The organism is Sporosarcina sp. P20a (assembly GCF_002743175.1).
Classification (GTDB): Bacteria; Bacillota; Bacilli; order Bacillales_A; family Planococcaceae; genus Sporosarcina.
Map to the genome: position 1 here is coordinate 1 of NZ_PDYT01000011.1, position 57671 is coordinate 57671.

The window sequence follows — 57671 nt, forward strand, 5'->3', positions numbered from 1 at the left end:
TATTCATCGATCTTTGCAGACCAGTATGCTTCTTTTTCTTTTCTTTTCAAATAAATACCTCCCAAAATATGCTCTATGGGAGGAGTATCTCACGAATCTACTTCTATTAATATGTGTTCACTGTTTGACGCTTACCTATAATTCGGAATGCCGGATCATATCCCTTCATTGCGAATAATTTCTTCCCTTTTGGCAAGTAAGCAGCATCTCCATTTTTCGACTGATGATTGGCACTTGCATGGCCATCCAACATATACTCCACTTCTCCTACTTCTCCAGCAGTTTCCCAGTCCTTCTTAAGCTCGTTAATTTCATAGTTCGCTTCATACGTCGCATCATTCCATTTCACAAAATCTACCCAGTCAATAATCGTGTTCTGCGAGGATGGGTTGATAGAGCAAGCTGTCAGCAATAATAAAACAGGAAGTAGCAACATTCGTTTTCTCATAATTCTCCACTCCTTTTAAACGTAGACGTAGATTGTGGTTTCACGTTACAAAATACCACCAGGTTAGCTTTGCACACTATATAGAGCTGAGAAGCAAAAAGGATACTAGGTGTAAAAAGTTTTTCTCAGCCAAAAAGTAATCGAGAAATACTCGACGTCGAGATACTTCTCGACAATATCTTTATTCTTTAATTCTTAAGTTCTTAAGTTCTTTGGTTATAGGCCGTACCAATATGAAACGATGTGTCGTTTCACATTGATACGCACCTTCGTTTCAAAATGAAACATCCGTCGTACCATTTTGAAACGTGCCAAAAAGTTAAAGTACATGTAGTTTTTTTATTATATGATTCAAGGAAGCAAATCTTCTTTGTGAGGAGTTACGAAACAAAAATAAAAAGAACGTCCCAGGAAAGGACGCTCTGAATTACTATTTCGCAAAAGTTTTTATACTTCTGTTGTTTATGATCTGTCTTCTGCAATTGAAACATATTTTACATCTCTATAAAAGAAACAATATAACGTTCCTTTACTATCTGTAAAAACAATATCATTGCTTCGGGAATTTGTCGCTATTCCTAAAGCATCTTCTTGATCTGCCGCTTCAACGATTCTTAAAATACTTTCAGCGCCCGCAAAGTGGTAATGTACTCTGTACTTTTTCAAACTTCTCACTTCCCTCTATCTACAGTATTCGACACAGAGAAGGAAAATCCTTTTATGCGGAGATGTGAGCACTAAGTCTTCGTGTTTTCTTAAATATTCATGGTTGTTATCCCTTAAATAACTTCTTAAGAACAATAATGATGGGGAATGTACGTTCTGTACAAGTCATTTTAAATATGGTATGATAAAAAACAAATAGGAAGTATATTCATCTCCACTGTATATCTTTTGTAAAATATAAAAATAATAGGAGGGTTTCCATGACAGATCGTGAACTTCTTGAACTCTTGATGGACAAAGTTAGCAATATGGAGCGAGATGTTTCTACACTAAAGTCCAATATTTCTATTATCAAAGAAGAACAAAAATTTATTAAGCAAGCAATTTCCGAACTGGATATAAGCCCCATTGCTAACAGCCAGAAAGCCGATACGTTATCTGAACAAATTATTTACAACAAAGTAAAATCAGATGATATATGTAAAGTTCAGCGCTTACTAAACAACCACGACACGGATATTCGCTTAATCAAAAAGCTGTTAACTAAATAAAAACGCATTATTTTACAGTGCTTATGTATCAAACCTCTGCGTTCGTTCAAGCGAATATAACTATTTTGCATAGGCACTTTTTATGATTCCCGCTATCAGTTATGTATGTTATTTCCAACGCAAAAAAGACACCTCCAAAGAGATGCCTTTTTATCAAATATTATTTCCGTAATTTATCATAAATCCGATCCATGATACTCACTAGGAAACCTTCATGCTTATCTAATGCGGCTGATGCAGCTTCCACGATGTTTTCAGATCGCATAGCGGTCGCTTGCTTGTTCGCTACGTTCCACAGTGTAAAAGCTTCGACCAATTCTTGATGCTCAATCGCGAAAATGTCAGGAGGTGTTTCTTCTTTAATGGATGTCGTTACAGTAGTAAATCGCTTAGCGGCGCGTTTAACACCTTCTGAGCTATCCTCTTCCACCGCATCGATCATTTCATTAATCGCGTCGCCTATTACACCTAACGTCATCGCGTACATCATATACTCTTTTTTCAATTCATGATCTCCCAGTTAAACAAACTTCACCATACTATATTTCTTTTTCCCACGTCTGACAATAGTGAATGCGTCTTCCAAACGTTGCTCTGCCCCTACCGTGAATGCCGTATCTGTAATGCGCTCTCCATTGAAGGAAATCGCACCGTTTGTTACATCTTCACGCGCTTGGCGTTTCGATGGAGATACACCCGCTTGCACAATGAAATCGACGATGTTTTGATCCGCTTTTTCCATTTCTACAGTCGGTACGTCTTTAAACGCATCTTTCATTTCAGTAGCAGTCAATGCTTTTAAGTCACCGCTAAATAGTGCTGCAGAAATACGTAGTGCTTGATCCAGTGCGTCTTGACCGTGAACTAGGCGCGTCATTTCTTCTGCCAACGTCTTTTGTGCTTTACGTACATGTGGCTCTTCTTGTACGGATACTTCCAGTGCTTCGATTTCTTCACGGCTTAGGAATGTGAAGATTTTCAAGTATTTCACAACGTCCGCGTCTGCTGCGTTAATCCAGAATTGGTAGAACTCATATGGAGAAGTTTTCTTCGCATCAAGCCATACCGCTCCGCCAGCAGATTTACCGAATTTCGTGCCATCCGCTTTCGTAACTAACGGAATTGTAAATCCGTATGCTTGTACTTCTTCGTCATGCATTTTACGGATGACTTCTAGACCTGTCGTAATATTCCCCCACTGATCGGATCCACCAATTTGCACACGGCAGTTATGGTTGTCGAATAAGTGGTTAAAGTCTGCACCTTGCATCAACATGTACGAGAATTCCGTGAACGAAATCCCTTGATCTAGACGTGACGCCACATTATCTTTTGCTAGCATGTAATTGACGCTTAGCAATTTACCGTAGTCACGCAAAAATTCGATCAATGACATGGAACCGATCCAGTCATTATTGTTTACAAGTTTTGCACCATTTTCTGTTTGGAAATCAAAGATCATTTCTAGTTGTTTTTTGATTCCGCGAACATTGTCGTCTACTTGATCTGTCGTCTGCAATTGGCGTTCCTCAGAGCGTCCAGATGGATCCCCGATCATCCCTGTAGCGCCACCGATCAATAGAATCGGTTGATGTCCGTGTAACTGGAAGCGACGTAGTGTCAGCAACGGTACGATATGACCGATGTGCATACTATCTGCTGTTGGGTCTACCCCACAGTATAGAGAAATTTTCTCGTCTGTTAGAAGCTTTTCAAGTCCTTCTTCATTCGTCTGCTGGTATAGCAAACCTCTCCAACGTAAATCATCCATTAATTCATTCGACATTTTTTATTTCCTCCTATTTTCAACATAAAAAGTCCCCACACGATCAATAAATGATCATGCAGGGACGTTAGTTGAGTAATTCATAACGCGGTACCACCCGGCTTGAGAGTAAACACTCTCCGGCTTTGAGGCGCTAGTAACGTTGCGCAAAACGTACACTCCAAAACTGTAATTCATGTATAGTGCACCGAACAGCTTCCACCAACCGCTGTCTCTCTAGGACGGAACTCACTACCACTACTTCGGTTTCTTCGACATGTAATTTCGTATGAGTTCAATTTTACCTATCTTCCAATGAAAGTCAACAATTAATGCATATTTCCTTCTGAATCTGTGATATAATGAGAAAGATTTTTGGGGGGAGAAAAACTTTGAATAACGAAAAGAATAATAGAATTAAGCAACTTGAAGATAAGTTTGAACAAGCGAAAAAAGAGCCTTGGGCCAAAAAACTTCGCATCGGTACCGGCGTACTTTGGAACTTGTTTATTTTACTCATTATCTTCGCCGTCATTGGGGCCGTATTTGCGAGTTCAGTTGGTGCAGGCTATTTCGCTTCTCTCGTTGCGAAAGAACCGTTACGTACTAAAGAAGAACTTCGGGACCAGGTGTTTAATTATGAAGAAACATCTGAAATGTTCTTTGCAGACAGTATTTATCTAGGCAAGATCAACTCGGACATCGAGCGCCGACAAATTACGCTAGATAAAGTTTCACAGTATGCACTGGACGCTGTGCTTGCTACTGAGGATGAATACTTTGAAGAACACAAAGGTGTCGTGCCAAAAGCGATATTCCGTGGCGTGTTCCAAGATGTTACAAACTCAGACAGTCAAACGGGTGGATCGACACTCACACAGCAGTTAGTAAAAAACCAGATTCTGACGAATGAAGTATCGTATGAACGTAAAGCCAAAGAAATCTTGCTAGCTATGCGTTTGGAACACTTCATGACGAAGGATGAAATTCTCGAAGCTTACCTGAATATCATTCCTTATGGTCGTGATGTTTCGGGACAGAATATCGCAGGTATCGAAACAGCCGCACGCGGTATCTTCGGCATTAAAGCCGCTGATTTAAGTTTGCCGCAAGCTGCATATATTGCGGGTATTCCACAAGCACCTTATACATACACGCCCTTCTACAGTAAAAATCAAGGGATTAAAGAACGGGAAAAACTTATGTACGGTGTCAACCGAATGAAAACGGTATTGTTCAGAATGCGTGATGCAGGTTATATTACGGACGCAGAATGGAAGGAAGCAAAGGCTTACGATGTAACGAAAGACTTCAGACAACCTTCACGCCGTGCGACGGAACGTTATCCGTATGTCACACAAGAAATTCAAAATCGTACAATCGAAATTTTAGCTAAAGTATTAGCTGAAAAAGATGGCATCGACGCGGACCGTTTTGAAGGTGATTCCAAGATCAAAGAAAAATACGAAATCATGGCAGACCGTTCCATGCGAACAGACGGCTATCGTATCTTCTCTACGATCAACAAAGAGCTGTATGACAAAATGAATGAAGTGGCTGACAGCTTCCAGTACTACGGATATACGTATACTTCTGAAACAGTAGATGAAGAATCAGGCAAAACGATTACGAAGCAAAATCCTGTACAAGTCGGTGCCTCGTTGATCGAGAACCATACAGGGAAAGTCCTATCATTCGTCGGTGGACGTGATTACGAACTCGAAGCATTAAATCACTCCACACAAGCATACCGACAAAATGGATCTTCTATGAAACCTTTATTGGTTTATGCACCCGCTATTGAATATGGCGTGATTGGTGCAGGGAGTCCGCTAGTCGATGTGAAGTTTAGAAGAGGGAACTATGCACCTGGTAACTACTTCGACCGTGAGTTTGGAGTATTGCCAGCTCGTGAGTCACTAGCACGTTCACAAAACTTATCTACTATACGTCTATATGACCAGATTATAGATAGAAACCCGATTGATTTTCTTAAGAAAATGAAATTCAAAAATGCTACAGATCAAGCAGGCAGTGGTCTTTCTGCATCATTAGGTACGATGGATGTCACTGTAGAGGAAAACACGAATGCTTTCGCTACATTTGCCAATGGCGGTCAATTCATTGAATCGTATATGATTGAACGAATTGAAGACATGAAAGGTAATATAGTATTCGAACACAAAGCGGAACCAGTCGAAGTGTTCAGCCCGGAAACTTCTTATATCATCACCGATATGATGCGTGATGTATTAAAAGGAAACGGTACAGCTGCAAGATTACCTGGCCTCATGAATATCCGTCCAGATTTAGCTGCCAAGACAGGAACATCCCAGCATTACGGCGATGCTTGGCTAGTCGGCTATAATCCAAATGTATCGCTTGGTGTGTGGATGGGTTATAAAAACAGAAATACTCCGTTATATCACGGCTACAACAGTGGTCAAATGCATCCGTCAGAACGGACAGCACGATTGTACGGACAATTGATGAATACAGCCAATACCGTGATACCAGAAACGATTAAAGCAAGAGATACCTTTAAGCGCCCTAACGGCGTTGTCACACGTTCATTCTGTGGCATTTCAGGTCTAGCTCCTTCTGCTGCTTGTTCATCGGCAGGACTCGTTCGATCGGATTTATTTAATTCGAAAAAGATGGTTCCTACAAAAGCGGATGATAGTATCGTTTCATCAGCTGCCGTTCGAGTGAATGGGAAACTATATCAGGCGTTAGCTTCTACTCCTCGTGAATTTGTCACGTCCGGTGGAATAGGCGTAACTTCTGAGTATGGAAAGCGGATGCTAGGACGTTTAGGCGGAGATGCTTCCAAATTACTTGCTGGTCGTGGTGGATATGCGAGCAGTGTTGCAGGATCAGCATTCCCTGCTGACAATGTACCACCTGCAGCCGTATCGGCAGGACAAAATGGTTCAGTTCTTACATGGACCGGCTCCTCTTCTAATGATGTAATTGGTTATTACATTTATCAGAACGGTGCAAAAATCGGTACGGTTCATGACGGAGCTTCTAGATCGTATAAAGTCGGATATGGTTCATACTACGTGCGCGCAGTTGATATTACCGGCCAACTATCAGGGCCTTCGAACACTGTAACAAATGCTGCACCAAAAGCAGAGCCGAAACCAGATACGAATTCTGGAACAAAACCTGGAACGACAACTCCAGAAACGAAACCGGATGCAAAACCGGATGCAGTTTCTGAATCAAAGCCGGAAACGAAACCGGAAGCTACACCTGAACCAAAACCAGAAACAAAGCCGGAAGCTACACCTGAACCAAAGCCAGATGCAGCTCCTGCAGCAAAAGAATAACGCACAAGCCTGATTACAATGTGAAATTGTAATCAGGCTTTTTTGTCTATAAAAAGTTTACTAAAGTGAATGAAAATCCCCTCTTCATTACTTTTCACAAACTTTACTACTCCGTTATAATTACCGACAATTCAGTGATTTTAATGATAATAATATACTTTTCCACCCTATCAATTGTATACTTAACAGAGAGCAACACGTGCCGAACTTACAGCTAGTACTTGAGCGTGCAACGGATAGAAATATTAGGAAGAGGTGAACTGTGTGGAACATAAAAAGACCTACTTTTCCAGATCATTTCCGCATGACGAAGGTGAATTGGTCATTGAAGGGCCCGTTTCACCAGAGCGATTGGCGTCGTTCGAATTTCACGAAGGACTAAAAGCATTTCGTCCATCTAAACAACAACAAGAAGCATTGGTGAAAATCGCTGCGTTTCCTGAAGGTCGAATCAATGTAGCGAGAATCGATAATATGATTGTTGGGTACGTTACCTATCTATATCCTGATCCACTCGAACGCTGGTATGAAGCAGACTTGGACAATTTAATAGAACTAGGTGCCGTTGAAGTAGTTGCTGCTTATCGCGGCGCACGTATCGGTAAATCCTTACTGGAATTATCGATGCTCGATGATGCGGTGGAAGATTATATTATTATTACAACCGAATATTATTGGCATTGGGATTTGAAAGGGACTGGGTTGACAGTCTGGGAGTATCGTAAAATGATGGAGAAAATGATGCGTGCAGGTGGCATGGAGTTCTTCCCAACCGATGATCCGGAAGTTAGCTCCCATCCCGCAAATGCACTAATGGCGAGAATTGGAAAACGAGTCGATCAAGAATCCATCGAACGTTTTGATCGTGTGCGTTTCAAAAATCGTGTTAATTACTGAAAGTGAGGAATGATCATGCTAATACAGGACATTATGAAAACAGATGTGATTACGCTTAATTCTACGCATACGATTGCAGATGCGGTACAACTGATGAAGGAAAAACGAATCCGCCACATCCCTATTGTGAAAGATGGGCGGATAGAAGGACTAGTTACAGATCGTGACGTCAAAGAAGCCTCTCCTTCCAGCATTTCAGAGAGATTGGAACCTTCACTTTATGAAACAACACTTGATAAAATTATGAAAACCGACTTATTGATTGGGCATCCGCGAGACTTTGCGGAAGAAGCTGCGTTAATGTTTTATACGTATGAAATCGGTTGTTTACCAATCATTTCTAATTATCAGCTAGTCGGAATCCTAACTAAAACAGATTTACTCTATAACTACATTGAATTAACAGGTGCCAATCAGCCAAGTTCGCATATTCAAATCCGCGTTCCAAACACGCCTGGTATTTTATATGAAGCATCTAAAGTATTTCACGACCACAATACGAATGTGTTAAGTGTACTGGTTTATCCTTATCAAGATAATGAAGAGTACAAAATTCTAGCAATCCGCATCAAACGAATGAATCCTCTTCCGATCATCGAAGGATTAAAAGAGCAAGGATTCGAAGTTCTGTGGCCAAGTGAACCGGAGATGGGCGTATGAAAAAACAAGCGAGTTTTATCTTTTCTCCTGACCAACTAAACTATGAATTTTCGGATACCCATCCGTTTAATCAGAAGCGAATCATTTTGACAAAAGATTTATTAGATGAAATGAATACGATCAAACCTGAAGAAATCGTTATTCCGCGTACAGCCACAGACGAAGAATTACTCCTGGCTCATGATGCAAAGTATATCGAAATTGTGAAAAAAGCGAGTAAAGGTGACGTTAGCGAAAACATCGGTAGTATCTACGGAATCGGTACGGAAGATACACCATTCTTCACTGGCATGCATGAAGCGAGTGCATTGCTCGTCGGTGGTACACTTACAGCGATTGAAGAAGTAATGGAAGGCCGTTCCAGATACGCGCTGAACCTCGGCGGCGGCTTGCATCACGGGTTCCAAGGGAAAGCTTCTGGCTTTTGTATTTACAATGATAGTTCAGTAGCTATCAAATACTTACAGCAAAAATATGGAGCTCGCGTATTATACGTAGATACCGATGCTCACCATGGCGACGGCGTGCAATGGACGTTTTACGATGATCCGAATGTCTGTACATTCTCTATCCATGAAACAGGTCGCTACTTGTTCCCTGGTACAGGTAATGTAACTGAACGAGGCAATGGCGCAGGTTATGGCACGTCATTCAACTTCCCTATCGATGCATTTACGGAAGATGAATCTTTCCTACATATCTATAAAACGGCCTTGCGGGAAGTAGCAGAACACTTCAAGCCGGACGTTATTCTTACCCAAAATGGAGCAGATGCGCACTACTTCGATCCATTAACGCATCTGTATAGCACCATGAAGATTTACGAAGAAATTCCGAAACTAGCAAAAGAACTCGCAGAAGAATTCTGTGATGGGAAATGGATTGCAATAGGCGGTGGCGGATACGATATTTGGCGCGTAGTACCGCGCGCATGGTCTCACCTATGGCTTACTATGAAGGACATCCCAACACCAACGGGACGCCTCCCAGAAGCCTGGTTAAACAAATGGCAACCTGAATCCCCTGTTCCTCTTATTGAGACGTGGGAAGACCCTGAGGACTTATACGAGCCGGTCCCTCGTAAACATGACATCAATGAAAAAAACGAGCAAATGCTAACGAGAGCTTTGCACGTCATTCGAAAAGCATAATAAAAAGCAACTTATCGCGAAGATAAGTTGCTTTTTATCTTTATGTTTTCAAAAATAAGGTAGTAATGGTCAAGGTTCTGAACACAACACTAGTTACTCTTTGTAGCAGGAGGCAACTCCCACCTTACTGCTTAACCGACTGCCGCTCTTCCAAATAATAAGGTAAAACAACTTCGGTCTCTTCTACTTCTTCCTTATTCATCAACTTCGTCAACAAACGCATCGATACGGCACCTAGGTCATACAATGGCACCACAATCGCAGTCAGCTGCGGACGAACAATACGCGCAAGAATAGAGTGCTGGAAACAAATAATCTCTAAATCCTCAGGTATTCTAAGATTCTCATCACGCACACCATTCATAATACCAATTGCAACTTCGTCACTGCTCGTCATGACAGCCGTTGGACGGTCAGACAACTTACCTAGCACATTCCAGCTTTCGTAAGCATCATCATACGTATTGTCGGTTTCCACGATCAATGACTCATCGATCGTCATCCCCGCTTCTTCCAACGCACGAATATACCCAACACGCTTGCACACACGATTAATGTCACGCGTAAACGGTCCCGAAACAAATGCAATACGCTTGTGGCCATTGTCGATTAACTTCTTCGTTACTTCATATGCGGCTTGTTCATGATCAATATTGACAGAGGGTAAATTGGTTTCAAAATCCAACGTCCCTGCCAAGACGATTGGAACGTTCGCTGTTTTCATTTCTTTACGTACTTCAGGTGAAATAGAATCACTCATGAAGATCAGTCCATCTACTTGCTTACCTAAATGATCTTCAAACAACTCAACCTCTCGAGAGGTACTCTTGTCGGAATTTGAGATGATAATATTGTACTCATACATCGTGGCCACGTCTGCAATCCCTCTGGATAGCTCTGCATAGTAACTCTTGGACATATCCGGGACTATTACTCCGATCGTCGTAGTACGCTTACTAGCCAGTCCACGAGCGACGGCGTTTGGTCGGTATCCCAATCGTTCAATACAGTCCAATACTTTTTTGCGAGTCGCCGGCTTCACGTTTTGATTGCCGTTCACTACACGTGAAACCGTTGCCATCGATACGTTCGCTTCTCTTGCTACATCGTAAATAGTGATCGCCATTTTTGCTCCTCCTGTCTTTATTCTTTACTAGTATACCGTGTTCTACTGGACTTTTGTGTTTTTCTGTGCAGAATTCTGTCATTCTATACAGAAAAACACCGACCTTTACTAATAAAGGATCGGTGTTGGATGTTTTAGATCGTTTGGTGTGTGTTCATGAAGCGAGTAATCTCTTCGTAGAACTTGTCAAACTGCTCAATATCCATTTGCTGCGCTGAATCCGATAATGCTACGGCTGGATCCGGATGAACCTCTGCCATAACGCCGTCTGCTCCTACTGCAATTGCTGCTTTCGCTGTCGGAAGCAATAAATCTTTACGGCCAGTGGAGTGTGTAACGTCCACGAATACCGGTAAGTGCGTTTCTTGCTTCAAGATGGGAACAGCAGAGATGTCCAGCGTGTTTCGAGTTGCCGTCTCATATGTACGAATTCCTCGCTCACATAGCATAATCTCCGTATTACCTTTAGATATAATATATTCAGCTGCATTGACGAACTCAGAAATCGTTGCAGACATTCCACGCTTTAGAAGTACTGGCTTATTGACCATTCCAGCTTCTTTCAGCAATTCGAAGTTCTGCATATTACGTGCACCGATTTGGATTACATCGATATATTCGAGTGCTTCCTCCAAGTGTGACGGTGTAATGATTTCTGTGACGATAGAAAGTCCAGTTTCATCCGCAACTCGCTTTAGAATTTTTAAACCTTCCAAGCCTAAACCTTGGAAATCATATGGAGATGTACGTGGCTTGTAAGCTCCTCCACGAATCATCGTTAATCCTTTTGCTTTGATTGACTTGGCTACTGCCAAAACCTGTTCGTAAGATTCTACTGCACAAGGTCCAAATACGAAAGATGGATGTCCGTCTCCGATTTTATGGCCGTTTACGTCAACAATCGTGTCTTCAGGTTTTCTAGTACGGGATACGAGCAATGCATTCTTCTGCTCATCTTGCTGTACTTCAAGTGCTGACATGAAAATAGATTTAAATACCTGTTCAAGGATACCGTCTGGTAAAGGACCAATGTTTGCCTTCTTTAAGACGTTGAGCATCTCGCGTTCGCGAACCGGATCATATCTATTAACACCTTGCTTTTCTTTTAACTTACCAATTTCTTGGATAACGCCTGTACGTTCGTTGATCAATTTAAGTATATCTAAGTTCAACTGATCAATAGTACCTCTCAACTCACCTAAATCTTGCTTGCTCATAATACCTGTCTCCTCCCCGTACATATCTTCCTTTTCTAACACCGGAATCTATGGTACATTTTTATATAATAGACCTAGTATAATGAATACTCATAGAAAAGTCACGCAATTTCATCGAATAAATAAATATTCACTATTTTCACTTAGAAAAAACTTGAAAAGAGGTTGGAAATCCTGGTTACTAAGTTATTCGCTCTTGATATCGGGACTCGCTCCGTTGTGGGCATTATACTGGAAGAACATAACGATTCATTCCATATCGTAGACTTGATTTCTAAAGAACATAAAGAGCGATCGATGATTGATGGACAAATACATAATATTTTAAGCGTGGCGTCTATTATTCAAGAAATTAAGGAACAATTGGAAAAAACTCACGGTCCTCTAAAACATGTCAGTGTTGCGGCAGCTGGTCGTTCATTGAAAACAGCAGAAGGCACTGTGACGGTAGATATTTCAGATCGCACATTGATGTCAAAAGAAGATATCAACCGATTGGAATTAGTAGCTGTACAAAATGCACATGAAAAATTACTATCTGCTCATCAATCGCAAGAAGATGATCACTATTATTGCGTTGGGTATTCTGTTTTATATTACAAATTGCAAGACGAAAAGATTGGTAGTCTGATTGATCAAAAAGGGAAATCAGCTACCGTAGAAGTCATTGCTACATTTTTACCACGAGTGGTTGTAGAATCCTTACTCGCCGCGTTAAAGCGTGCCGATTTGGAAATGGAAGCTTTAACACTCGAGCCGATCGCTGCAATTCATGTACTCGTTCCCCCTTCCATGAGAAGATTGAATATCGCTTTGGTCGATATTGGAGCCGGCACATCAGATATTGCCATTGTCAGGGATAATACCGTGACGGCATATGGAATGGTACCTGTTGCGGGAGATGAAATGACCGAAGCGCTAAGTGCACACTACTTGCTTGATTTTCCTATAGCTGAACAAATGAAACGACAAATTAATGATCAAGATGTATTGACAGTGCAGGATATTTTAGGATTCGAACAAGAAATACCTTCACAAGAAGTAATCGATGTCATTAGACCTTCAGTGAAACATCTCGCATTATCCATCGCCAATGAAATCAAACGCTTGAATCACAACTCTTCTCCGCAAGCCGTCATGATTGTCGGAGGTGGAGGGTTAACGCCTACACTGACAAAAGAAGTGAGTATGCAACTAGATCTTCCGGAAAATCGGGTAGCCATTCGAAGTCTCGACGCACTCTCAGGGGTTACACTCGCTGATCATATCGAAGCTTCTCCTGCACTCGTTACACCAATCGGTATTGCGATCGCAGCGCAAAGAGCGCCCATTCATTATATTTCCCTAACCGTCAACGAGCAGTCCATTCGATTATTCGAATTAAAAGAGCTTACTGTAGGCGACACGCTACTCGCGGCCCGCATTACTGCCCGTCAGTTATACGGTAGACCCGGACTCGCACTTACCGTAAAAGTAAACGGGCAATGGAGAACACTTCCTGGCGAGCATGGCTCACCTACGACCATCCTGTTAAACGGCGCTGAAGCAGGCACGAAGGATCGCGTAGGTAACCAAGACCATATTGAGCTATTGTTTGGCAAAGACGGCACAGACGCCTCAGCGACAGTCAGGGACTTGGTAGAGGCACCTCAACCTATTCATTATCAGCTGGACGGAGTGACACGGACGGTTACAGGTGAAATTTTACTCAATGGAAAGACTGTGACAATGGATACTGAGATTGCTGATCGAGATGAACTGACAGTGAATGCAGGGAATAGAATACGAGATGCGATAACCTCTCATGTAAGTCCGGGAACAGATTCGTTCACTGTTACATGGAACGGAACCCCCCACCGTCTGAGGAAGCGTGAGACCGTCTACATCGCAAACGGACAAGAAGTGTCAGACCAATATGAGATTTGCGCGAACGATATCATTGAAACGCTTCAACCTGCCTCCCTTTCCTTAATGGAAATAGCAAGGGATTTAGATATCGTCCTAGAAGAGCGCGCCGATGTTACATTCAATGAAGAACCCGTGGTGATCAAAAAACCACGTACTGCCGCTTTTGTAAACGGACAACTGGCGAACCTTGACTACCAAGTACAATGTAACGATCAGGTTGAATTCAAATCGTTATCCAATTCGCCTATACTATTCAGTGACATATTTTCATTCACTGATTTTTCCTTACCCTCTCAATCTACAGCCGCCTATCGATTAATGCGTAATGGCAAATCCATTCGCTTCAACGAATTGATATTTGGCGGAGATCAACTAGAGATTATATTTGAATAAAAGCTACGCCTTGCGGAAATCGCATGGCGTAGCTTTTTCTATTACTCTTTTCATTTACTAGTACGCATAGAAAAAACCTTCCCGTGAAGGAAGGTTTTCACTATTATTTTGAATGGACTTTGTTGTTGTTTGAAGTTGAGTTGTTTGCTTTAGACTGATTAGTATCCTTTTTAGCTGAAGCATCTGCTTTAGGAGATTTATTGTTATTGTTTGAAGATTTGTTAGCTTTAACTTGATCTTCATTTTTGTTTGAAGAATCTTTTACTTTTGAAAGTTCTCCAGATTTTTCATTGTTTTCTTTTGCACTTTTATAATCAGTTGCTTCTTCACCTTCAGATGATACTGTACCATCATCCATTGGAACTTTAGCTTTTGATGTAGCAGTTTTCACTTTGTCTACTAGCTGTCCTGATTGCTCTTGTAAGCTATGTGACAACTCAGAAGTTTTCTCTTTTGCAGCTGTAGTGAAAGCTGTAGTTTTTTCTTTTGCCGTATCCGTGAAGTCAGCTGTGTAATCTTTTGCTGCACTTGATAACTCTGCTGCTTTATCTTTTGCTGTGCTTGATAGCTCTACCGCTTTATCTTTTGCTGTTGAGCTTAATTCAATACTCTTGTCTTTTAGTTGTGAAGCTTGTGTAGTTAAATCTTCACGCATTTCACGGCCAGTCTTCGGTGCCAAGAACAATGCAGTTGCCGCTCCGATTACCCCACCAATGATTGCGCCGGCAATGAAACTACCTGTGCCGTTGCTATCTTCGTCATACAGATCATTTGTGGAACGGTATGAGTAGTTCGCCGGATATTGTGGCTGTCCATAAGTGTTTGAGTAGTTACCTTGGTTGTCGTTGTAGTTCGGTTTGTTTTCTGTCATTTTTCTTCCTCCTGTGAATTAACTATTTTAGTATGTTTTAAAGGAAAATGCTTGTACTAGGAGCGCGATTTGTATACCGTCCAACCAGCGGACTTTTTAGGTTGCCGTTCCTTTACTTGATCATATAGACCAAATGCAACGGTTCCCCATTGTACTACTTGCGCGATTTTGTCACTGTTTTGTTCGGCTTGGGTAGTTACTGAACTCGAGATCCGATGAACGGATTGATTGAGCGTGTTCACTGAGTCGCCTACTCCCTTTACCGCATCCACCACAGTGTTCAGCTTGTCCGCTTTTCCTTGTAAATCTTCGGCCAGCTGATTGGTTTTTTGAAGAAGCTGTGTACTTTCTGTAGTCACTCCCTCTAATTGCTTTGATAAGTCATCTACTGTATGCGAGACACTTTGTAAAGATGTCTTTAACGACCCCAGTGTCATAGCCAGACTTACACAAAGAATAAGAAATGCGATTGCTGCAATTACTGCTGCAACGTAAAGTAAATTGATCACTTACGTTATCCTCCTAGAGCATATTCTTACGAAAACTTTACCCCTCTTTCAGAGTTTCTAAACTTTTCGTCCTATTACTCCTGTTCGACATAACTAGGTGATATCCTTTATTGAAACAAATAAATTCTAAAAAAAAAAGAGAAACAGCCCTCTCATAAAAGATTAGGCTGTTTCTTCTTTCGTAATATCTGATTTAAATTGTTTTAAATATAATTGGATATCTCCGGCTCCCATAAATAAGATTACAGCATTGTGATGTGCTTCTAAATCTGACATATCTTCTATTTTTAAATGTTGGGAATTCGGGATTTTATCAATCAAGTCTTGAATGGTTAAACTTCCGACTTGTTCTCTTGCAGATCCGAAAATATCACATAAGTACACATGATCTGCCTCAGACAGAGCTTCTGCAAATTGATCTAACATCGCAGCAGTTCTGCTAAAGGTATGCGGTTGGAATACCGCAATCACTTCACGATTCGGATATTTTTGACGTGCGGAATCCAATGTCGCACGGATTTCAGTTGGATGATGCGCATAGTCATCCACAATGACGCGGTCATCTAATTCCAAGACAGTAAAACGTCTTTTCACACCGGTAAATGTCGCAAGGCGTTCATTTACAATTTCAGCTGGAATATTTTCATAATGACAAAGCGTAATAACACTCAACGCATTTCGAATGGCATGGTCGCCTGTTAATGTAATCGTGAAACGATAATAGAATTCATTTCGGATGAATACATCAAATGAGCAGCCATTTTGATCTTTTTCAATATTCGCTGCGTAGAAATCATTGGATGGATCCAAGCCATAATAAACAATCGGAACCTGACATTGGAGTTTCTGAAGATTATCATCATCACCGCAAGCGATTAATGCCTTCTTCACTTGACTTGCCATCTCTCCGAAAGCATCCAAAATATCGTCCAAACTTGTGAAATAATCCGGATGATCAAAATCAATATTCGTCATGATTGCATAGTCTGGATGGTATGCCAAAAAGTGACGTTTGTATTCACATGCTTCAAATACAAAATTCTCCGCATTCTCGACACCTTTACCTGTACCGTCTCCAATTAAATAAGATGTTGGCGCAAAGCCACCCAATACATGTGAAAGCAAGCCCGTTGTAGATGTTTTACCATGCGTACCCGTCACACCAATGGAAGTAAATTGTTCCATATAGTCACCAAGGAATTCATGATAACGAATAACCTCTACACCCAGTTCTTTTGCTCGCAGTAATTCAGGATGATCATCTTTAAATGCGTTTCCTGCAATCACTTTCATGCCCGGTTGAATATTATTCTCGTCAAATGGAAGTACTTTTATATTTCTTTCATGTAAGGGATCTTCTGTAAAAAAGTATTTTTCCACATCAGAACCTTGAACTGTATAAGAAGAGTCATGCAGTAACTGGGCAAGGGAACTCATTCCCGATCCTTTTATACCAGTAAAATGTAACAATGTCATATTGAAACCTCCCGGGAATTCTTTCATCCCACTTTTTATCTTCAATTGTCCAATAGTAGACCAGAAGATTATTTCCTGTCATAGTATACCACGCGTTCGCACAAACCTTTGGATACGAACTTTGGATTTATTATTTCATGAAGCTTTCAAATGCTTGTTCAGTCAAAAAGACGTCGCGCGCTCTGCTTCCTCTTTGCTCAGATATAAATTGATTTGCTTCCATTCGGTCGATTAACTTTGCCGCCCGGTTGTAGCCGATGCTGAAATGGCGCTGTAATGACGAGGTAGATGCACTCCCCTGCTCGATGACAAAGTTGCAAGCTTGCTCAAATAACGGATCCGATTCCTCTTCTCGGACAGCGGCCGCCAGCAAATCATCTTGGCCGAATAAGTAATTCGGTTCTGCTTCATTACGAACATGTTCTATTATACGCTCGATTTCATCATCCGTGACAAATGTCCCCTGAAGACGGACAGGAGCCGATTGGCCATTGCCTAAATACAGCATATCCCCTTTACCAAGTAAACGATCTGCACCTACTGTGTCTAAAATCGTTCTAGAATCCACTTGTGAGGATACAGCAAATGCTATGCGAGTTGGAATGTTGGCTTTGATCGTTCCCGTAATGACATCAACAGAAGGTCGCTGAGTTGCGATGATTAAATGAATACCACACGCTCTAGCCTTTTGGGTGATTCGGCTAATGGACACTTCTACATCTGCAGGCGCCATCATCATTAAATCTGCTAACTCATCAATCACTACTACGATATAAGGCATTTTTAAAGAAAAACGACGTGATTCCATGACCATTTCGTTATAGCGTTCAATATTACGTACGCCGGAATGCGCAAACAGTTCATAGCGTCTTTCCATCTCATTAACTGCCCATTTCAAAGCTGCAGTCGCCGCTTTGACATCCGTAATAACGGGACTCAACAAGTGAGGAATACCATTATATGGTGCTAGTTCCACCATCTTCGGATCAATGAGCAATAGTTTCAGATCATGATGCGAAGCTTTATATAGCAAACTGATCAGTATAGAGTTGATGCAGACGGATTTACCGGAGCCTGTTGCACCCGCAATCATTCCGTGTGGCATCTTGCGTAGGTCAAGTGTTTGCGGCTCACCAGTCAAACTCAGTCCGAGTACAGCCTCTAGGGGCGAGTCTGAGTTCATAAAGGAATCACTATCAATAACCTCTGAAATTCGAACAGCACGTGTTTTACGATTTGGGATTTCAATACCAATCATACTTGTACCTGGAATCGGCGCCTGGATACGAATATCTCTAGCAGCCAATGCCAATTTTAAGTCATCGGTAAGATTTCGAATTTTACTTACTTTCGTCCCCTTCATTACCGTTAACTCAAACATCGTAACTGCAGGTCCTTGCACAGCTTGCACGACAGTCGCCTTTACAGCAAAGTGAGAAAGAGTTTCTTCTAACGTAGCGGACTGCGACGCAAGCCACTCTTCATCAATGATTTCTTCCTCCGGTGGTGCTAAATACTGCATCGTCGGGAATCCGTAATGTGGTGGTTCTTCTTCGATTATTTCCTCTTCAGGCTCTTCTACAATCGTTTCAGAAGTCGTCGCCACAGTCTCTGTTACTTCGACATAAGATTCTACCGCAATGGATTGTGGTTCTTCAATGGTAATTGCTTCTTCCACGCTTGGTTCTATATTATTCTTCTGTAGTTCTTGCACTACCGGTTGTATATCCCCTACCGCTTCGGATGGTTCCGCCACGCCGTGATCCATATGATCCGCTTCTATTTCAACTGGCTCTTCCCCTACTACTTCTTTCTTTGCTGCATTAGCTGCAATTAACTCTTCTACTCTTGCTGCTAATTTTTCTTTATCAGATTTAAGCATCAACACATTAAATGGTACGACTTTTTCTTTTTTAACTGGTTGCGCTTGTTCTTCTATTTCATCCATTTCGGATTCTACTTCTTCTATATCTTCTTCTATCTCTTCTACCTCTTCTACCTCTTCTATCTCTTCTTCTATCTCTTCTTCTATTTCTTCTATTTCTTCTACTTCTTCTTCTTCTTCTATTTCTTTTTCAATCGTAACGGTTACTGGCGCTTCTGAATCTACTACAATTTCTTCGATTTCAGCTTCAGCATCATCATGCTTTTCTGCTTCTGTTTCAACTGCCGTCGCCGATAGAGGACGCTCTACATCTTCCGTTTGGGCAGAGACTTCCTGCGATTCCTCTCGTTCTACCGTTGTTACTGGTACCTCTTCTAACTCTACAATGGTTTCTTCGGTTTCTTCGGTTTCATCCTGCACTAAGTCGTGTTCAGCTACTTCTAGTGATTCTTCTTCTATCACTGGTATTTCTTCAGTCTGTTCTACTAGTTGCGTAGCTTCTTCAGATACTTCTGATTTAGGCGCTTCTACTTCTTGCACTTGTTCTGGCGCTGAAAACACCTCAGACTGTCTTTTTTCTGATGAACTAGCAAATAATGGTGTTTTATTAGGTCGTTGATTGGAAATCAAGGACAATGGCAGTTCATCATCATAATTTTCTAATTGATCGTGTAACTCTTGATCTTTCGTATCTTTCTTTTCTATGACCGACTCCATAGCCTCACTAATTGGAGAACTAGTATTCAAGCCGTAGATAGGTGAAGGTACATGAGTAGGTGTAAACGGCCTTCTAAATTTCTTCGGCTTCTCTACCTTTATAGGTTCTTCCTTCGGGCGGGATGGTTCCTCTAATTCAGGACGCCGTGATTCATAGGTTTCAATTCGTTGCGGCTCCGCATGCAATGTACGTTCATGCTTTCTTCCAGAAAACGGAAGAGGCAGTGGACTTGATGTAGGTGGAATGATGTGAGCAAAATCTCGTTTTGCTTCTGCACGGTAGACATTTCCACTTCGCTCATAACGACCTGGCCAACGTTCATTCTGTTCCAAAGGAAGGATTTCATATGCATCTTCTTGTGTCGCTGCATCTTCTTGTAAATAATCTTTTGTATATTCATCATGATGGATTTGTGGTTCCCATCCATAAATTTCATAGTCAGAAACTATCGGAAATCGAAAGTTTGTTTTTTTATTTTCATCAAAATCTTCGTTTAGATTTTTGTTTTTAATTTGATTTTGGTTTTGGTTTTCATTATTTTTTTCAATAGTATTTTCAGTAGTTGATTGTTCATATAATGGGTTCTCTTTTTCAGAGCCTTCTTGCATTTGCTGAAGGCGTCTCTTCATATTCCGTAGCCAGCTCAAATATATCACTCTTTTCATATCAATCATTTCATTTTAACAGGTTACCTATAAGGAAATCAAACAGTTCTATGTTCTTTCTGTATAAAATGATGATTTGTAACCCTTTGTAACAATAATACAAAAAAGCTTTTGCTACAAGCTTAATGAGGCTTGTGCAAAAGCTTTTTTTCTATGGATATATTTACAACTTACGCTTTGAAAGCTTCCCCGACTTTTCGATCGTCTTCTAATACAAGGATTCCCTTTGCTTCAGGTGCGTCTTGTAGATCAAGTTCTGTAGCAGAACAGATCATACCTGATGAAGCTACTCCGCGAAGTTCCGCATCACGAATGATCATACCTGAAGGCATTACAGCCCCTACTTTAGCTACAACAACCTTCTGTCCAGCTTCCACATTGGCAGCGCCACAAACGATTTGCAGTGTTTCTTCCCCTACGTCTACCTGGCAAATGTTCAACTTATCTGCGTTTGGATGCTTTTCTTTTTCAGCAACATAGCCGACAACGAATTTTGGAGTGAAATCCAATTCCAATTCTAAATCGATGTCATTTTTCTTTAATGCTGTTTGTATTTGTTCGCCAAGCTCTTCTGTCAGTTCCACTTGACCAACTGCTGAAACAGGGAAATAACTGGATGCATCAAATAAATTGAACGCAACTACAGTTCCCGTTTCTTCATTTTTGATCAATGTAACATTGTTTTTTCTTTCAGCAGTAATTGCTGTTGGTCTTTCTGTTGTAAGTTGAACGAACAATACGTCGCCAACACCTTCTGGATTATAAAATATGTTCATTTTTTCTTATCCCTTCTTGCTAATCTATTTTTCGCCATAATGAAAATAGGTTCTAGTTTACCATCTTCATAAATGAATGACAGTGACGTAACAGGAACAGCTCCTGTTGTGAAAAACTGCATAGCAATTTGTGCTACGACGTCATAGCCCGTTTCATTTCGGATGTCTCCGATAATTAACACATCTTGATGCGGAACGGAAACGACCATATGACCTTCAATTTTCTGTTCCATTTCTTTCATGAATGGCTGATTTAATATTCTGCTCGCATCATAGCCATCGTTGTTATTGATAAAGTAGAAAATATTATCGGAAACGATATCTTGTTTATAAGCAGTCGGTAACGTCTTCACTTTAAACATTGCGATTTCCTGTATTTCTTGTTCTGTCATCTGCATATCGGCCAACATCCCATGATCAATCAAGCGATACGTATTCCCTAGATCTAGCGCATAGAAAATCCGTGTTTCAGCTGTATGATCTTTCGTTAAGAAAGGTTGTCCCGCAGAACTTTCTGTTGGGAATGAAGTCGAACGGATGACAGGATAGATTGTATTTTCTCCAGCGAAACCTTTTTCTTGTTCTTGCTCCATGGCGCGAAAAGTTTCTTGAATGGTATACACCACTTCATCAATTGCACGATCTTTTTTCTGCTCATACTTGGATAAAATTTCAGGTAATGAAATATCCATACCTTTATGAAGAGTATGATGGACAATCCGCAACTTGTCCGCCTGTCGGTCAAATTGCCAATCAAAGTTCTCTTTAGGTAAGCGTTTCTTTAGTTCTTCTACCAAATCTGCAGCTTCCATTCGTTAACCCTCTCCTTCACTACTCTAAGTTACTTACTGATCGTTATGCTGAGCCGAACGAGCAATTTCCATCATTTTTTCTAAATAAGCATCAGTGTTTTCTTCATTCGTGACCGTTTCCACTTTCGCTCCACCTACGTTTGCAATTAACTCTACTTGCTTCTCACCTTTTTGAATAACTGCAACGAAGCCAAATGCATCATCTTTAGAAAATGTTTGTGCACCTACTAAATGATCCGGTTCATCCGTCAATAGAACATCATAATACACTTGACTGTTTTTCTTTTCATTCGGATTAACAGTTAGATAAAATGAATCATTTCGTTTAGTTAAAACAATCTTTTGTGAAGCTGATTCTTTATCTATTCGTAGAGTTGGCGGTTTATAAAATTCAATATCGCCCACCGTTTGATTCGCTTTTTTACTATTAAGTTCGAATACTTTTTTCGCTGAAACAAATGCATCGTCAGTACGGACTTCCACCTTCTGATTACAGCCTACCAATACGACAGCTAGTAGCAACAGCAAGAAAACCTTTCCACTTCGCAACATTCAGGTTCCCCCCTTCTCTACTTTCGTTCAATTTTCTATCAGTCCTATTCTAATCGCACCCCGACGCTATTGCAATCGTCAGCTCTGTAGTGACGTGCTATACAAGAGCTGGCCGATCAATAATTGCATGATATGTTCAAATAACGCATCTCTTGGAACGAGTTGTGCCGTCAACATACCCATAGCCCCTTCAGACATTCGAATATTTTGCTTTGTAAAATAGGCATCGACCGCATCACCTAGCTCTTTGCCGCAACGAACTTCATTGGCCAAGTCCTCAGGTAAAGGGATTTGTGCGCCCGCAGCAGTAAACGTTTTGCCTTCCGGCGTGGTAAGGGCGCCCCAATTACAGAGGTACATCGTGTCACCAATCATATGGACACCACCTTCCAAACCGATACCAAAAGCATGGTGTGCTGCAGTGATTGAACGATTGATAGCCCCTAGCCGAGTCTCCTCTTCACTCATCGGTTGCGCGCGGACGCCCGACGGAACGGGCGCTGAAGAAATGATACTGTTCTCCATATAGCGTTCAACGACTCGAACTACCGCACGCTTTTTCGCCTGATTTTCAGAGCCAAGAACAAATTTCATTCAGCATCCTCATTTCATTTCTAGTCGTTTAACAGTTTTGTTTAATCGTTTCCACAGTCGTTTTATCACATGCTTTTACTAATTTTGTAATTAATTCTTTCGCTGCTGCATAATCATCTGTGTGGATAATGGAAGCCGCAGTATGGATGTAGCGAGAACAAATTCCGATGACTGCACTTGGCACGCCGTCATTCGCAATATGGACTTGCCCTGCATCCGTACCGCCTTGGGATACAAAGTATTGATACGGTATATTGTGAGTTTCAGCAGTGTCTAGAATGAATTCGCGCATACCACGGTGTGTGACCATCGAGCGGTCCATAATGCGCAACAACGTTCCTTGACCCAGCTGACCGAATTCATTTTTATTGCCACTTGCATCATTTGCAGGACTCGCATCGAGTGCGAAGAATAAATCTGGATCAATCATACGTGCTGCCGTTTGCGCACCACGCAACCCAACTTCTTCCATAACTGTTGCACCTGAATACAATGTATTCGGCAACGTGTCATTTTTTACTTCTTGCAATATCTCCACTGCGAGTCCGCAACCATAGCGATTATCCCATGCCTTGGCCATAATCTTTTTCGGATTAGCCATCGGTGTGAATGGACATATCGGCAAGATTTGCTGACCTGGACGAATGCCGAAACTTTCAGCGTCTGCTTTGTCGTCAGCACCGACGTCAATTAGCATGTTTTTGATATCCATAGGTTTACTGCGCTCTGCGTCACTCAATAAATGCGGCGGAATAGAGCCAATGACACCTGGGATATCTGCATCTTCTGTGATGATCTGGACTCGTTGCGCAAGTAGCACTTGGTTCCACCAGCCACCTAAAGGCTGAAAACGAAGCATCCCGTTATCCGTAATACCTGTTACCATGAAGCCGACTTCATCCATATGTCCCGCAACCATAATTTTCGGCTGGTCTTCTTTTCCGTGCCGAACACCAAACACACCACCCAGACCATCTTGAATAATCTCATCCGAGTTCTGTGCTAATTGCTCACGCATAAAAGCCCGGACACGGTATTCATTACCAGGCGCGCCCGGAAGTTCAGTCAATGTACGAAATAGTTCTAACGTTTCTTTTTTCATCTAAATCCCTCACTTCTTTTATTGTCTATATGTATTATATCCACATACCAAACAGATGAATACTAATTAGGTTAAGCATTTGCTTTACACAAAAGTGCCATATTCTACCGATTTACAAAGTCGAAAACACTTTTGAATCGCCATGCACTTTTAAACTATGTTACACTATAAGAAAAGATTTGCGAAGGAGGCTGCAATTAGCCATGAGAGTAAAAGACTTTTTAGCTGGAATCTTAACCGGAGTTGCTGCAGGCGTAGTAGTGAATGAGGCATTTAATCGTTACAATGAAGAAGTACCTGCTGACAACGTATTGAAAAAAGTAAAAGATGCATTTAAAGAAGAAGGACCAATCGACGGTTCTTGGATTGTTATGAAACCAGAACCTTTCACAAACCACGTAATTTCTATGGATGTTTACCGTGGTGGCGTTTCACGCATGAAAGACGGCAAGCTGGAGCAATTCGAATTCGCAGCAGATGCGAAAACAGGCACTGTCGTAGAGCTAGTTCGTCAGTAATCAATAATCAAATATACGTAAAGAGGCTATCCGAGAAGTATCTACTTCTTGCGATAGCCTCTTTTTTTGTTTGAGTCAATTTTAAGTGCGAGTTGTATTGCGTTTTATTCTTTGTAAGTAAGAAGCGGCAGTATGTAGTGGTCTATTGAGAGCATTTTCCATTCGAGCACTGAATGTAGTTTGGGGTTTGACTAGCAATGGGAGTGGAGAGTACATTGAACGCCACTTCGGCGCTGGTGGATGGCTTTCACGAGGAGCCACAGACAGGAAAGAACACCTGTCTCTGTCTCCTCGCTACGCCTACCGCTTCAGCCGCCTTCGTTGGATAATGGGAAATGCGGTTCTGTTACGTGTTTTGCGTAAGAAAGGTCTGAGTATCACCAAGTTACAAGTCTTTTCTATTTTAAAAGGTACTTCTCCATACAGAAAAAGACAAACCCCTCGTAAAAGGAATCTGTCTTTAGCACTTAATTTTTAACATTGCATAAACGCCCCAAATTCAGAAGATAACACCAGTTGATCGTAAGTGGAAGGCGGCGACTCCTAGTGGATCAGCTTGAGCCAAGCCCACAGGAAAGCGTCCGCCTGGAACGTCGATCAACGGCGCCCCCCCACATTCAATCACTTGAACTTGCAATGGATCTTGATCTTAACCCCTCACCGAGTACGAGGCAAGCTATCCACAATCGTCTTGCCATCTTCACTAAACTTCGCCATGCGATATACAGCATCATGATAGAAAATAAAACCATAGTTATTTGGAAGCGCTTCCTTCATCAAGCGCTCTTTAGCAAAAATCGAGTCCATCGGATAATCATCATACGCAAGTACCCATAAAGGATTCGTATGTGCATGCGTCGGCATAATATCCGCCATATGAATCAGCGTCTCGCCTTCTTGCTCCAGTTTAATCACACAATGACCGTCACTATGACCGCCCGTATGAATCATCTTAATACCTGGTACCACTTCAATCTCCTCTTCAAACGTCGTAACCTGATCTTGAATCGGCTCCCAGTTTTCTTTCCAATACGTATTTCGTGAGCGGATATTTGGCTCTCTCATTTCATCCCACTCGACTTGCGAAGTGTAAATCTTGGCATTCTTAAATACCGACACAAGCTCATCGTTTTCCCACTGCGTCAAACCCGCCGCGTGATCATTATGAAGATGAGACATTAACACGACATCAATATCATCCGACGTCATACCGAGTTCTTCTAAGCTTTCTTCTACGCGCGTTTCGGCCCGTACACCTAAGTTACGCTTTTTCTTGTCGTCCAACTTACCTTTACCGATACCCGAATCAATTAAATAGTTTGTCCCTTGGTATTGAATGAGGATTGGGTCTGTTCGTAATTCAATCACATTATTTTCATCTGCTTCATAGCGCCTTGACCATAGAGCCTTCGGAACGACACCGAACATCGCACCACCGTCTAAATAGTTCACGCCACCGTCTAGCCATGTTAGTTTCATATCATGAAAAGTTAGTTGATCCAAAATAATTCCTCCCTACATCCTTTAGTAACTGTTGTATGGACGTTGTACTTTTCCACGGAACCCCTAGAGATCCAGCAGAAAAGTACAACGTCCAACAGCTTTCTATCTCATCAGAATCAGCTCTGATATTGTGCTTCCAGACGATAAATCGGTTGACCTTTACTTGAGAACTTTTCTTCATATTCGGTTAACACATTATCTTCTGGCATATTTGCATGTAAATCGAGTGAAACGGATTGTAATTTCATGCCATAGTCCGTCATGGAGACAAGAGAATATTCAAACAACGAACGATTATCTGTCTTAAAGTGAACTTCTCCATTGGTCTTCAAAACACCTTCATATTTCGCCAAAAAGTTTGGATGTGTCAAACGACGCTTTTCATGGCGATCTTTTGGCCATGGATCAGAAAAGTTTAAATAGACACGATCAATTTCTGATTCCGCGAAAATGGAAGCTAACTCTTCTCCATTGACACGCATCAAACGAAGATTTGAAGGCTTTTCCGCTTCAATTGTTTTCTCTAACGCGGACACAATCACATTATCGAAGTGTTCGATGCCTATATAGTTAATCTCTGGATTAGCCAATGCCATTCCAATAACAAACTGCCCTTTACCTGTACCTACTTCAATATGAATTGGCGCATCGTTTCCAAACTCTTCAGTCCAACGATTTTTCTTACCTTCTGGATCCAAAATCAATACATCCGGATGCTCTGCCATGAAATCTTTGGCCCATGGCTTATTTCGTAAACGCATAATCAGTACACTCTCACTTTTTCTGTAATTTCTATTCTATTGCTCATCCACAATTTCTTCTGCATCAAACAATCGACTCATCGCTGTAGTTTGTGCATGATCCAAAATCGCTTGTGCTGCTTTAAATTGCGTATGCTTCATGGGACTCGGATTACTGCATAACTTGGTCAGCCATTGTTCATATGTTTTGCGATCAATCGTCGTCACTTCAAATGGAGTTCCGGGATAATCAATATAGCCGTTTCTAGAAACTATCAGCTTCTTGATAGGGATCTCCACTTTCGCTGCTTTGAAAAATGATGAAACCACTTTCTCCATTCTACTAAGTGCGATAGTAGGATTCAGTACTTTCACTTCTTCTTCACCGAACTTCTTCAGCCAAAACCTCTCGCCACTACCTATGTACGCGGCCATTCTTTCATCTTCGAGCACCGTGATGCAATAGCATGTAGTAGGTGCCAATAAAATGATATCCAACTCAACAGGTGCCTTACTGACTTTGACGATTGGATAATAAAGCAACAAAAAGCTATCAGGTAAACGCAGTAGAAGTTGCTTCAATAAGGGGTCAGAGAAATACTTTGGATCTACACGAGACCGGTCATACAATGTTGAACTCGCCCACTTTAATTGGAATTGAAACAATTGATCACGATAAGCTTTCTTTAACTGTTCAATATTCGAAGGTTGACCCGAAATCGAAGCCGAAAAACTCCTATCATTCTCACGATCTTCTACCGCTTCCTCGGAAACAGCGGCCTCATCTGTCAATTCCACATCTGCTTGCTTACGCCATTTCTTGAATAATACCGTATACCATTTTGAAGGCACTTGTACATCTTCAGGAAAAGTAGCCGCTTGCTCCGCATATAAATCGACACCGTGCTCCCATTGATTTTTGATACGTTTCCACTGATAGCGTTTCAGACGGATGAATTGTGTCGGATAGCGAGTTAAGTCATTCTCGTACCGGGAAATATAATCCGCGAGTTTAACTAGCTGGGCCATTTAATTCTCTTTCCTCATTATGACCAGCAGCCACCAACTTCGGAATTTGCGCCTCAAATGCTGTTTGCAACTTTCTCGTCAACGGCCCAGGAACTCCTTGTCCAATAGGTTGCTGATCTATTGTTACAACCGGTGTAATTTCAGCATTCGTCGACGTATAGAAAAATTCGTCCATACCTAACGCTTGCAACAATGTGAATTCTTCCTCTTTAACCGGAATCGCTAAATTCTCTGCGATCTGCAAAACGACACGACGAGTAATTCCGTTCAAAATGAAATTATTGGCAGGATGTGTATAAAGGATCCCGTCTTTAATACCGAATGCATTAGAAGATGAACCTTCACGTACTAAGCCGTCTCGAACAAACAATGCTTCTTGACATCCGTGATCAAATGCCTCTTGTTTCGCCATGACATTGCCAAGTAAATTTAAACTTTTTATATCGCAACGAAGCCAACGCATATCTTCAACAGACTTCATAGCGGCACCTTGTTGAAGGATTTCTAACGGACGTGCATTTTCTACAGCATAGCCAATCATGACAGGAACACTGTCTTCCGGGAAATGATGTGCACGCGGCGCCACACCACGTGTGACTTGTATGTAAATATGTCCAACAGATATTTGATTATCAGACTGAAGCTTTTGCACGATTTCAAGTAACTCATCAAGTGTATATGACATGCTCACGCGGATTTTTTCAGCACTCTCAAGTAATCTCTGCAAATGTTCTTTCGCCGTGTACAAAGCACCATCATACACTTTAATTACTTCATAGACTCCATCGCCAAATACATAGCCACGATCATTCACGGACACATTCAGATTATCTTCTGTTAGGAATTCCCCATCTTTGAAAAAGATCACACAACCGCCACCCTTCTATTATGAAACCTCAAGCCAAAATACTGCCAGTTTCCTCTTTTTCTATTTTCACATGTTTATGGAATAAAATCAATTAGACCTTAATAGAGTGAAGACCATTTTTTTAATCATTTCAAAACTAGTGCTAACTAGGTAACTTGTAATCTATCTATTCTAATTAATTCAAAAGTATAAGCGAAAACATGTGCGCTTTTACAAAAAATACGTTATACTACTATTGTCAGAATCATTCACTTACTATTCTGGCATAACTTAGATCTAAGGAGCGATTCAGGAAAGGTAATTTCAAAGAATACCCCAACACTCTTCTTTTGCAATGTTGGCGTGAAAATATGAAGATGAAGGAGTGGTTTCTTAGATGAACCCAGCTACCGATCGCATGTTAATTCGTATCAAAGATGTCTATCTGTTCATTCGGGATAACGGAAAAGTAACGACGGAGGACGTGGCGGATGAATTCAATATTTCATCACGCACGGCACAACGTGACTTAAACGTTCTGGAGTACAATGAATTGATTAAGAGCTCAGTCCGCGGCGAATGGACGACGACGTCCAAGAAAGTGAAATTACCTTCCTGATTTAGCCTCCTATATACAAGTGTACAAAGCAAAAAGGCTGACGCTTTTGCATCAGCCTTTTTGCTTGGAACGATCTACTTCTTTTAATTGCAGCAATTCTTCTTCTGTTAACTCGCGGTATTCCCCTAATTCCAAATCTGGATCCAAAACAAGCGGCCCCATCGTTAAACGTTTCAAATACACCACTTTTTTTCCTACCGCTTCAAACATCCGTTTCACTTGATGAAACTTTCCTTCTGTAATCGTCAGTTCAATCTCCGACTCTTCAGCAGAATGCACTATGTGTAAAATGCCCGGCTTTGTTTCGTAGGCATCATCTAAAATCACACCGCGCGCAAAAGCTTCAGTATCTTCTTCCGTTACAACGCCCGCCACTTTTGCATAATACGTTTTCGGCACTTCTTTCTTCGGTGACAACAGATTATGTGCAAGCTTTCCATCATTCGTCAGCAACAATAACCCTTCTGTGTCTTTATCCAAACGACCTACCGGAAACGGTTCGAAATGACGTTCTTCACTTCCAAGTAAATCCACGACTGTTTGATCCCGGTTATCTTCTGTCGCCGATAACACGCCAGGCGGTTTATGCATCATCAAGTAGATGAATTCCCTATAGACGACTTCTTCACCTAGCAATGAAATCGCGTCTGCATCCGGATCCACATGCTTTGCAGGATCTTTTTCCACTGCCCCATTCACCCGGATCATTCCTTTTTTCAACAGCTGCCGAACTTCTTTACGTGAACCATAACCCGTATTCGATAATAATTTATCTAACCTCATGTATTAGCCTCCAAACCCGATACGTCTCATTATACGTGTAAGACGATCTCCAAATAATTGTTGCGCAAGTCCTGATTTGAAAGACAGGAATCCATAGATCACCATTCCCACACCTGATCCAATCATGACATACAATAAAGCCTGCCAACGACCTATTGGTATGTGTACCATGTTCAAGCCTTTATTCGTCAGCCAAACACCGGCAAACATCACTGCGTTGAAAGCCAAAATCAAGAACAAGCGTCTAATGACCATTTCAGATTTATAATTTAGTGCTTTTTTAATAACGAATAAGTTAATACATACCGCTACCGTGTAGCCAATCGCGGTGGCTATAATCGCGCCATTCACTTCAAACAGTTTAATCAGTGGAATATTGATCAGCATTTTCACTAACAACCCGAGCAATGAAGTGAAGACAATCCATTTATGATGATCGATTCCTTGTAAGATTGCAGCCGTTACGGTGAACATCGCAAATAAAATCGCAACCGGTGCGTAGGCAGCTAAAACGCTTGCTCCCGCCACATCATACTCATACAAGAATTGATAGACTTCATTGTTTAAGACAATCAATCCAATAACCATTGGAATCGTCAAGAACAACATAATTTGATACGTCTGATCGAGTGAACGTGTGATGCCCTTTTGATTGTTAGATGTGTAATCCTTCGTGATAATAGATATCAGCGCCATCGAAAATCCTGTCGCGACCATCACAGGTATCATCACAATCTTATGTGTTAAAAAGTTCAGTTTTGTTAAATATAAATCGGAGACACTGGAAAGTCCGATTGATTTCATAGCGCCGTTGAATGTAATCATGTCGACGAATTGATAGATTGGATTAATCGTTCCGACCAATACAAACGGCAATACGTACGCAAGGACTTCCGTATAAATTTGTTTCAAGGATACCGAACTCGCTGGTGGGCTATTCGATAACAAATAATCGAATTCATCTTGATACTTTTTCCAGTAATAGTAGAGACTCCATAAACCAGCAAGCGCTCCAATAAACGCAGCAAACACTGCAAACTGTACAGCAATTCTTGGGGATAGATCCAGTACATTGACGACCACGAACGCTCCAACGAGCACAACGATGATCCGTACGATTTGTTCAATTAATTGAGAGACAGATGTAGGTTCGAATTTTTGATAACCTTGCAAAAATCCTCGGGCGATACTAAGTAACGGTACCGCAAGCAAAGCAAAACTGACCCAGCGAATGACAGTCGCAATATCTTGAACTGTGAAAATCTGTTCCTCATCCTTGATGACAAGTTCCGCGATCGGAGTCGCAAGGAAAAACAACGCAAGAAACGACAGCAAGCCTGTGATAGACATGACGACCATACCCGATTTCATCAACTTCCGTCCGGTCGCATAATCGCCTAACGCATTGTATTTAGAAACAAACTTCGATATGGCGAGCGGTGCCCCGGATACCGCGACCGCCAGCGCTAGATTATACGGTATGTATGCGTATTGATAGAGACCGACACTCTTTTCTCCAACGATTGCGTAAAACGGAATTACATAGAGCAAACCGAGTGCCTTCGATAAAAATAAGCCAATCGTTAAAATGGCTGTGCCTTTCAATAAATTCGATGCCATAATTGATTCCTTCCATTCCTAAAGAGATTCTTGTATAGTTTACCCCTCGACACGCTTTTGCACAATCTTTATCTAAAGTCCAAATCAAAAAGCAACCATGCCCATATGGTGTATAATGAGAGACAAAATGAAATGAAAGAGTGGTTCTACAATGTATGATGTAATCGTAATTGGTGGCGGTCCTTCAGGTTTAATGGCCTCCATTGCAGCAGCCGAACAAAAAAAGCGCGTTCTATTAATTGAAAAAGGACGGAAACTCGGCAATAAACTAGCCATTTCAGGCGGCGGTCGCTGTAATGTCACAAATCGACTTTCTCAAGAAGAAATTATTAAACATATACCAGGAAACGGAAAGTTTTTATATGGACCGTTCTCTGTCTTTAACAACCAGGATATCATTCACTACTTCGAAGGCCTTGGCGTGCCTTTAAAAGAAGAAGATCACGGACGGATGTTCCCTGTTTCGAATAAGTCAAAAGATGTCGTAAACGCCCTCTTGAATCAGATGGATGAATTAGGCGTGGAAATACGATTGGAAAGCCGAGTACAGAAATTATTAATGGATGACGAAAAGATCCTAGGCGTTCGGTTAGAAGATGGTGAAGAAGTACGCGCTCATGCAGTAGTCGTTGCAGTCGGAGGCAAAGCCGTTCCACAAACAGGTAGCACAGGAGACGGATACCCTTGGGCTGAACGAGCGGGTCATACCGTAACGAAATTGTATCCGACTGAAGTGCCGTTACTATCCCGCGAGCCATTTATCGTCTCAAAAGATTTACAAGGCCTTGCGTTACGTGACGTCAAAGTATCCGTATTGAATAAAAAAGGAAAAACACTTGTGACACATCAAATGGACATGCTCTTCACCCATTTCGGATTAAGTGGTCCTGCGATTTTACGTTGCAGTCAATATGTTGTCAAAGAGCAGATGAAGAACGGCAAGCAGCCCGTATTACTACAAATTGATTCGATACCTGATCAACATGAAGAACAATTGACGCAGACAATCGCGAAAATTTTAAAAGATGAACCAAAAAAACAAGTGAAAACCTCATTGAAGGGTCTCGTGCCCGAACGGTGGTTATTGTTTTTATTGAAGAAAGCAGATATCGGAGAAACTGAAATCGGCATAGATATAAAGCGTGACGCTATACGTACACTCGCAAAACTTCTGAAGACGTTCCCTGTCCATATTACAGGAACACAACCGATCGAGAAGGCGTTCGTTACAGGTGGCGGTGTTTCAGTTAAAGAAGTGGAACCGAAAACGATGGCTTCACGTAAGAAAGTAGGTCTGTTTTTCTGTGGAGAAATTTTGGATATCCATGGATATACGGGTGGCTATAATATTACCGCAGCTCTTGTGACGGGTCGTTTAGCCGGGATGAATGCTGGATTATTGGAGTGACTTTGAGTTGTCTTATGAGCGGTTGGATCGTTTGATAGAGCGATTAGCCCGTCCCATTGAGCGGATAACGCGACACTTTGAGCGATCAGCCCGGCCGATAGAGCGGATAACGCGACACTTTGAGCGCTTAGCCCGGTTTGATAAAGCGGATAGCGCGACACATAGAGCGCCTCCCCAGTCCGATAGAGCGATTAGCGCGACACATAGAGCGCTTAGCCCGTCTGATAGAGCGGTTAACCCGACACATAGAGCGCTCGCCCCAGTTGATAGAGCGCTCAACCAACATAACAAAGCACATACCCCATAAATACGATCACAACAAAAAAAGCCGGTTGGAGAAATTAATCTCCAACCGGCTTTCTACATTTCATTAACCCGCTACAATATTAACAAGGCGTCCAGGAATCGCAATGATTTTCTTCAATTCCTTACCTTCCATCCACTGCTTCACGTCTTCGTTCGCTAAAGCTACATGCTCTAGCTCTTCTTTCGAGCTATCTTTGTCTACAGTAATTTTCGCACGAATTTTACCGTTGATCTGTACCGCCACTTCAACTGTGTCGTCTACTAATTTTGTTTCGTCAAATGTCGGCCACTGTGCATAAGCAATCGTGTCCGTGTGACCTAGTTTCGACCACAGTTCTTCAGCCAAGTGAGGCGTGATAGGTGAAATTAATAGTAGGAATCCTTCGATGTATGCTTTTGGCAACTTCTCCACTTTATAGCTTTCATTGATGAATACCATCAATTGGGAAATCGCTGTGTTATTGCGCATAGCTTCGTAATCTTCCGTTACTTTTTTGACTGTCTGATTATAGACTTTCTCAAGAGGTCCACCTGTTTCATCCGTCAATTTATCTGTCAATGTATCATCTTCATTGACGAGTAGACGCCAAATGCGGTCAAGGAAACGACGAGATCCGTCCAAACCATTTGTTGACCATTCTTTCGACGCGTCAAGTGGTCCCATGAACATTTCATAAATGCGCAATGTGTCTGCACCGTGTGAATGAACGATATCATCCGGGTTGATGACGTTGCCTAGTGACTTAGACATTTTCACATGTCCTTCGCCTAAAATCATCCCTTGGTTGAAGAGCTTTTGGAACGGCTCTTTCGTTTGTACAACACCAATATCGTACAATACTTTATGCCAGAAACGAGCATACAATAAATGCAGAACTGCGTGTTCCGCTCCACCTACGTAAATATCAACTGGCAACCAACGCTCAGCCAATTTCGGATCAATGATCATGTCATCGTTATTCGGATCGATATAACGCAAGTAATACCAGCAGCTTCCTGCCCATTGTGGCATCGTGTTCGTTTCACGACGACCTTTCATACCTGTTTCTGGATCAACTACATTGACCCACTCTGTAATATTGGCAAGTGGTGATTCACCTGTTCCACTCGGCTTGATATTGTCTGTTACCGGCAACATCAATGGCAATTCCGATTCATCGACAGTAGTCATCGTGCCATCTTCCCAGTGAATGACAGGGATTGGCTCGCCCCAATAACGTTGACGGGAGAATAACCAGTCGCGCAGACGATACGTAATCTTGCGTTCGCCCGTACCATTCTCTTCGAACCATTCAATCGACTTGGAAATAGCTTCTTCTTTGCCTAAGCCATTCAAGAAGTCCGAGTTGACGTGCTCGCCTTCTCCTGCATATGCTTCTTCTTCAATGTTACCGCCTGCAACCACTTCCACAATCGGCAAATCGAATTTCTTTGCAAACTCATAGTCACGCTCATCATGTGCAGGAACTGCCATGATCGCACCTGTTCCATACGTAGCCAGGACGTAATCCGCGATCCAGATCGGCATTTTCGCACCGCTTGCTGGGTTGATTGCATACGCTCCAGTGAATACGCCTGATTTGTCTTTTGCCAAATCTGTACGCTCAAGATCACTCTTTGATTTTACTGAATCAATGTATTCTTCGACTGCTTTACGCTGTGCATCGGTAGTAATCGCGCTAACTAATTTATGTTCAGGTGCCAATACTGCATATGTCGCACCGAAAATCGTGTCTGGACGTGTAGTGAACGCTTCGAATGAATGCTCAGTATCCGCAATTTCAAACTTTAATTGTGCACCTTCAGAACGACCGATCCAGTTACGCTGCATATCTTTTAAGCTTTCTGGCCAATCCAAATCATCCAAGTCTTCTAACAGACGATCTGCATATTCCGTAATACGCAAAACCCATTGGCGCATCGGACGACGTTCAACTGGGTGATTTCCACGCTCAGATAAGCCGTCGATGACTTCTTCATTTGCCAGTACTGTTCCTAGTGCCGGGCACCAGTTGACAGCTACTTCATCGATATATGCAAGGCCACGTTTATACAGTTGAATGAAGATCCACTGTGTCCATTTATAATAGCTTGGATCCGTTGTATTGATTTCACGAGACCAGTCATAAGAAAATCCAAGATCCTGCATTTGGCGTTTAAATGTTGCAATGTTCTTCGCTGTGAATTCAGCTGGATCATTTCCTGTATCAATCGCATACTGCTCAGCTGGCAATCCGAATGCATCCCATCCCATAGGATGCAATACGTTATATCCTTGCTTACGTTTGAATGCACTTAAAATATCTGTCGCGATATAGCCAAGCGGGTGTCCAACGTGCAGACCCGCGCCTGACGGATATGGGAACATATCCAATGCATAAAACTTAGGCTTGGATGGATCATCAATCATTTTATATGTATCGTGATCCTTCCAATACTTTTGCCATTTCTCTTCAATTTTCGTGTGTTGATAACTCATGTCAAAAACTCCTCCAATAAGATTCAATTTCTGCTTCATGTATTGGTGCGTACAGATAAAAAAAGACTCCCGTCCCTCTGTAAAGGGACGAGAGTCTATATAGTTTCCCGCGGTACCACCCAAATTGACGGATTATGCCGTCCAACTTGATTCCTTAACGCGGAGTACGGTATTAGTTAAAAGTATTCACCAATACAGGCTCAAAGGCGAGTTCGTTCTTCACTCATACAGACTTGCACTAGCCGTCTGCTCTCTAAAAAGTAGCGTAAGAAGTACTATTCCTCATCATGGCCTTCATTATTTTATTCAGTTTACCCGAAACGCAAGCTGAATACAAGCCTTCTCTGTTGCTTTTTGTCGTATACTAAATAGTTCCTGCGGTTTGTTGTGTGATATCCCTGTATATTCCGTGGTACAATGTCTGATGTAAAGGAGCTGTACATAATGAATGAAATCAATCTTCCGTTTCCAAGTGAAGGGAAACGATACCATACATGGTCAAGACATTTGAAAGATACATTCGGTTGTAAAATTGCGAAAGTAGCGCTTGACGCGGGGTTTGATTGCCCGAATCGTGATGGAACTGTTGCACATGGCGGCTGTACGTTTTGTAGCGTGGCAGGCTCAGGAGATTTCGCAGGCGATCGCGTTGATGCAATTGAAGTTCAATTTGCTGAAATCAAAGAACGTTCTCAACGAAAATGGAAAGACGCGAAATACATGGCTTATTTTCAAGCCTATACGAATACACACGCCCCTCTTCCCGTTCTAAAAGAAAAGTTCGAAGCGGCGTTGGCACAAGAAGGCGTTGTGGCATTATCGATTGCGACGCGTCCTGACTGCCTACCAGATGACGTGGTAGAGTATTTAGCTGAACTCAATGAACGCACCTATCTATGGGTAGAACTCGGCTTGCAAACTGTTCATGAATCTACCGCAAAACTCGTCAACCGCGCGCATGATTTCGAATGCTATAAAGAAGGTGTCGACAAGTTACGTAAACATAATATTAATATTTGCAGTCATATCATCAACGGCTTACCTGGTGAAACCGAGGAAATGATGATGGAAACCGCTCAAGCCGTTGCTGAACTTGATGTGCAAGGTATTAAAATTCATTTACTGCATTTATTAAAAGGAACACCTATGGTCAAACAATACGAAAAAGGCAAACTTGAATTTTTAACGAAGGAAGCGTATATCAATCTAGTCGTCGACCAACTGGAAATCATGCCTCCTGAAATGATTGTGCATCGCATCACGGGTGACGGCCCAATCGATTTATTAATTGGACCGATGTGGAGCGTCACAAAATGGGAAGTACTGAATGGCATTGATCAAGAACTGGAAAGACGTAATAGTTGGCAAGGGAAAAAATATTTGCAAGAGGTGAAATAATGTGACAAACATATTGCTGCACCGCGTATTGCCGATAGCGAAACGGCTTATTACTGAACGCGTGCAGCCTGGAGATACAGTCGTCGATGCGACCGCTGGTAACGGTAACGACACACTCTTCTTAGCTGACTTAGTCGGTGACGAAGGACGTGTTTTGGCATTTGATATTCAGCAACAAGCCCTTAAAACAACTGAGCAACATCTTGGTGAGCTAGCCAGTCGCGCTACACTCATTCATGATAGCCATGCGAATGTCCGCCAATACGTAGAGGGCGAAATCAGCGGAGCTATGTTCAACTTAGGCTATTTACCATACAGTGACGATCCCAGTATCATCACGACGCCTTCTTCTACGATTGCCGCACTCGATGCGTTACTTGGTTTACTAAAAAAGTCTGGAATCATCACAATCACTGTTTATGATGGACATGAAGGCGGAGCTGAAGAACGTGATGCACTGCTTGACTATGTCTCGACTTTGCATCAAGGTGATGTGCATGCGATCCGCTATGAATTGCTAAATCAGAGAAGAAACCCTCCGTTTTTACTTGCACTGGAGAAAATGAAAGATTTTACAGAAGTGCGTACAGTAGAAGCTGGAGAATCATAAAACCCGTTGCCACCCAACATGGTGGCAACGGGTTTTAATTAATCAAATTTACGGATATCTGCAATTGGATCGATTTCTAAAAAGTCTACTTCATTCACAAATCGCACTAGTTTTTCTGCAGTTTCAAAGGCTGAGCTTAACTGACCTTCCCGTTTATAAGCTTCAAAACGCTTCAAGTGTGGAAATTGGTGTTCAGATGATGAACGAATCGTCTCTTGCATCCCTGTATCGATAATGCCTGGTGCAATTGATACAATTCCAGTTGGATAATTCGCCATTTTCTGCTCCTCTGCAACGACACGTGAAAACTGATCAAGTCCAGCCTTCGTCGTACAATAAATCCCCCAACCTTCATACGCACTGCGCCCTGCTCCAGAAGAAATATTCATGATCTTTTTTGTTCCCTTGAAATCTTTCAATGTATCGATAAATGTATTCATTAAGTGAATCGGTGCCGTTAAATTCACTTTAATTGCCTGCTCCACTTTTTGAGCATCCAATGAACCTACCAAACTAATCGGATCTACCATACCTGCGTTATTGATCAATGTGAATGAACTAGCTTCGTCCATATGTTGACTCACTATTCCTCCAAGAATGGCAGTCGCTCTCTCACAGTCTGCGAGATCTACTTCATACATGGAATGCAGCTGATCTGGATTCGTTCGTGCCATTCCGTATACTGTTGCTCCCGTTTCTTCAAATTGACTAAGTAATTGTTGACCGATTCCTTTTGAAGCGCCTGTAATGATGATAATATCCATTTGTATCTGCTCCCTTTTTATACGAATCAACTAATTAGTGATTCTATGTATGTTGTTGCACCTTCCACCGTCTTATTCGGTAACTCAAAAAATAATATCCAGCAATACACCGCAATAGCCACTATAATGACGATCAATAAAATCGCTTGACGTTTATTCATTACTTCACGTCCCCCACCCATTCGACTCTCTAATTTCTACTATATCACAATAAACAAACGAGTCCGCCACTCAAGTTTCATTGAATGACGAACCCGATAACTGAATTTACGTGTACGAAACAAATTTTTGTGCTCCTCCATTTTTAATACGAAGTAAATCTGCCAGTGTCTTCACACCATGACGATCGAGTTTTCTTAGTAATGCAGTGAAGACATGTGCTGTCGTCAACGCATCGCCTAATGCACGATGGCGTTCGAAAATCTCTGTACCGAATAGACGTGCATAGTCTTCCAAGTCCTGCTGTTCACCCGTCGGATCCAAGTAATTTATCAAATGCATTGTATCAAATGATGTAGGGACTTGAAATGTACATTTCTGACGGCTTAGTTCTATCTTAATGACCATTTCATCAAAACTGACATGGTGCCCAACCCATCCTGCACTTTTATGTTTTTCAATAAACGCAAAATATTCTTCGATAGCCGGGAGAGGCATCGGTGCATGGTCGACTTGTGATTGCTGTATAGTCGTCAGTTTGCTGATGACAGGAGGTATATCCCTGGATGGATTCACAAATGTTTGAAATACATGGTCCGTAACCTCAAATCCTTCAACTTGTACGGCACCTATCTCAATCATCCGATCGTCTGCACCAATTGCAAAACCGGTAGTTTCTGTATCAAATACTGTAAAGTTCATATCTTGCAGCGGCGTATTTAGTTGAATTGATTGCTGTAATTCATATGTCAATTTCTTCTTTTTCCAAAACACGATATCGCCCCCCCTACCTCTATAGTACATTATGCGCCAATTTTGTACAGGGACCTTTATCTGCATTATCTTAAAGTTTTGATAATAAATGCGATTGAAGTGCTCTGACTGTATCTAGCGTTGTGCGTAATTCGTTCAATTCCCATCTTCTCAGCTTGCGCAAGTCGATTTCTGTAGATATTTTCTCTCCACGTAAATGTTTCTCCCACGACATGGAAATACGAATACTCAAGGATATTTCATACGCATGGCGAATTTCTTCCGCAAAGTCTTTAGTGAATTTCTTCTTTTTCTGCAAAGCTGATATAATCTCAAGAGGTGTCGCGTTGACAATCCCATTATTGACCGCTAAGATTTGCAAACAATGATGAAGCGGGAATAAAGCATGTTTCTTAATATCAATTACATCCGCTTTACTGCGGCCCCTGAAAATGTTCAAAAAGTTTTGTTGCAATTGTGGTATCGGTTTTTCTCTTTCCTGTTGTGCCATATAGTAAATAAACGTAGCAGATTTTCTTAACAAATCATGGACCATTTCAATAAATCGATCATTGACAGCAGTTTCACCGTAGAGGAATCGGAATGACAGGAAGTTATATCCGAGTAAGATTTGTTCAGGTGTAGATTGCAGCGCCCATTGGCGAATGCGCTCGTGCCAAATTGCCATCGTGCCGCGCCACTGCGATTCACTAGCCATCATGAATCCGATACACCTAGTATATCCAGCTTGCTCAAGATGAACGACAATTTCATTGCCCAGAAGTTCGAAATAGTTCTCTACTTGTTCAGACTCTTCTCTCGTTACATCTTCATAGACAAGGAAGTGATCCTGATCTGTCAGCATAAACTGCTCTCCACGTGCACCACTGCCCATCTGGTACCAGGCAAACGCAACAGGTGGTCTACCTTTCCCCTGATCTTCAAGTGATTGCACAGCGAGCATAACGCAGTGCTTGGCTAGACGATCATAGAACTTCGTAATGATTTCCAATGTATGGATCGTGGATATTTCATCCTGTATTAAGTTGGACAACACATCGTAAATCGCCGCTTTCACAATAGGTAATTTTTCAAAGGAAGCTTCTTCTATCGTTTTTAAAATATTCATGGAGTTACGATCGCGTTTCGTCATCAACGTAGCAAATGTAACGATTCCTATAGGCTTGCCTGCTTTGACTACCGGTAAATGCTTGATGCCATGTTTATAAAATTTAGTCAATGCCTCATAATAATAATCGGATACCTTGATCGTATGGGGGTTTTTCGTCATGACATCTCTTGCCTTGAGTCCGCTTGGAGAACCTCCACCCGCTATCACTCGTTCGACCAGATCTTTTTCCGTTACGATTCCGAGGAGTTTACCCGACTGATCTGTAACAATAATGGAACTGATGGAGTGTTTAATCATCAATTCAGCGATTTCTCTCGTTTCCGCTTCCGCATGGATTGTCACCACTGGACTGCTCATGAAATCCTGTACTCGACGGACATACGGTTCACTTTCACCATATTCGTCAGCCAAACGAACTTGCTCCCCTAATGAGGTATAGACATTTGCTAAACGAATCGACATTTTGCGCAAGACATAATCGCGCACATTTTGATCGTCCATCCGATGCTTAATCACTTCATACGGAACTTGGAGACAAACGGAGCCCTCTGCTACGACCATATCAATATGATGCTTATCCAATGGTCGAGCCATTTCCCCTAAATAGTAAGCAAAGTTGGAAAAGCCAATGATTTCATTTTCTTGAATAATCTCCAGCGTTACCGAGCTGCCATCTTGTCCTTCTATCTGAACCTCCGCAGACCCTTTCAACACAATGAGCAACCCTTCTTGGGGTGTTTTGAAATAGTTAGATTTCTCCGCTTCTTCATACATTCTCAGCTTGCATTCAAGCAACAACTGTTCAAATTCCTTGTTTGGCGTGTTTATAAATAACGGATTTTCATGAATTTTATCATACCATTCCTGATCTTTCACCATCTTCAGCATTTCAACCCCCCCTGTTTCGTATTAGCTATCACGCGACTTCACTTCATATTATTCAAATACAAATATCATCAGTACCTATATGTTTCCCCCTATTACTCTTCAAGCGAGAATGTTCCATAAACAATCAATGTCTTGCCTACATCTGCAGTGTGTCATTTTAATAAAAAATGGCCCCCTCTTCTGTCGTGCTTGTAGAAGAGGGAACCATTTGTTGAAAATCAAGCTAGTTATTAAAGATCAAGCTCTTTGTAGCCAGTTTCTGCTTTGAAACGAACTTCTGCATAAGAAACTTCATCTTTCTCGTGACGTTTAGAGCTAACAAGTGTACCAATGACTGCAGCAAGGAAACCTGCAGGTACGGAAACAATAGCCGGGTTAGCATACGGGAAGATTGGATTACCAGTGATTAGAGTAGCACCTTCAACTGGGTTCATTACAGAAGGACTGATGGCAACAAGAACTAACGCAACGATAAGACCTGTCAACATAGATGCAACCGCACCTGTTGTGTTGAAACGCTTCCAATAGATTGTTAAAAGAATCGTTGGTACGTTTGCGGATGCAGCAACACAGAATGCTAGTGATACTAAGAACGCAACGTTCAACTTTTCTGAACCAAGTGCTAGAAGGATAGAGAATACACCGATAGCGATGGAAGCCCAGCGAGCAGCATTTACCTGTTGTTTCTCTGTTACGTTACCATTTTTAAAGATTTGTCCATAAATATCGTGAGCGATTGCAGATGCACCTGAAAGTACAAGACCTGCAACAACTGCTAGGATTGTTGCAAAAGCAACGGCTGCTACGAAGGATTCCAGTGCGTCTCCTCCAAGAACTCCAGCTAGCATTGGTGCTGCCATGTTCCCCGCAGCGTTTTCTGCGATAATTGCGTCTGATCCAACGAATTTAGCTGCGCCAAATCCAAGGAAAATCGTCAATACATAGAAGATACCAATAATCCATACAGAATAAATTACGGAAGAACGTGCTGTTTTCGCATCTTTAACTGTGAAGAAACGCATTAAGATGTGTGGAAGACCAGCAGTACCTAAAACTAGTGCTATCAATACTGATATAAGACCGATTGTATCTGTATAAACAACCCCTGAGTGAAGGAATGCTTCACCATGTGGAGTAGCAGTTTTCATTGTCTCGAACATACTGATAAAATTGAAGTTAAACTTCATAAGTACCAAGAAGGAGATAATGATTGTACCCAACATCAAAAGAATTGCTTTTACGATTTGTACCCAGCTTGTTGCAGTCATTCCACCAAATAGAACGTAGATTAACATCATCGTTCCAACGATTAGAACAGCAATCCAATACTCGATACCGAATAATAATTTAATAAGAGCACCTGCACCAACTAATTGTGCAAGCATGTAGAACATTACGATTGTAATTGTGTTCAATGCTGCTGCTCCACGCACTTTCTTAGCGCCGAAACGAGCACCAATCATATCTGCCATCGTAAACTTACCCAAGTTACGTAGTGGTTCAGCAATCAAGAATAAAACAACTAGATAGGCTGTTAACCAACCAATACTATAGTAGAAACCATCAAATCCGTTAAGTGAAATCGCACCTGCGATTCCTAGGAAAGATGCGGCTGATAAGTAGTCCCCAGCAATCGCCATACCATTTTGCCAACCTGTTAATGAACCACCGGCAGTATAGAAATCACTTGCGGTAGTAGTTTGCTGTGCCGCCCAATATGTAATGTAGAGCGTCAGCGCAATTACTGCGAAGAATATAACATATGAAATCCAACTCATGAACAAAACCCCCTTATTTTAAAACATTTTTCTCTATAATCTTATCTACTTCAACATCAAATTGTTTTGCTTTGTTCATGTAAATGGATGTGAATATCCATACCATCACGAACATGGAGAATGCATAGATCCAAGTCCATGTCATCGCACCAATTGCAGGTGTTTCTAAAATTTTTGTATAACCAGTTAATAATGGAAGAAGGAAGTACGCCGCGAAGAAGAAAACAACATAAGGTCTAGAGAAGTTCTGCTTTCTTTTTACAAGACCTTTAAAGTCTTCTGATTGAACAAGCTTTTCATAGTCCATTGTGGATTTCCCACGTGCCACTTGATTAGTCATTAGTTAATCCCCTTTCTATTTTATATTACGAAGTAAAGTAGTTCATATTCCCCCCATTTCAATGAAACCGCTTTCACCATCGAGCTAAATCGATAATGTATTACAGCGTATTCGGATATCCATTTGTTATAGTACACATGTAAACGATACCAAACGTTTACATGATTTGCAATAACTTTTTAGAAGATTTGTAAAATTTAATCTACTAAAGGAAGCAAATCCACTATAGACATTAATCTATCAAATACAAGCGGAAACTACAAGAACTATTTGCATTTGTCTCAACATTTTTAAAGTTTATCTTATATAGCGTTATGGAAGTTTCCAATTATTTCTTTAAATTTTGCTTAATACTGTTAAACAACAGAAAAAAGTTGTAGTATATTGTATATTGGTTATCAGTAAAAATAGCTTTACGTGAAGACAACTTTTGGAGAAAGATGGTGGGATAAATTGCCTATACCAACTAACCATGCACTACCCATACGAAAGACAGCCAAGGAAAATGCGTTTAGTCAACTGCAAAAATGGATTATTGATGGTACCCTACAGCCCGGAGAAAAGTTAAATGACGTTGAATTAGCAGAAGCGCTTGGAGTAAGTCGGACGCCCATACGGGAATCACTACAATTATTAGAAGTTCAAGGATTTGTTCAAATGTTTCCGGGTAAAGCAACCCAAGTGACAGATGTAGATCGTGAATCTATTTCAGATTTGCTCCCCCCACTCGCTGCGTTGCAAGCATTATCAGCTGAACTTTGCATACCCAATCTAACTGAAAGTATTATTAAGAAATTACGTGAAACGAATAAGATATTCGCGCTAGCAGTTGAAAAGGAAGATTATTTCCAAGCTTTGAAAACAGATGAGAAATTCCATCAAATCATTGTAGACACAGCGAATAATCCATACATTTCTTCGATGCTTGTCTCATTACAAGCTCATGTGCGTAGACTCTTCTTTCATAATTCCATTATACTGACGGAGAAATCGATTGCAGAACATGATCAGATTATAGATTTAATGAGTAAGCGCGATGGTGAGCAAGTTACAAAAGTTATGAGGGAAAATTGGTTACGCGCGATCGAGGAGTTTCATTCGATTGAAAAAGTCGATTCGTAAATAGATAGGAAAACAGGATCCGGAATAATCGGATCCTGTTTTCATTTTATGCTTTTTCATTAGTAGAGATCACTTGGACACTTTGCGCTCTTTTATTGTTTACTATCGCTACAATAGCCGTTACAACTATCACGATCAATACAGGAACTAACCAGCCGATACCCTCTGTATAGTATGGGATGTACGCAGTATACGCCTCTTGTACAGTCTCAAGCCAATTCGGCATGGGCTTCTCTACTAGTGAATAAAATTTCACAAGCGCTTCAATGAAACTGACAAAGAAAGCCGTTATGGTCGCTGTTCGATATACCAAACTGGATTGATGGAATAAAGGGCCGGTGAACGTCAACAGAATTAAAACCATTGCCAGTGGATAAAGTAGAACGAGTACAGGAAGCGAGTAATTAATAATATTCGCTAAACCGAAATTCGCTACGACCAAACAAAATACTGAAAAGAAAACTACAAAGACTTTATAACTTATTTTCGGGATAATCGTATGGAAGTATTCTCCACATGCAGTCAGTAGCCCTATAGCCGTCGTTAGACAAGCAAGCATAATCACTACACCGAGCAACACTAGACCTGTTGTACCGAATAAATGCGAGGAAGTTTCACTTAACACAGAACCTCCACCATCCAGATAGCCAAATAAATCAACCGATGTGGCACCCAGATAGGCAATACCGATATATATAATGGCTAAAAATCCAGCTGCCACAAATCCTGTCTTAACCGTAGAAGACAATATTTGCTTCTTACTAGTAATGCCCATTGCACGCAATGCGTTAATCACAATGATTCCGAATACTAACGAAGCTAGTGCATCCATCGTGTTATAGCCTTCAAGAAAACCTGTAAAGAACGGGGTTTCATTATAAGGCGCTTGCGATACTTGCGCACTTCCCATCGGACTAAGAAGAGTCATACCAATTAAGCCGATCAATATGATAATGATAAGTGGTGACAAATACTTACCGACCCGGTCGACAATTTTTGCAGGGTTCAATGATAGCCACATGCTAATACCAAAGAAAGCTAATGTAAATATAAAACGTGCGAGATCGATTGAAAATCCGTTTAAAAATGGCGCAACACCAATATCAAATGCTACAGCTCCTGTACGTGGTGCTGCAAAGAAAGGCCCAATCGTTAAGTAAAGTATCGCTGTAAATAGAATAGCGTATACTGGGTGAATTCGGCTTGCTAAGTCTTGCAAATCTTTCCTGCCAGAAAAACCGATTGCCAATATACCTAAGAAAGGCAAACCTACTCCAGTAAACAAAAAGCCAGCCATAGCTTTCCACGTTTGATCTCCAGCTAGCTGTCCTAGCTCTGCAGGGAAGATTAAATTACCTGCCCCAAAAAACAATGCGAATAGCATAACCCCAATAACGAGACTAGATGAAAATGATAATTTCTTCTCCATATGTATAAAATTCCTCCCAAAGTCAACAGCACTTATTTGTATGCAATATATCACGTTCCCTTATATTACTCTTCCCTATTTAGAAAATCAACAGCCAGTCAAATCATTTAACTTTTGTCTATATTGCCAACTTACTGACTATTAAATCTGAATTACAATAGAGTTCTCAAAACAGAAAAAACTGACCTCAAAAGAGATCAGTTTACACTAATAAGAAAAATAAATGTAATGAACTAGATTAGATAGAAAGCAGTTTTGGGTTTCCATTGCAGAGTCGGTTAACAGTGCCACGCTACTCCCCCAAAACTTGCCTGCGATTCAAAAACTATTCCATCAAGTCAAAACAAATTTCGTCTTGCTGTAACCTTCTTTCAACTTGGTTACTTGCAATGTAGCAGGTATAGCCTCTTTCATTTCATCGATATGTGAAATGATGCCGATCATACGACCCGACTGTTGAAGAGCGATCAGTGTATCAATAGCTTTTTGGATAGCCTCCTCATCCAATGCACCAAATCCTTCATCAATAAACATCGTCTCCATACGAACAGCACCTTGGAAGCTTTGAATGACATCTGCCATACCCAGCGCCAAACATAAGGAGGCGTTAAACTTTTCACCACCTGATAACGTCTTAACGTCTCGTGTCTGTCCTGTATACGCATCATGAACGTCAATACCTAATCCACTTTGTTTCCCTCTGGTTTCCTGACGATCACTGCGGACGAGTTCATATTGTCCATTTGATAGGTCGCGAAGACGAATATTCGCTGCTTGAATGATACGCTCTAAATACTCGATTTGAATATAACGCTCAAAGGAAATCTTCAAATGGTTTTGACCGCGGACTATATCATAGAGATTCGCAATCTTTCCATAGGTCTCTCCTAGCTCTGCTTCCTTAGATTTACTTGTTTCTAATTCATTATGAAGTTCCTGTGCCGCTTGTTCCCATGCCTTTGATTGATTGTACTGCGCAAATGCTTCTTCATATTGTGTTTTCAGCGCTTCTACTTGTTGCTCTATGATTTCAATATCAGTTGGCTGTTTGCCTTCAACTGTCTTCTTGAGTTCTTCTATGGAAGATTTTAACGTATGAAGCGTTTGGGCAAACACTTGAAGTTGGTGTTGTATAGCCTGGCGTTTTGACGTTGGCAGTTTCACTTGTATATACTTCTCTTCCGAAGTAAAGCCCTCTTCGGTCAACCGTTTTGAAAAGAAAGCCGAACTTTGATCTAATTTCTCTTTCATATCCGCTAGAGACTTTTTCTCCAGAACTTCACGAGACTCCCATTTTGTTTTCTCAGTTGAAGCGTCTTGTAAGTTCTGTTGAACAGCCTTCCAAGTACTTTCAAGTTTCTGACTAGTTGTTTCTTTAGCTGCAATTTGTTGTTGCAATGCGGATAGTTCCTGTAATTTTTCAGGAACCTTAGTGAGTGCATAGTTATAGAGCGCTCGCTTCGTTTCAAGCTCTCCTTTTGATTCGTTTCGCTGCAATTCTAATTTCTTTATTTCTTCGGTAAGTTCTTCCATGGACTTTTCCGCTTGGTTAATCTGGTCTTTCTTTTGTTTCAATAACTCTCGCTTATTTCTAAGGACAGCTACTTTCTCTGTCAGTTCTACTTGTTCTTTTTGATAATCTCGACGCAAATCTACTTGGTGCTCATCCAATTCCGCTTCAATTACTTCAATACGTTGCTGGACTTGTTGCAGTTCCGCTTGCTTAGTATGGAAAATCTGTTCTTTATTCGTTAACTCCAGCTTAGCCGTGTCTATTTCTTGCTTGGATACGTGCTCGGCTTCTACACCACCAGCTTTAGCTGGATGATCGATACTCCCGCAAACTGGGCAAGACTCTCCATCATGAAGTGAAGAAGCGAGAACTACCGCCTGATTACTGATCCAACGATTCTCAAGGGCTTGATAGGCATCTGCATAATGCTCCACTTGTTGCTTAGCCGTTTCATACTGCGCCTCAAGTTCTTGTCGTTGTGTTAGTAGATTCTTGTATGAATCCACTTGCTTTGCGATGGCTTTGCTATTTGCAAGTTGATCCAATAACTCTTCATATTCTTCTAATGAAGTTTCCAACTCTTTAACTTCATTTTTCTGAGCTGTAATAGATTCTTTTTGTTGCTTGGATGATTGCTGATTTACTAGCAAGGATTTCTCCACTTGGTCGACCGTGTTCTTGAGTGACTCTAACACTTGACGTTGTGCAGTGAGTCCCGAAACGGTTGGAAGTAAATTATTTAGCGTAAGCAACTGTTCTTTTACTTCATTTCGCTCAGATTCTTTAGCTAGCTCCTGTTCATAGGAAGCCTTTGCGGACACTAGCTTTTTCTCTGCATCCGCGAGAAACGTGACAGCTTCAGAGTAGGTACGCTCTTTCTTCTGCCATTCAGTTAAATTAGTCTTCACTTGTTGTTCTACATCTTCTAATCTCGCAGCTCGTTCAGCTTGTTGTAATTGCTGTTCAAGACTTTTCATCTCTTGTTGTTTCACTTGCATACTATCTAGTTCTTTTTGGCGTTGAAGAAGCTTTGTAAATTGTTCATTAATTGAACGCGCATCATGTAGCGCCTGTTGTTTTTCGTTATGAACAGTATAGAGTCTAGTGTGTTCTTTATGTGTTTCTTTAGATTGCGTCTCATGATGTGCATGTTCTTGTTGAAGACCTAAAACGAGCTGATGGTAGTTCGGGTACTCTGACTGTAATTCTGTAAATATTAAAGAGTCGCGCGCAGGTAACTTTGCCGGAATTTGATGAAGAATCGCATCACTCATCTGTTTTTCACGAAGGTATTCCGCGTTCGCTTCTTCTTTTTTCACTTTTAACCGTTCTACGATTTTCTGGTACGGTTCAGTTTTAAATATTTTACGCATGATTGCTTCCTTATTCGCCGTATCAGATGTCAAGAACTTACGAAATTCTCCCTGAGGTAACATCATGATTTGACTAAACTGTGCATGCGTAAAGCCTAGCAGTTGTTCAATCTTATCATTTACCTCGGTGACAATTTGGCGATCTACCGCCGGAATGAATTGCCCATCTTTTTCTTCAAATAATTCACAGCGACCTAATGTATCCGATTTATTACCCTTTTTTCTGTAAGGAATTTGACGCACGACTCGGAATCTACGCTTATGGATATCAAACGTCAATTCTACAGTCGTCTGAATTTCATCGTCTGCAAACTGACTGCGCAATGCTTTCGTATCGGTGCGATCCTCTCCACTTGCCTGTCCATATAATGCGAAGCAAATGCCATCGAAGATCGTAGTTTTTCCTGCACCCGTTTTTCCGGAAATGACAAATAAACGATGATCTTTCAAATCACGAAAATCAACTATTTCCTTATCTTTATACGGTCCAAATGCCGTCATTGTTAATGTAATGGGTTTCATGCACGATCTTCCTCCTTCATAACATCCCACAAAACTTCAGCGAATAGCTCTTTCGTTTCTTCATCTACTTCTTCGCCTTGAAGTTCTTTAAAGAAGGAAGCAAACATCGCTTGGTCGTCTTCTTTTTTCTCAACATTTACTGTTCCACCTAGACTGTCTGTAGAAGAAGCAAATAGTTTTCGTTCTACATGCATCGCATTCGGAAAGACGGAACGAATTTTCTCCATAGGTTGTATGACCGGCACCGTATCCAGCAGTTTGACGAACACATAATCTTCATTGTGTTGCATCTCCAATATCTCTTCCATCGTGCCTTCAACTGTTCGTACATCATGAAGAGGAGTCAGTAGCTTTTTCTCAATTTCCACTTCTCCATTTTCTCCTAACTCCACAATGAGGTAGCCCTTTTGATGATTCTCTTCGGAAATAGAATACTTTAATGGCGAACCGGAATAACGAATTGTTTCATTGCCTACAAAATGCGCCTGATGTAAATGACCGAGCGCTGTATAATGAAACGGCTCAAATACATCTGATGAAACATATTCAGCTCCACCAATCGATAATGGTCGTTCTGCGTCACTAGTATTCTCTTCTTTCTCACCGTGCTTCGTAATGAACGCGTGACCAACGAGAACATGTCGAGCATCTTTGTCCATTGACTGTTCTATACGCTCGATAATTTTCTTCATAGCTTGCTGATGACTAGAAATCGACTCATCTTCGAGCAAGTGACTGACAATCGAAGGATCAGCGTATGGAATTAAATGAAAATAGACATCACCATATTCGTCTTGGAGCTTTACTGGTGACAAGTGCGGGGATAATTCTCCTGTTATGTATAACCCTTGATCTTTCATGAACGTACTTCCAAAATGAAGGCGGCTAGGGCTATCGTGGTTTCCTGCAATAGCCATGACAGGAATTTTCAAATCGATGACAATCTCCTGTAAAACCTCATTCAACAGTCCTACCGCTTCCGTTGGCGGTATTGCACGATCATACAGATCCCCCGCGATAATGACCGCATCCGGTTGTTCTCTCTTAATTTCTTCTATAAATGCTTGTAAAATATAACGCTGATCTTCAGTCATATACACTCCTTGCACGAGCTTGCCGAGATGCCAGTCTGCAGTGTGGAAAATTTTCAAGATGTTTCCCCTCTCTTTATCTATAAAAATGGAGACAAGAAGAATAACGTACTAGAGAAGTGGTATAAAAATTACTCGTCTATTACGCTCATTCTTCTGTCTCAACTTACTTACTATCTACTTTTTGATCTGCCTCATTCAGTATTTCTCCAATTTTACGTTCATTGATAACGAGATCGGCAAAGCGATCCATTTCTGTAGGTTCCATATTGATAATGACCAACTTCGCGCCTTGCTCTTTTGCTATCAATGGAAATTGATTCGCAGGTGTAACGGTTAATGATGATCCAAGGACAATGAAAAGATCTGCTTTCTCACTTTCAAATATCGCTTGAATAAATGCTTCTTCCGGCAACATTTCTCCGAATAACACAACGGATGGACGTAACGTACCGCCACAATCGCAGTAAAACTCATCAAGTTCGTAACGTTCGTTGCCATATGCTTTTCCACATGTTTCACAATGGACATTGCGAAGGGTGCCATGAAGTTCCATGACGTTTTTCGAGCCCGCCATCGTATGGAAACCATCGACGTTTTGCGTAATAATTCCATTGATCAAACCATCTTTTTCCCACTTAGCTAAAATATCATGTCCTTTATGCGGTCCTGTTTCTTTTGCCGCAATGACACGTTGTTTATAAAACTGGAAAAACTGTTCCACTTGCTGATTGAGAGCTGTTACGCTTGCCACTTTGGCAGGATCTTCTGTTTCCCACATGCCCGTTTTAGCAGAACGAAAATCGGGTAGCCCGCTTTCTGTCGACATCCCTGCTCCTGTATAGACGATAGTACGTTTCGATTCGTTTAATAAATCTGCCAGCACTGTCCTCATCCTTTCAACTAGCGAAATTATGTTCTATCTATATACTAGCATATCCTGTTTTATCGCTACTTATCAAACGATACGGACATAGAAAAACGGGCATCCACAATGGATACCCGCTTTGTATTAGTTTGCTGTAATTTTTTTAATTGCTTCAAGATCAATCAATCCATCAATTTCATTTGTCTTGATATAATCTGCTTCTTGACTGATATCAGCCATCTCTTGCAATACATCTTCATTTACATCTGTTGTCACTTCGATTCGAGTGAATGCCGCTTCCAATTCATCACTAGCTATTTCTTTACCCGTTAGGTCTTTGATGTGCTTCACTACTAGTTCTTGTGCTTTTTCAGGCTCATCACGAATGAACTGAACTGCTTTTGCGTGAGCTGTCAAATAAGCAGTCGACAATTTTTCGTTTTTCAAAAATGCATCACTTGTTGCGACAACGGTGTTTGTAGATTCTTTACCCCAAGCAAAGTCTTCCCAATCGAGAATCAGTTTGCCACCCGCTTGATTTTGTAAAATATATCCCCAAGGTTCTTGTGTTGCTGCGCCGTCAACTGAATCTTGAATAAACAATGTAGCTGTATCCGCTGGTGCCGCTGCGAAAAACTCAACTGTTCCACCATTAGCTTTTGCCTTTAGATCCACATCTTTCAACGCTTTACGCAACATAACATCCTGCGTACTACCAATTACGGGAATCGCAACTCTCTTGCCGTCTAGATCCGCCAATTCATTAATTCCACTTTTACCGTTAGCTACTAGTACCGCACCGCCGTTTACCGCTCCTGAGACAATATGATACTTTGGATCTTTTACATAATAATTAATTACAGGTCCAGGTCCTACTGTTCCAATATCTATGGAATTAGAAGCCATCGCTTCCATGAATAATCCACCGTTACTCACTGTCTTCGTTGTGATCTTGATATCTTCACCGAATTCTTCTGCGAAATAATTATTCTCTAGTCCAACAATTGTTGCGATATGTGTTAAGTTTGGAAAGTATCCAATCTTTACTTCCTTTTTATCTGCACTGCCTTCTACTGTTTTCCCACATCCTGATAAAATCCCCACAATTGCTAATACAGAAAGCAGTACACCTAATCGTTTCTTATTCATATAATAATCCCCTTTTCTTTGAGCGTGTTACGCCCGAATTCCCCATTTTCTTTCTACACTGCGTTCCAAACGTAAGAATAATACATTATCCATAATCGTACCGATCACACCGATGATGATCATGACGGAAATAACTAAATCCATTTGACCAAGTGCGCGTCCTGATTCTAGTAGTTGACCGAGACCGACGCTCGCACCTAATAGCTCCCCTGCCATGAGTGCGCGCCATGAGAATGCCCAAGCGATTCGTAAACCAGAAATCAATTGGGGTACGGATGCTGGCAAAATCACCGTCCGCAAAAAGTGAAAGCCACTAGAACCAAGTGACTTAGCAACGCGTTGGTATAATACCGGTACGTTTTTAAATCCGCTAGTTGCATTGACGATCATCGTCCAAGTCGCCCCTAGTGTAACGATAAATAAAATAGCAAAATCATTGAGTCCAAACCAGATAATTGCTAGCGGGAACCAGACGATACTTGGAATAGACTGTAAAGCTGTTACAAGAAAACCAAGCGTGTCTTCTACTATTTTGTAACGCCAAATTAAATAACCAAGCACCAATCCTAGTATTGAAGCAATGGTGAATCCAATTAATAATCTACTTAAACTTGCACCGATCGCAATCAGGATTTGACCGGAGATGAGACCAGAAATTAAGGTCGACATGACTTGTGTAAAACTCGGAAACATAAAATCGGGTAAATCCGATAGCTTAGATGTGACTTCCCATATCGCCACTAGTATCCCGAGAAACACTATTCGTCTTAAAGCTGTAGTCATCGCCCATCTCCTCCTTCAACACTTTCTCAATTTCCTCTTGAAGCTCAGCTAAAATCTGCTTTTCAAGTTGCAACGTCACATCACTCGGCATAACGCCGTCCTTTGAATCATTTGAAATAAACGTTTTTTTGATTTTTCCTGGACGTGTCGCAAAGACGACAATCTTTTGCGAAAGCAATACTGCTTCCCTAATATTATGCGTAATGAAAAGTACCGTTACTTTTGTTTTTCGCCAAATATCCAATAGCTCCTTATGAAGCACCATGCGTGTCTGTTCATCCAATGCTGCAAAGGGTTCATCCATTAACAAAATATCTGGCTCCATCACAAGCGCACGGGCGATCGCTACACGTTGTTTCATTCCTCCCGATAATTGATGCGGATAAGCATCTACGTAATTTCCTAGGTGCACCATTTTCAACATGTCAATCGCTTTTTGTTCCGCCTCTTTCTTCGACATGTTCTTTAGAAGTAATCCGTACGTAACGTTATCGAGTACTGTTAGCCAAGGAAATAATCCGGCTTCCTGGAAAACGACTACTCGATCTGATCCTGAACCTTTTACTTCTTTTCCGTTAATACTGATTTTCCCTTGATCAGCTTTTTCCAGTCCTGCAATCAAATACAGCATAGTGGACTTGCCGCAACCAGATGGACCTACAATGGAAACAAACTGTCCTTTTTCTATTTCCAGATTGATGTTATCTAGTACTTTGACCGTTCCCTTTTCTTTGTGGGGAAAGCTCTTTTCAATGCCTTCAATTTCCAAATACATGTTGATTCCCCCTCGTAAATACTTCTCGATTCGTTGCGTTTTTAATTCCTACTAACTTTATATGTTTTATATATATATAATCTACCATTTACGTAGGTTTTGTCAATAGGCTTTCTGATTATTTTTTCAATCTATTTGAAAATAATAGGATGAACGCAATAGGTACTGGTTTTTCATCACTTTTCATTATGAAACTCTACGCTAAAAAACCTCTTCCCAACACGGGAAGAGGTTTTTTAGCGTAGGCGTTATTGAAATAAATCACTTGATAAATATCTTTCACCAGAATCTGGGGCAATACACACGACTGTATCTTTGGGTGTTAAACGTTTTGCCACTTGCAATGCAGCATACAGAGATGCACCGCCTGACGGCCCAAGCAAAACACCTTCTTGTCTTGCAAATTGTCTGACCGTATTATATGCGTCGTCATCTTCAATACGGAATATTTCATCGTAGACATTGGTATTTAAGACAATTGGAATAAATCCAGGACTTGTACCTACCAGTTTATGCTTTCCTGGTTTGCCACCCGATAATACCGGTGACCCTGCAGGCTCAACTACATGAACTGTAATGGCCGGATCATGTTCCTTTAATGATTCACCTGTCCCTGTTACCGTACCACCCGTTCCTGAAGTACAAACAAATGCAGTTAATGTACGATCGATGGATTGAATGGCTTCTATAATTTCTACAGCCGTTGTATGGCGATGACTATCTGGGTTCGCTTCATTTTCAAATTGCATCGGAATAAAACTATTGTCGATGGACGCTGAGATTTCATTCGCTTTAGCGATCGCACCTGGCATACGTTCTGAGCTAGGTGTCAATACAACCTTTGCTCCATACGCTTTCATTAAGTTAATACGTTCAATCGTCGAGTTATCCGGCATAACAAAAATAGCTGGATATCCTTTTGCAGCAGCGTTCATTGCCAAGCCAATTCCCGTGTTGCCGGACGTCGGCTCAATAATCGTGGCACCCGGTTTCAGAACGCCAGTTTTCTCGGCTTCTACAAGCATTTGATACGCCGCGCGATCTTTTACACTGCGGCTTGGATTAAAGTACTCCAATTTCACATACACTTCTGCTCCAGTAGCATCTCCGAGCGTTCGTACTTTTACTAGCGGAGTATCACCGATCAATTCCGCCATATTATTGACTACTTTCATTGTGCACACCTTCTTTTCATGATGATGAAATTTGTAATCTGTTTATGAAGCTGATGTAATCTTTTGATCTCGAGGTAAAGCTAATCCGACTAGCCCAATGAACGGTAAGAATGATGTGATAATCATCGTTTGATAAATACCGATCGAGTCGATAAGCGTTCCGATGGCGACTGCACCGATTGCCCCCATTCCGAACGCTAATCCTACAGTTAGTCCCGCCATCGTACCAATTTTGGAAGGTACAAGTTCTTGGGCATAGATAACCGTCACGGAAAAACTGAGCATAATAAAGAATCCAATCGTTAATAGTAGTAAAATGATTCCCCATACAGGAGCATACGGCAGCAACAAACTAAGCGGTAAAGGCACGACAAGCGATAAGACAATCACTTTTTTCCGTCCTATCCTGTCTGCCATGGGGCCGCCGAAAAATGTTCCGACAGCTCCTAGAGCCAAGAATAAGAAAATATACAGCTGACCATGTTGAATCGTCATGCCGTAATATTCAATCAAATAGAAAATATAGAAGCTCGTAATATTCGTCACATAGAATGAACGAGCAAATATAATAATCATTAATAAAACCAGTGCAATAGTGACTTGTCTTTTTGACAAACTTTCCATCGTCGTTAATAATACTTTTTTCCGGTTACCTAAACGCTCTTCATCCAGCTGTTTCTTATACCAGAAAGAAATCCGAGTTAGTAAGGCAATCCCAGCAGCAGCTACTAACACAAAAACAGCTGCTCCTATTTGGCCAAGAGGAACGAGGACGAACGCACTGATCAACGGTGCAAGTGCTTGTCCGGAATTACCTCCCACTTGATAGATAGATTGTGAAAGTCCACGCTTGTCCCCAGCTGCCAAAAATGACACTCGGGAACCTTCCGGATGAAAGATCGCCGACCCTAAGCCGAGTAACATAACGGATACAATGATCAGCCAATAGCTTGGTGCTAATGCTAGGCCCGCCATTCCAAATAAAGAAAATGTCATGCCGATCGGCAATGCAAACGGCTTAGGTTTACGATCACTTAAATAGCCTACAACGGGTTGAAGTAGAGAAGCTACGATATTTAGAGCGAACACAATATAACCTAATTGTTTATAACTAAATTGATATTCTTTCTCCAAAATCGGTAACATAGCTGGAATCACTGCCTGTAACGTGTCGTTAAATAAGTGACAGACAGCAATCGCAATCATAATCGGAAATACCGGATTCGCTACGGCAGTTTGTGGTGATTTATTCATACCATCTGTTCACACCTTATCTAGTTGTCTATTTCACTTTGTAAATGTAGCAGGCATTACGACTCCAACCACTTCTCCAGAAACACATAATTCATCCTCAGCGTAAATTTCTACAGCTACTTTCCATTTCTTCGGATGAATTTCCGTGACGTTTCCAATTGCTTTCAATACTTTTCCTTGCGGAGTCGGCTTATTGTATGTAATCTGCAAGGAAGCTGTCACAAAGCGTGGCGGTACGGAACCGTCTCCCGGTTCATGACCATTCTTTCGATGTAAGGCAAGTGCACAAGATCCTGTGCCATGGCAATCCATAAATGAAGCCAGAAATCCACCATACACGAATCCTGGTATTGCCGTATATTTCTCAGGTGGTAATGAATATGTGACGGTTTGCTCTCCTTCCCAACCAGTGCGGAAATGATTCCCTTCCCCGTTGAGCCGCCCGCAACCATAACACCATGAAAAATCATCCGCATAACTGTCTTGAATCGCATGTGTAACATATTCTTTCATATTAATTACCTCCCTTTCAAATGAATTCTCTCTATTATACATTCCGAAAATTGAAATATCGACCAAAAACGAAATATCTGTCATAGCACCGACAGTTTTGTGCGTATCTTACTCACTACATTCATATACTAAGGAGAAACGATTTGTTGCGGAAGGAGGGAAATAGTATGAAAATACGTGGCGTTATATTGGCATTACTAGTGGCTGGAGGATTTTATGTCATGATGCAGACAATCGACGAAGCTTCCTCCCATCCCTTTGAGCGATTGCAAGAACAACAACTGAATGGTTTATCCCCCTATTCATTCATCACTTTCCGGCAACCTGGTCTACATGAACAGCGAGCCGTTACG

The 57671-nt window shown here is 41.4% G+C and carries 51 protein-coding genes and 1 other annotated feature (1 of these 52 running past the window's edge); of the genes, 13 read left to right on the forward strand and 38 right to left on the reverse strand.

From position 1 onward, the window contains the following. Nucleotides 1-106: 106 nt before the first annotated feature. Both CSV72_RS10225 and CSV72_RS10230 read right to left on the reverse strand, forming a co-directional pair. Nucleotides 107-448, reverse strand: a complete 342-nt coding sequence (locus tag CSV72_RS10225; RefSeq protein ID WP_099678275.1) for a hypothetical protein — start codon at nt 446-448, stop codon at nt 107-109. Between the two features lie 462 nt (nt 449-910). Beyond that, nucleotides 911-1114 carry a hypothetical protein gene (locus CSV72_RS10230; RefSeq protein ID WP_099678276.1) on the reverse strand — a complete coding sequence of 68 codons (204 nt, stop codon included), beginning with the start codon at nt 1112-1114 and terminating at the stop codon, nt 911-913. A 260-nt stretch (nt 1115-1374) separates the two neighbouring features. Here CSV72_RS10230 and CSV72_RS10235 point away from each other — a divergent pair, with 260 nt between their 5' ends. Next, entirely contained in the window at nt 1375-1665 is a 291-nt protein-coding gene (locus CSV72_RS10235; protein ID WP_099678277.1) for a hypothetical protein, read from the forward strand. A gap of 160 nt (nt 1666-1825) precedes the next feature. Here CSV72_RS10235 and CSV72_RS10240 read toward each other — a convergent pair whose 3' ends face one another. After that, nucleotides 1826-2170: a hypothetical protein gene (locus CSV72_RS10240; protein ID WP_099678278.1), complete on the reverse strand. Its 345-nt coding sequence runs from the start codon at nt 2168-2170 to the stop codon at nt 1826-1828. 15 nt (nt 2171-2185) lie between these two features. Next, on the reverse strand, nt 2186-3451 hold the full coding sequence (gene tyrS, locus CSV72_RS10245) for a tyrosine--tRNA ligase (protein ID WP_099678279.1): 1266 nt from the start codon (nt 3449-3451) through the stop codon (nt 2186-2188). A 371-nt stretch (nt 3452-3822) separates the two neighbouring features. Between tyrS and CSV72_RS10250 the strand changes: the two genes are divergently transcribed. The 4 genes from CSV72_RS10250 (at nt 3823) to CSV72_RS10265 (ending at nt 9473) form a co-directional block, all read left to right on the forward strand. Further along, nucleotides 3823-6765, forward strand: coding sequence for a transglycosylase domain-containing protein (locus CSV72_RS10250; protein WP_099678280.1), 2943 nt, complete (start codon nt 3823-3825; stop codon nt 6763-6765). 264 nt (nt 6766-7029) lie between these two features. Next, the gene (locus CSV72_RS10255; RefSeq protein WP_099678281.1) at nt 7030-7662 is read left to right on the forward strand and encodes a GNAT family N-acetyltransferase; all 633 of its coding nucleotides are present in this window, start codon (nt 7030-7032) and stop codon (nt 7660-7662) included. Nucleotides 7663-7677: 15 nt separating this feature from the next. Further along, nucleotides 7678-8322, forward strand: coding sequence for an acetoin utilization AcuB family protein (locus CSV72_RS10260; protein WP_099678282.1), 645 nt, complete (start codon nt 7678-7680; stop codon nt 8320-8322). After that, nucleotides 8319-9473, forward strand: a complete 1155-nt coding sequence (locus tag CSV72_RS10265) for an acetoin utilization protein AcuC (protein WP_099678283.1) — start codon at nt 8319-8321, stop codon at nt 9471-9473. The genes CSV72_RS10260 and CSV72_RS10265 overlap by 4 nt, the downstream gene beginning before the upstream one ends. A 124-nt stretch (nt 9474-9597) precedes the next feature. On the opposite strand, the gene ccpA is transcribed toward CSV72_RS10265, so the two are convergent. Continuing rightward, nucleotides 9598-10599: a catabolite control protein A gene (gene ccpA, locus CSV72_RS10270; RefSeq protein ID WP_099678284.1), complete on the reverse strand. Its 1002-nt coding sequence runs from the start codon at nt 10597-10599 to the stop codon at nt 9598-9600. 134 nt (nt 10600-10733) lie between these two features. Then, on the reverse strand, nt 10734-11816 hold the full coding sequence (locus CSV72_RS10275; protein WP_099632768.1) for a bifunctional 3-deoxy-7-phosphoheptulonate synthase/chorismate mutase: 1083 nt from the start codon (nt 11814-11816) through the stop codon (nt 10734-10736). A 219-nt stretch (nt 11817-12035) separates the two neighbouring features. On the opposite strand from CSV72_RS10275, the gene CSV72_RS10280 reads away from it, so the two are divergent. Then, the gene (locus CSV72_RS10280) at nt 12036-14117 is read left to right on the forward strand and encodes a cell division protein FtsA (protein WP_233191228.1); all 2082 of its coding nucleotides are present in this window, start codon (nt 12036-12038) and stop codon (nt 14115-14117) included. Between the two features lie 103 nt (nt 14118-14220). Here the strand turns inward: CSV72_RS10280 and CSV72_RS10285 are convergent, their stop codons facing one another. The 9 genes from CSV72_RS10285 to CSV72_RS10325 all read right to left on the reverse strand — a co-directional run bounded on the left by CSV72_RS10285 (nt 14221) and on the right by CSV72_RS10325 (nt 24077). Further along, the gene (locus CSV72_RS10285) at nt 14221-14988 is read right to left on the reverse strand and encodes a YtxH domain-containing protein (RefSeq protein WP_099678285.1); all 768 of its coding nucleotides are present in this window, start codon (nt 14986-14988) and stop codon (nt 14221-14223) included. A 56-nt stretch (nt 14989-15044) separates the two neighbouring features. Next, nucleotides 15045-15497, reverse strand: a complete 453-nt coding sequence (locus CSV72_RS10290; protein ID WP_099632766.1) for a DUF948 domain-containing protein — start codon at nt 15495-15497, stop codon at nt 15045-15047. A 162-nt stretch (nt 15498-15659) separates the two neighbouring features. Further along, the gene (gene murC / locus CSV72_RS10295; RefSeq protein ID WP_099678286.1) at nt 15660-16973 is read right to left on the reverse strand and encodes a UDP-N-acetylmuramate--L-alanine ligase; all 1314 of its coding nucleotides are present in this window, start codon (nt 16971-16973) and stop codon (nt 15660-15662) included. A 130-nt stretch (nt 16974-17103) separates the two neighbouring features. After that, nucleotides 17104-20241: a DNA translocase FtsK gene (locus tag CSV72_RS10300; protein WP_233191230.1), complete on the reverse strand. Its 3138-nt coding sequence runs from the start codon at nt 20239-20241 to the stop codon at nt 17104-17106. 170 nt (nt 20242-20411) lie between these two features. Next, nucleotides 20412-21017 (reverse strand): YtpR family tRNA-binding protein, encoded by a 606-nt coding sequence (gene ytpR / locus CSV72_RS10305; protein ID WP_099678288.1) that lies wholly within the window; start codon nt 21015-21017, stop codon nt 20412-20414. Next, on the reverse strand, nt 21014-21829 hold the full coding sequence (locus CSV72_RS10310) for a DUF1444 domain-containing protein (protein WP_099678289.1): 816 nt from the start codon (nt 21827-21829) through the stop codon (nt 21014-21016). The genes ytpR and CSV72_RS10310 overlap by 4 nt, the downstream gene beginning before the upstream one ends. A 33-nt stretch (nt 21830-21862) precedes the next feature. After that, nucleotides 21863-22381, reverse strand: a complete 519-nt coding sequence (locus CSV72_RS10315; RefSeq protein ID WP_099678290.1) for a hypothetical protein — start codon at nt 22379-22381, stop codon at nt 21863-21865. 78 nt (nt 22382-22459) lie between these two features. Next, nucleotides 22460-22975, reverse strand: coding sequence for a DUF84 family protein (locus CSV72_RS10320; RefSeq protein ID WP_099678291.1), 516 nt, complete (start codon nt 22973-22975; stop codon nt 22460-22462). A 28-nt stretch (nt 22976-23003) separates the two neighbouring features. Next, nucleotides 23004-24077, reverse strand: coding sequence for a M42 family metallopeptidase (locus tag CSV72_RS10325; RefSeq protein ID WP_099678292.1), 1074 nt, complete (start codon nt 24075-24077; stop codon nt 23004-23006). A gap of 203 nt (nt 24078-24280) precedes the next feature. Between CSV72_RS10325 and CSV72_RS10330 the strand changes: the two genes are divergently transcribed. After that, nucleotides 24281-24595, forward strand: coding sequence for a hypothetical protein (locus tag CSV72_RS10330; protein WP_099632759.1), 315 nt, complete (start codon nt 24281-24283; stop codon nt 24593-24595). A gap of 657 nt (nt 24596-25252) precedes the next feature. Here CSV72_RS10330 and CSV72_RS10335 read toward each other — a convergent pair. From CSV72_RS10335 to dat, 4 genes are all read right to left on the reverse strand, one after another. Further along, nucleotides 25253-26098: a YtnP family quorum-quenching lactonase gene (locus CSV72_RS10335; protein ID WP_099678293.1), complete on the reverse strand. Its 846-nt coding sequence runs from the start codon at nt 26096-26098 to the stop codon at nt 25253-25255. Between the two features lie 116 nt (nt 26099-26214). Then, nucleotides 26215-26859: a tRNA (guanosine(46)-N7)-methyltransferase TrmB gene (trmB, locus tag CSV72_RS10340; RefSeq protein ID WP_099678294.1), complete on the reverse strand. Its 645-nt coding sequence runs from the start codon at nt 26857-26859 to the stop codon at nt 26215-26217. 36 nt (nt 26860-26895) lie between these two features. Further along, entirely contained in the window at nt 26896-27867 is a 972-nt protein-coding gene (locus CSV72_RS10345; RefSeq protein WP_099678295.1) for an NERD domain-containing protein, read from the reverse strand. Continuing rightward, nucleotides 27851-28735, reverse strand: a complete 885-nt coding sequence (gene dat, locus CSV72_RS10350) for a D-amino-acid transaminase (protein ID WP_099678296.1) — start codon at nt 28733-28735, stop codon at nt 27851-27853. The genes CSV72_RS10345 and dat overlap by 17 nt, the downstream gene beginning before the upstream one ends. 376 nt (nt 28736-29111) lie before the next feature. Here dat and CSV72_RS10355 point away from each other — a divergent pair, with 376 nt between their 5' ends. Then, complete coding sequence (locus CSV72_RS10355; RefSeq protein ID WP_099632754.1) at nt 29112-29333, forward strand: DeoR family transcriptional regulator; 222 nt, start codon at nt 29112-29114, stop codon at nt 29331-29333. Between the two features lie 51 nt (nt 29334-29384). Here the strand turns inward: CSV72_RS10355 and CSV72_RS10360 are convergent, their stop codons facing one another. Both CSV72_RS10360 and CSV72_RS10365 read right to left on the reverse strand, forming a co-directional pair. Further along, nucleotides 29385-30116: a pseudouridine synthase gene (locus CSV72_RS10360; RefSeq protein ID WP_099678297.1), complete on the reverse strand. Its 732-nt coding sequence runs from the start codon at nt 30114-30116 to the stop codon at nt 29385-29387. Nucleotides 30117-30119: 3 nt separating this feature from the next. Further along, nucleotides 30120-31736, reverse strand: coding sequence for a putative polysaccharide biosynthesis protein (locus tag CSV72_RS10365; RefSeq protein ID WP_099678298.1), 1617 nt, complete (start codon nt 31734-31736; stop codon nt 30120-30122). Between the two features lie 151 nt (nt 31737-31887). Here CSV72_RS10365 and CSV72_RS10370 point away from each other — a divergent pair, with 151 nt between their 5' ends. After that, the gene (locus CSV72_RS10370; protein WP_099678299.1) at nt 31888-33144 is read left to right on the forward strand and encodes a BaiN/RdsA family NAD(P)/FAD-dependent oxidoreductase; all 1257 of its coding nucleotides are present in this window, start codon (nt 31888-31890) and stop codon (nt 33142-33144) included. 370 nt (nt 33145-33514) lie between these two features. Here the strand turns inward: CSV72_RS10370 and leuS are convergent, their stop codons facing one another. Then, nucleotides 33515-35929 (reverse strand): leucine--tRNA ligase, encoded by a 2415-nt coding sequence (leuS, locus tag CSV72_RS10375; RefSeq protein WP_099678300.1) that lies wholly within the window; start codon nt 35927-35929, stop codon nt 33515-33517. Between the two features lie 80 nt (nt 35930-36009). Further along, nucleotides 36010-36227 (reverse strand) — a binding site (T-box leader). A gap of 146 nt (nt 36228-36373) precedes the next feature. Here leuS and mnmL point away from each other — a divergent pair. Both mnmL and mnmM read left to right on the forward strand, forming a co-directional pair. Then, nucleotides 36374-37327 (forward strand): tRNA modification radical SAM protein MnmL/YtqA, encoded by a 954-nt coding sequence (mnmL, locus tag CSV72_RS10380; protein WP_029052824.1) that lies wholly within the window; start codon nt 36374-36376, stop codon nt 37325-37327. Between the two features lie 10 nt (nt 37328-37337). Further along, nucleotides 37338-37937: a tRNA 5-(aminomethyl)-2-thiouridylate-methyltransferase MnmM gene (mnmM, locus tag CSV72_RS10385; protein ID WP_099678336.1), complete on the forward strand. Its 600-nt coding sequence runs from the start codon at nt 37338-37340 to the stop codon at nt 37935-37937. 38 nt (nt 37938-37975) lie between these two features. Here the strand turns inward: mnmM and CSV72_RS10390 are convergent, their stop codons facing one another. The 6 genes from CSV72_RS10390 to CSV72_RS10410 all read right to left on the reverse strand — a co-directional run bounded on the left by CSV72_RS10390 (nt 37976) and on the right by CSV72_RS10410 (nt 43751). After that, nucleotides 37976-38701 carry an SDR family NAD(P)-dependent oxidoreductase gene (locus CSV72_RS10390; protein WP_099678301.1) on the reverse strand — a complete coding sequence of 242 codons (726 nt, stop codon included), beginning with the start codon at nt 38699-38701 and terminating at the stop codon, nt 37976-37978. Nucleotides 38702-38727: 26 nt separating this feature from the next. Then, complete coding sequence (locus CSV72_RS17160) at nt 38728-38862, reverse strand: hypothetical protein (protein ID WP_255407597.1); 135 nt, start codon at nt 38860-38862, stop codon at nt 38728-38730. Between the two features lie 106 nt (nt 38863-38968). Further along, nucleotides 38969-39634 carry a 3'-5' exonuclease gene (locus CSV72_RS10395; RefSeq protein ID WP_233191232.1) on the reverse strand — a complete coding sequence of 222 codons (666 nt, stop codon included), beginning with the start codon at nt 39632-39634 and terminating at the stop codon, nt 38969-38971. 70 nt (nt 39635-39704) lie between these two features. After that, nucleotides 39705-41633: a DUF294 nucleotidyltransferase-like domain-containing protein gene (locus CSV72_RS10400; protein ID WP_099678302.1), complete on the reverse strand. Its 1929-nt coding sequence runs from the start codon at nt 41631-41633 to the stop codon at nt 39705-39707. Between the two features lie 230 nt (nt 41634-41863). Then, a complete protein-coding gene (locus tag CSV72_RS10405) occupies nt 41864-43411 on the reverse strand; it encodes a solute symporter family protein (RefSeq protein ID WP_099678303.1) in 1548 nt (515 codons plus the stop codon). A 13-nt stretch (nt 43412-43424) separates the two neighbouring features. After that, the gene (locus CSV72_RS10410) at nt 43425-43751 is read right to left on the reverse strand and encodes a DUF485 domain-containing protein (protein WP_099678304.1); all 327 of its coding nucleotides are present in this window, start codon (nt 43749-43751) and stop codon (nt 43425-43427) included. A 453-nt stretch (nt 43752-44204) separates the two neighbouring features. On the opposite strand from CSV72_RS10410, the gene CSV72_RS10415 reads away from it, so the two are divergent. After that, the gene (locus tag CSV72_RS10415; protein ID WP_099678305.1) at nt 44205-44873 is read left to right on the forward strand and encodes a GntR family transcriptional regulator; all 669 of its coding nucleotides are present in this window, start codon (nt 44205-44207) and stop codon (nt 44871-44873) included. A 46-nt stretch (nt 44874-44919) separates the two neighbouring features. Here the strand turns inward: CSV72_RS10415 and brnQ are convergent, their stop codons facing one another. The 10 genes from brnQ to CSV72_RS10465 all read right to left on the reverse strand — a co-directional run bounded on the left by brnQ (nt 44920) and on the right by CSV72_RS10465 (nt 57318). Beyond that, entirely contained in the window at nt 44920-46302 is a 1383-nt protein-coding gene (gene brnQ / locus CSV72_RS10420) for a branched-chain amino acid transport system II carrier protein (protein ID WP_099678306.1), read from the reverse strand. Nucleotides 46303-46635: 333 nt separating this feature from the next. After that, on the reverse strand, nt 46636-49710 hold the full coding sequence (locus CSV72_RS10425; protein WP_099678307.1) for an AAA family ATPase: 3075 nt from the start codon (nt 49708-49710) through the stop codon (nt 46636-46638). After that, nucleotides 49707-50861 (reverse strand): exonuclease SbcCD subunit D, encoded by a 1155-nt coding sequence (locus CSV72_RS10430; protein WP_099678308.1) that lies wholly within the window; start codon nt 50859-50861, stop codon nt 49707-49709. The genes CSV72_RS10425 and CSV72_RS10430 overlap by 4 nt, the downstream gene beginning before the upstream one ends. 106 nt (nt 50862-50967) lie before the next feature. Continuing rightward, nucleotides 50968-51687: an NAD-dependent deacylase gene (locus CSV72_RS10435; RefSeq protein WP_099632739.1), complete on the reverse strand. Its 720-nt coding sequence runs from the start codon at nt 51685-51687 to the stop codon at nt 50968-50970. Nucleotides 51688-51813: 126 nt separating this feature from the next. After that, nucleotides 51814-52818, reverse strand: coding sequence for an aliphatic sulfonate ABC transporter substrate-binding protein (locus tag CSV72_RS10440; protein WP_099678309.1), 1005 nt, complete (start codon nt 52816-52818; stop codon nt 51814-51816). A gap of 27 nt (nt 52819-52845) precedes the next feature. Beyond that, complete coding sequence (locus CSV72_RS10445) at nt 52846-53601, reverse strand: ABC transporter permease (protein ID WP_099632737.1); 756 nt, start codon at nt 53599-53601, stop codon at nt 52846-52848. Next, nucleotides 53534-54376 (reverse strand): ABC transporter ATP-binding protein, encoded by an 843-nt coding sequence (locus tag CSV72_RS10450; protein ID WP_099678310.1) that lies wholly within the window; start codon nt 54374-54376, stop codon nt 53534-53536. Before CSV72_RS10450 ends, CSV72_RS10445 begins: the two co-directional genes overlap by 68 nt. A 248-nt stretch (nt 54377-54624) precedes the next feature. Further along, entirely contained in the window at nt 54625-55551 is a 927-nt protein-coding gene (gene cysK, locus CSV72_RS10455) for a cysteine synthase A (protein ID WP_099678311.1), read from the reverse strand. Between the two features lie 42 nt (nt 55552-55593). Continuing rightward, nucleotides 55594-56805 (reverse strand): MFS transporter, encoded by a 1212-nt coding sequence (locus CSV72_RS10460; RefSeq protein ID WP_099678312.1) that lies wholly within the window; start codon nt 56803-56805, stop codon nt 55594-55596. Between the two features lie 33 nt (nt 56806-56838). Next, the gene (locus CSV72_RS10465; RefSeq protein ID WP_099678313.1) at nt 56839-57318 is read right to left on the reverse strand and encodes a PaaI family thioesterase; all 480 of its coding nucleotides are present in this window, start codon (nt 57316-57318) and stop codon (nt 56839-56841) included. A 167-nt stretch (nt 57319-57485) separates the two neighbouring features. On the opposite strand from CSV72_RS10465, the gene CSV72_RS10470 reads away from it, so the two are divergent. Then, nucleotides 57486-57671: the beginning of a hypothetical protein gene (locus tag CSV72_RS10470; RefSeq protein WP_099678314.1), read on the forward strand. Its footprint extends 267 nt past the window's final position; the window shows 186 of its 453 coding nt (coding positions 1-186); it begins with the start codon at nt 57486-57488; its stop codon lies off the right edge, out of view.

Bases quoted from the DNA above. Each gene is read 5' to 3' on its own strand.
- CSV72_RS10225 (WP_099678275.1), bottom strand. From the start codon at position 448: ATGAGAAAACGAATGTTGCTACTTCCTGTTTTATTATTGCTGACAGCT.
- CSV72_RS10235 (WP_099678277.1), top strand. From the start codon at position 1,375: ATGACAGATCGTGAACTTCTTGAACTCTTGATGGACAAAGTTAGCAAT.
- tyrS (WP_099678279.1), bottom strand. From the start codon at position 3,451: ATGTCGAATGAATTAATGGATGATTTACGTTGGAGAGGTTTGCTATAC.
- CSV72_RS10260 (WP_099678282.1), top strand. From the start codon at position 7,678: ATGCTAATACAGGACATTATGAAAACAGATGTGATTACGCTTAATTCT.
- CSV72_RS10265 (WP_099678283.1), top strand. From the start codon at position 8,319: ATGAAAAAACAAGCGAGTTTTATCTTTTCTCCTGACCAACTAAACTAT.
- ccpA (WP_099678284.1), bottom strand. From the start codon at position 10,599: ATGGCGATCACTATTTACGATGTAGCAAGAGAAGCGAACGTATCGATG.
- CSV72_RS10275 (WP_099632768.1), bottom strand. From the start codon at position 11,816: ATGAGCAAGCAAGATTTAGGTGAGTTGAGAGGTACTATTGATCAGTTG.
- CSV72_RS10285 (WP_099678285.1), bottom strand. From the start codon at position 14,988: ATGACAGAAAACAAACCGAACTACAACGACAACCAAGGTAACTACTCA.
- murC (WP_099678286.1), bottom strand. From the start codon at position 16,973: ATGACATTGTTACATTTTACTGGTATAAAAGGATCGGGAATGAGTTCC.
- CSV72_RS10300 (WP_233191230.1), bottom strand. From the start codon at position 20,241: ATGAAAAGAGTGATATATTTGAGCTGGCTACGGAATATGAAGAGACGC.
- ytpR (WP_099678288.1), bottom strand. From the start codon at position 21,017: ATGAACATATTTTATAATCCAGAAGGTGTTGGCGACGTATTGTTCGTT.
- CSV72_RS10310 (WP_099678289.1), bottom strand. From the start codon at position 21,829: ATGGAAGCTGCAGATTTGGTAGAAGAACTAAAGAAACGCTTACCTAAA.
- CSV72_RS10315 (WP_099678290.1), bottom strand. From the start codon at position 22,381: ATGTTGCGAAGTGGAAAGGTTTTCTTGCTGTTGCTACTAGCTGTCGTA.
- CSV72_RS10320 (WP_099678291.1), bottom strand. From the start codon at position 22,975: ATGAAATTTGTTCTTGGCTCTGAAAATCAGGCGAAAAAGCGTGCGGTA.
- CSV72_RS10325 (WP_099678292.1), bottom strand. From the start codon at position 24,077: ATGAAAAAAGAAACGTTAGAACTATTTCGTACATTGACTGAACTTCCG.
- CSV72_RS10330 (WP_099632759.1), top strand. From the start codon at position 24,281: ATGAGAGTAAAAGACTTTTTAGCTGGAATCTTAACCGGAGTTGCTGCA.
- trmB (WP_099678294.1), bottom strand. From the start codon at position 26,859: ATGCGTTTACGAAATAAGCCATGGGCCAAAGATTTCATGGCAGAGCAT.
- CSV72_RS10345 (WP_099678295.1), bottom strand. From the start codon at position 27,867: ATGGCCCAGCTAGTTAAACTCGCGGATTATATTTCCCGGTACGAGAAT.
- CSV72_RS10355 (WP_099632754.1), top strand. From the start codon at position 29,112: ATGAACCCAGCTACCGATCGCATGTTAATTCGTATCAAAGATGTCTAT.
- CSV72_RS10360 (WP_099678297.1), bottom strand. From the start codon at position 30,116: ATGAGGTTAGATAAATTATTATCGAATACGGGTTATGGTTCACGTAAA.
- CSV72_RS10365 (WP_099678298.1), bottom strand. From the start codon at position 31,736: ATGGCATCGAATTTATTGAAAGGCACAGCCATTTTAACGATTGGCTTA.
- CSV72_RS10370 (WP_099678299.1), top strand. From the start codon at position 31,888: ATGTATGATGTAATCGTAATTGGTGGCGGTCCTTCAGGTTTAATGGCC.
- leuS (WP_099678300.1), bottom strand. From the start codon at position 35,929: ATGAGTTATCAACACACGAAAATTGAAGAGAAATGGCAAAAGTATTGG.
- mnmL (WP_029052824.1), top strand. From the start codon at position 36,374: ATGAATGAAATCAATCTTCCGTTTCCAAGTGAAGGGAAACGATACCAT.
- CSV72_RS10390 (WP_099678301.1), bottom strand. From the start codon at position 38,701: ATGGATATTATCATCATTACAGGCGCTTCAAAAGGAATCGGTCAACAA.
- CSV72_RS17160 (WP_255407597.1), bottom strand. From the start codon at position 38,862: ATGAATAAACGTCAAGCGATTTTATTGATCGTCATTATAGTGGCTATT.
- CSV72_RS10400 (WP_099678302.1), bottom strand. From the start codon at position 41,633: ATGCTGAAGATGGTGAAAGATCAGGAATGGTATGATAAAATTCATGAA.
- CSV72_RS10405 (WP_099678303.1), bottom strand. From the start codon at position 43,411: ATGAGTTGGATTTCATATGTTATATTCTTCGCAGTAATTGCGCTGACG.
- CSV72_RS10410 (WP_099678304.1), bottom strand. From the start codon at position 43,751: ATGACTAATCAAGTGGCACGTGGGAAATCCACAATGGACTATGAAAAG.
- brnQ (WP_099678306.1), bottom strand. From the start codon at position 46,302: ATGGAGAAGAAATTATCATTTTCATCTAGTCTCGTTATTGGGGTTATG.
- CSV72_RS10425 (WP_099678307.1), bottom strand. From the start codon at position 49,710: ATGAAACCCATTACATTAACAATGACGGCATTTGGACCGTATAAAGAT.
- CSV72_RS10440 (WP_099678309.1), bottom strand. From the start codon at position 52,818: ATGAATAAGAAACGATTAGGTGTACTGCTTTCTGTATTAGCAATTGTG.
- CSV72_RS10445 (WP_099632737.1), bottom strand. From the start codon at position 53,601: ATGACTACAGCTTTAAGACGAATAGTGTTTCTCGGGATACTAGTGGCG.
- CSV72_RS10450 (WP_099678310.1), bottom strand. From the start codon at position 54,376: ATGTATTTGGAAATTGAAGGCATTGAAAAGAGCTTTCCCCACAAAGAA.
- cysK (WP_099678311.1), bottom strand. From the start codon at position 55,551: ATGAAAGTAGTCAATAATATGGCGGAATTGATCGGTGATACTCCGCTA.
- CSV72_RS10460 (WP_099678312.1), bottom strand. From the start codon at position 56,805: ATGAATAAATCACCACAAACTGCCGTAGCGAATCCGGTATTTCCGATT.
- CSV72_RS10465 (WP_099678313.1), bottom strand. From the start codon at position 57,318: ATGAAAGAATATGTTACACATGCGATTCAAGACAGTTATGCGGATGAT.